This is a genomic window from Candidatus Hydrogenedentota bacterium, from assembly GCA_019637335.1.
Classification (GTDB): Bacteria; Hydrogenedentota; Hydrogenedentia; order Hydrogenedentales; family JAEUWI01; genus JAEUWI01.
Genome location: JAHBVV010000024.1, coordinates 57,672 through 115,342, shown reverse-complemented (window position 1 = coordinate 115,342; position 57,671 = coordinate 57,672). Strand labels below are relative to the sequence as shown.

At 64.5% G+C, this 57,671-nt stretch carries 44 protein-coding genes (2 of these 44 cut by a window edge); 20 read left to right on the top strand and 24 right to left on the bottom strand.

What is annotated here, in order from left to right; all coding sequences use genetic code 11:
- The 10 genes from KF886_20840 to KF886_20795 form a co-directional block, all read right to left on the bottom strand.
- Nucleotides 1-797 carry the beginning of a UvrD-helicase domain-containing protein gene (locus KF886_20840; protein ID MBX3179809.1) on the bottom strand. It extends 1,324 nt beyond the left edge of the window, so only the first 797 of its 2,121 coding nucleotides appear in the window; its start codon is at nt 795-797; its stop codon lies beyond the left edge, outside the window.
- Nucleotides 798-869: 72 nt separating this feature from the next.
- Nucleotides 870-1,250 (bottom strand): helix-turn-helix domain-containing protein, encoded by a 381-nt coding sequence (locus KF886_20835; GenBank protein ID MBX3179808.1) that lies wholly within the window; start codon nt 1,248-1,250, stop codon nt 870-872.
- Nucleotides 1,251-1,310: 60 nt separating this feature from the next.
- Nucleotides 1,311-3,395 carry a transglutaminase domain-containing protein gene (locus KF886_20830; protein MBX3179807.1) on the bottom strand — a complete coding sequence of 695 codons (2,085 nt, stop codon included), beginning with the start codon at nt 3,393-3,395 and terminating at the stop codon, nt 1,311-1,313.
- Nucleotides 3,392-4,669 (bottom strand): DUF58 domain-containing protein, encoded by a 1,278-nt coding sequence (locus KF886_20825; GenBank protein MBX3179806.1) that lies wholly within the window; start codon nt 4,667-4,669, stop codon nt 3,392-3,394. The genes KF886_20830 and KF886_20825 overlap by 4 nt, the downstream gene beginning before the upstream one ends.
- Before the next feature lie 18 nt (nt 4,670-4,687).
- Nucleotides 4,688-4,846, bottom strand: a complete 159-nt coding sequence (locus tag KF886_20820) for a hypothetical protein (GenBank protein MBX3179805.1) — start codon at nt 4,844-4,846, stop codon at nt 4,688-4,690.
- Nucleotides 4,847-4,986: 140 nt separating this feature from the next.
- Nucleotides 4,987-5,286, bottom strand: coding sequence for a hypothetical protein (locus KF886_20815; GenBank protein ID MBX3179804.1), 300 nt, complete (start codon nt 5,284-5,286; stop codon nt 4,987-4,989).
- A 555-nt stretch (nt 5,287-5,841) separates the two neighbouring features.
- Nucleotides 5,842-6,540, bottom strand: a complete 699-nt coding sequence (locus KF886_20810; protein ID MBX3179803.1) for an RHS repeat-associated core domain-containing protein — start codon at nt 6,538-6,540, stop codon at nt 5,842-5,844.
- A gap of 413 nt (nt 6,541-6,953) precedes the next feature.
- Complete coding sequence (locus tag KF886_20805) at nt 6,954-7,388, bottom strand: hypothetical protein (GenBank protein MBX3179802.1); 435 nt, start codon at nt 7,386-7,388, stop codon at nt 6,954-6,956.
- Between the two features lie 1,411 nt (nt 7,389-8,799).
- Nucleotides 8,800-9,234 carry a hypothetical protein gene (locus KF886_20800; GenBank protein ID MBX3179801.1) on the bottom strand — a complete coding sequence of 145 codons (435 nt, stop codon included), beginning with the start codon at nt 9,232-9,234 and terminating at the stop codon, nt 8,800-8,802.
- A 5-nt stretch (nt 9,235-9,239) separates the two neighbouring features.
- Nucleotides 9,240-11,057 carry a carbamoyltransferase gene (locus KF886_20795; GenBank protein MBX3179800.1) on the bottom strand — a complete coding sequence of 606 codons (1,818 nt, stop codon included), beginning with the start codon at nt 11,055-11,057 and terminating at the stop codon, nt 9,240-9,242.
- 226 nt (nt 11,058-11,283) lie between these two features.
- Between KF886_20795 and KF886_20790 the strand changes: the two genes are divergently transcribed.
- On the top strand, nt 11,284-11,994 hold the full coding sequence (locus KF886_20790) for an inorganic pyrophosphatase (protein ID MBX3179799.1): 711 nt from the start codon (nt 11,284-11,286) through the stop codon (nt 11,992-11,994).
- 16 nt (nt 11,995-12,010) lie between these two features.
- Here KF886_20790 and KF886_20785 read toward each other — a convergent pair whose 3' ends face one another.
- A complete protein-coding gene (locus KF886_20785) occupies nt 12,011-12,589 on the bottom strand; it encodes a response regulator (protein MBX3179798.1) in 579 nt (192 codons plus the stop codon).
- A 15-nt stretch (nt 12,590-12,604) separates the two neighbouring features.
- On the opposite strand from KF886_20785, the gene KF886_20780 reads away from it, so the two are divergent.
- Nucleotides 12,605-12,838: a hypothetical protein gene (locus KF886_20780; protein ID MBX3179797.1), complete on the top strand. Its 234-nt coding sequence runs from the start codon at nt 12,605-12,607 to the stop codon at nt 12,836-12,838.
- Between the two features lie 491 nt (nt 12,839-13,329).
- Nucleotides 13,330-14,322 carry a glycosyltransferase family 2 protein gene (locus tag KF886_20775; protein MBX3179796.1) on the top strand — a complete coding sequence of 331 codons (993 nt, stop codon included), beginning with the start codon at nt 13,330-13,332 and terminating at the stop codon, nt 14,320-14,322.
- Here the strand turns inward: KF886_20775 and pepE are convergent.
- Genes pepE through KF886_20760 form a run of 3 tightly spaced genes read right to left on the bottom strand, consistent with a single transcriptional unit; the run spans nt 14,298 to nt 16,390 of the window.
- A complete protein-coding gene (pepE, locus tag KF886_20770) occupies nt 14,298-14,984 on the bottom strand; it encodes a dipeptidase PepE (protein MBX3179795.1) in 687 nt (228 codons plus the stop codon). The genes KF886_20775 and pepE overlap by 25 nt on opposite strands.
- 7 nt (nt 14,985-14,991) lie before the next feature.
- Nucleotides 14,992-15,615, bottom strand: a complete 624-nt coding sequence (udk, locus tag KF886_20765; GenBank protein MBX3179794.1) for a uridine kinase — start codon at nt 15,613-15,615, stop codon at nt 14,992-14,994.
- Nucleotides 15,608-16,390, bottom strand: a complete 783-nt coding sequence (locus tag KF886_20760; GenBank protein MBX3179793.1) for a DUF4202 domain-containing protein — start codon at nt 16,388-16,390, stop codon at nt 15,608-15,610. Before KF886_20760 ends, udk begins: the two co-directional genes overlap by 8 nt.
- A gap of 113 nt (nt 16,391-16,503) precedes the next feature.
- Here KF886_20760 and KF886_20755 point away from each other — a divergent pair, with 113 nt between their 5' ends.
- From KF886_20755 to KF886_20710, 10 genes are all read left to right on the top strand, one after another.
- Nucleotides 16,504-17,208, top strand: a complete 705-nt coding sequence (locus KF886_20755) for a succinate dehydrogenase cytochrome b subunit (GenBank protein ID MBX3179792.1) — start codon at nt 16,504-16,506, stop codon at nt 17,206-17,208.
- 3 nt (nt 17,209-17,211) lie between these two features.
- Nucleotides 17,212-19,122 (top strand): fumarate reductase/succinate dehydrogenase flavoprotein subunit, encoded by a 1,911-nt coding sequence (locus KF886_20750; GenBank protein ID MBX3179791.1) that lies wholly within the window; start codon nt 17,212-17,214, stop codon nt 19,120-19,122.
- Nucleotides 19,122-19,883 carry a succinate dehydrogenase/fumarate reductase iron-sulfur subunit gene (locus KF886_20745; GenBank protein MBX3179790.1) on the top strand — a complete coding sequence of 254 codons (762 nt, stop codon included), beginning with the start codon at nt 19,122-19,124 and terminating at the stop codon, nt 19,881-19,883. Before KF886_20750 ends, KF886_20745 begins: the two co-directional genes overlap by 1 nt.
- Before the next feature lie 200 nt (nt 19,884-20,083).
- A complete protein-coding gene (locus tag KF886_20740; protein ID MBX3179789.1) occupies nt 20,084-22,177 on the top strand; it encodes a serine/threonine protein kinase in 2,094 nt (697 codons plus the stop codon).
- Nucleotides 22,174-24,381 (top strand): hypothetical protein, encoded by a 2,208-nt coding sequence (locus tag KF886_20735; protein MBX3179788.1) that lies wholly within the window; start codon nt 22,174-22,176, stop codon nt 24,379-24,381. The genes KF886_20740 and KF886_20735 overlap by 4 nt, the downstream gene beginning before the upstream one ends.
- Nucleotides 24,382-24,566: 185 nt before the next feature.
- Nucleotides 24,567-26,657: a serine/threonine protein kinase gene (locus KF886_20730; protein MBX3179787.1), complete on the top strand. Its 2,091-nt coding sequence runs from the start codon at nt 24,567-24,569 to the stop codon at nt 26,655-26,657.
- Entirely contained in the window at nt 26,654-28,801 is a 2,148-nt protein-coding gene (locus KF886_20725) for a hypothetical protein (GenBank protein MBX3179786.1), read from the top strand. The genes KF886_20730 and KF886_20725 overlap by 4 nt, the downstream gene beginning before the upstream one ends.
- Nucleotides 28,802-28,884: 83 nt before the next feature.
- Nucleotides 28,885-30,231 carry a right-handed parallel beta-helix repeat-containing protein gene (locus tag KF886_20720; GenBank protein MBX3179785.1) on the top strand — a complete coding sequence of 449 codons (1,347 nt, stop codon included), beginning with the start codon at nt 28,885-28,887 and terminating at the stop codon, nt 30,229-30,231.
- A gap of 44 nt (nt 30,232-30,275) precedes the next feature.
- Complete coding sequence (locus tag KF886_20715) at nt 30,276-31,304, top strand: DUF1080 domain-containing protein (protein ID MBX3179784.1); 1,029 nt, start codon at nt 30,276-30,278, stop codon at nt 31,302-31,304.
- Between the two features lie 33 nt (nt 31,305-31,337).
- Nucleotides 31,338-32,171, top strand: coding sequence for an SDR family oxidoreductase (locus tag KF886_20710; protein ID MBX3179783.1), 834 nt, complete (start codon nt 31,338-31,340; stop codon nt 32,169-32,171).
- A gap of 191 nt (nt 32,172-32,362) precedes the next feature.
- On the opposite strand, the gene KF886_20705 is transcribed toward KF886_20710, so the two are convergent.
- Both KF886_20705 and KF886_20700 read right to left on the bottom strand, forming a co-directional pair.
- Nucleotides 32,363-32,881: a peptidylprolyl isomerase gene (locus tag KF886_20705; protein MBX3179782.1), complete on the bottom strand. Its 519-nt coding sequence runs from the start codon at nt 32,879-32,881 to the stop codon at nt 32,363-32,365.
- Nucleotides 32,882-32,892: 11 nt separating this feature from the next.
- A complete protein-coding gene (locus KF886_20700; GenBank protein ID MBX3179781.1) occupies nt 32,893-33,735 on the bottom strand; it encodes a peptidylprolyl isomerase in 843 nt (280 codons plus the stop codon).
- A gap of 438 nt (nt 33,736-34,173) precedes the next feature.
- Here KF886_20700 and KF886_20695 point away from each other — a divergent pair, with 438 nt between their 5' ends.
- The 3 genes from KF886_20695 to KF886_20685 all read left to right on the top strand — a co-directional run bounded on the left by KF886_20695 (nt 34,174) and on the right by KF886_20685 (nt 38,880).
- Nucleotides 34,174-35,145, top strand: a complete 972-nt coding sequence (locus KF886_20695) for a 2-oxo acid dehydrogenase subunit E2 (protein ID MBX3179780.1) — start codon at nt 34,174-34,176, stop codon at nt 35,143-35,145.
- A 9-nt stretch (nt 35,146-35,154) separates the two neighbouring features.
- A complete protein-coding gene (gene mutS / locus KF886_20690; GenBank protein ID MBX3179779.1) occupies nt 35,155-37,809 on the top strand; it encodes a DNA mismatch repair protein MutS in 2,655 nt (884 codons plus the stop codon).
- Between the two features lie 132 nt (nt 37,810-37,941).
- On the top strand, nt 37,942-38,880 hold the full coding sequence (locus KF886_20685) for an Abi family protein (protein MBX3179778.1): 939 nt from the start codon (nt 37,942-37,944) through the stop codon (nt 38,878-38,880).
- A gap of 92 nt (nt 38,881-38,972) precedes the next feature.
- Here KF886_20685 and KF886_20680 read toward each other — a convergent pair whose 3' ends face one another.
- Entirely contained in the window at nt 38,973-40,403 is a 1,431-nt protein-coding gene (locus KF886_20680; protein ID MBX3179777.1) for an outer membrane protein transport protein, read from the bottom strand.
- A complete protein-coding gene (locus KF886_20675) occupies nt 40,372-42,474 on the bottom strand; it encodes a hypothetical protein (GenBank protein MBX3179776.1) in 2,103 nt (700 codons plus the stop codon). The genes KF886_20680 and KF886_20675 overlap by 32 nt, the downstream gene beginning before the upstream one ends.
- A 372-nt stretch (nt 42,475-42,846) precedes the next feature.
- On the opposite strand from KF886_20675, the gene KF886_20670 reads away from it, so the two are divergent.
- The 4 genes from KF886_20670 (at nt 42,847) to KF886_20655 (ending at nt 48,653) form a co-directional block, all read left to right on the top strand.
- Nucleotides 42,847-47,058 (top strand): protein kinase, encoded by a 4,212-nt coding sequence (locus KF886_20670; protein ID MBX3179775.1) that lies wholly within the window; start codon nt 42,847-42,849, stop codon nt 47,056-47,058.
- Nucleotides 47,059-47,130: 72 nt separating this feature from the next.
- Complete coding sequence (locus KF886_20665) at nt 47,131-47,463, top strand: hypothetical protein (GenBank protein ID MBX3179774.1); 333 nt, start codon at nt 47,131-47,133, stop codon at nt 47,461-47,463.
- Between the two features lie 114 nt (nt 47,464-47,577).
- Nucleotides 47,578-48,099 (top strand): hypothetical protein, encoded by a 522-nt coding sequence (locus KF886_20660; GenBank protein ID MBX3179773.1) that lies wholly within the window; start codon nt 47,578-47,580, stop codon nt 48,097-48,099.
- Between the two features lie 194 nt (nt 48,100-48,293).
- On the top strand, nt 48,294-48,653 hold the full coding sequence (locus KF886_20655; GenBank protein ID MBX3179772.1) for a PilZ domain-containing protein: 360 nt from the start codon (nt 48,294-48,296) through the stop codon (nt 48,651-48,653).
- 81 nt (nt 48,654-48,734) lie between these two features.
- Here KF886_20655 and KF886_20650 read toward each other — a convergent pair whose 3' ends face one another.
- The 6 genes from KF886_20650 to KF886_20625 form a co-directional block, all read right to left on the bottom strand.
- The gene (locus KF886_20650) at nt 48,735-49,712 is read right to left on the bottom strand and encodes a tetratricopeptide repeat protein (GenBank protein MBX3179771.1); all 978 of its coding nucleotides are present in this window, start codon (nt 49,710-49,712) and stop codon (nt 48,735-48,737) included.
- Between the two features lie 923 nt (nt 49,713-50,635).
- On the bottom strand, nt 50,636-51,637 hold the full coding sequence (locus KF886_20645; GenBank protein MBX3179770.1) for a DUF1573 domain-containing protein: 1,002 nt from the start codon (nt 51,635-51,637) through the stop codon (nt 50,636-50,638).
- Between the two features lie 393 nt (nt 51,638-52,030).
- On the bottom strand, nt 52,031-53,794 hold the full coding sequence (locus KF886_20640; protein MBX3179769.1) for a hypothetical protein: 1,764 nt from the start codon (nt 53,792-53,794) through the stop codon (nt 52,031-52,033).
- A gap of 59 nt (nt 53,795-53,853) precedes the next feature.
- Complete coding sequence (locus KF886_20635; GenBank protein ID MBX3179768.1) at nt 53,854-54,318, bottom strand: hypothetical protein; 465 nt, start codon at nt 54,316-54,318, stop codon at nt 53,854-53,856.
- An 87-nt stretch (nt 54,319-54,405) separates the two neighbouring features.
- Complete coding sequence (locus tag KF886_20630) at nt 54,406-56,829, bottom strand: DUF1553 domain-containing protein (GenBank protein ID MBX3179767.1); 2,424 nt, start codon at nt 56,827-56,829, stop codon at nt 54,406-54,408.
- Nucleotides 56,830-56,891: 62 nt separating this feature from the next.
- On the bottom strand, nt 56,892-57,671 hold the final stretch of the coding sequence (locus tag KF886_20625) for a pre-peptidase C-terminal domain-containing protein (protein MBX3179766.1). Its footprint extends 1,587 nt past the window's final position; the window shows 780 of its 2,367 coding nt (coding positions 1,588-2,367); the start codon falls outside the window, past its right edge — the gene reads right to left on this strand; the stop codon is at nt 56,892-56,894.

The window sequence follows — 57,671 nt, the reverse complement described above, 5'->3', positions numbered from 1 at the left end:
GCCCCGCGCCAGGCGTAGATGGACTGATCGTCGTCGCCCACGACGCAGAGGTTGCGGTGCTCCGACACGAGGCGGCGGATGAGTTCGTACTGGACCTTGTTGGTGTCCTGGTACTCGTCGACCATGACATATTTGAAGGCGCCGCGGCAGAGGGCGAGCAGGTCGGCGTGCTGATCCCAGAGCTGGAGCGTGAGCAGCATGAGGTCGTCGAAGTCGACGCTGTTCGCGGCGCGCAGGGCGGAGTGATAGCGCTCGTAGACTTCGGCGAAGTTCTCGGCGTATTTCTCCTGGTTCTCCTTTTCGACGGGCAGGGGCCGCGCGGGATCGGGACGCTCGTTGGCGTTTTTCATCAGGCTGATCCGGGATTGGAAGGTCCCCATGTCGAAGGTCTCGCTGCTGCCGAGGTCCTCCACCACGCGCCGCAGCAGGGTGCGGGAATCGCTCTCCCCGGCGATGCTGAAATTCTTGCGGTAGCCGATGCGATCGATGTGTTTTCGCAGCACCTGGAGGCAGTAGCTGTGGAAGGTGGAGATGACAATCTGGCCGGCGGCCTGCTTGCCCACGAGCTCGGCCACGCGCTCGCGCATCTCGGCGGCGGCCTTGTTGGTGAAGGTGACCGCGAGGATTTGCGCGGGTTCCGCCAGGCCGCAGGCGAGGATGTGGGCGATGCGGCGGGTAATCACGCGGGTCTTTCCGCTGCCGGCGCCCGCGAGCACAAGCACGGGGCCTTCGGTATGGCGGACGGCGTCGCGCTGGGCGGGGTTCAATCCCTGGAGGAATTTACGGGGGGCTGACACAATCTCGCTTTCCAAGGGGGTGCGCGGCGGCTGAAGGGAAGGCGGGATTGTAGCAGGATGTGGCGGGAGGTTCTAGTTGACTTTGCCGCCCGGGCCGATCGGGGCGGCCGCGGCGCCGCGTGGAAGGCGGTAGCCGATCAGGGGCGTGGCGCGCACTGTGCCGCAGGCGGCGCATTCGGCGATTTCCGGGCCGTACTGTTCGCCGCAGGCGCGGCAGCGCCAGCCGGGGGACAGGATGCGTTCGGGCAAGGCCGCCGCAGGCATGGGCTTGGGCGCGGGCGACGGATTCTCGTCGTTTTCGATGAATTGGAGGAGTCGCTGGCGGGAGAGAAACCAGTGGGGACCGATGCGCCTGCCGGGGAGCTCGCCGGCGAGCAGGAGGCGCTCGATTTCGGCCTCGGACAGCGACAGCAGCGCGCTGGCGTCCGCGATGGTAAGGATTTCTTTGCCCATAGTAGGGGATCTCGCCGGTTCTTCCGGGAATGTACCACAGAAACGGCGATTTGGAAAGCGTCAGCGGGGCTTTGGGCGGGTGGATTTCCGGCCCAGGGCGGCGAGGTCGGTTTCGAGGCGATCGACGGCGGCGGGATCGGGCGCGGGGCCGTACCGGGTTTCGGCCCACCGGCGATACCAGCCCGCGATGCGTCCGGCGGCGGAATCCGCATCGGGGCGCGACTCAATTTCGCGCGCGAAGGCGTGCGGCGTGCGGCTTTCCCGGCGAACCAACCCGTGGGCGCGGGCGACGCGCCGATCCATCGTGGCGATTTGCTTCGCGAGCCGCCGTTCGAGCAGGCCCGTGGCGACGGCTGGGCGCGCGCGGCGGAATCGGGGCCCGCGACGCCACCACCATAGCGCAACGCCCAACAGAAACGCAGCGGGGAGCACATGGAGGCCCCAGGCGCGAAATAGCGCCGCCAGGGCTGCCGCTATAGATCCGGTACCGCTGGCGATGACCCCCCAGGCGCCGGCGCGCACGGCGGCGACGATGCGGCGCAGGCTCAGCCTGAGGGAAGCGACGCTATCGCGCCAGGACGGGCCGCCGGCGCCGCGCGCGGCCTCGGGCACGCCATTGGCCGGGGTCGCCTCGACGATGAACCAGCCGAGTTCGGGATCCCAGGCCTCGCACCAGGCGTGGGCGTCCCGGTTTCGCGCGACCCAGTAGCCGCCGGCAGCGAGCTGCTCCCATGAGACCACGCCGGTGACATAGCGCGCTGGGATACCGGCGGCGCGGAGGAGCAGGGTGGCCCCGGTGGCGAAGTACTCGCAGTGGGCGGATGGTTTTGGATCGCTGAATAGAAACTTCTCCACGGGGTCTTCGCGTAGGGAAGCTTGAAAATCGAGGGCGTACTGGTAGTTGCCGTGGAAATACTGGGTGACGGCGAAGGCGCGGGCCCGCGGACCCTCGTGTTCCCCGCATACGGTCGCGGCGAGTTCGCGCAGACGTGGCGCGAGACGATCCGGGATCCGGGTGAACAGCTCCCTGTCGCTTTCGGAGAGCGGATCGGGGGGTGGCGGGTTGGAGAGGAGGGCGCGGAAGGGGCGACCGTTGAGGTTGTCCAGCACCTGGGCTATTCCGCTCTTGTCCACCACGATTTCGTCTGTCGCCATGCCGATCCAGCCGGTGTACAGGGGGATGAAGAGCGCGTTTTGAATGGCGCTGTCCGGGTAGATCTCCATGGAGCCGGCGAGCGTGTCCCCGGGCGCAACGGAGAAGAGGCGCTCTCCGGGCAACACGGGGCGGTATCCGGGGGGCGCGCCCGCGCTCAGGGGGCTGGCGGCGACGCCACGCCGCAGCGCGTTCCAGCGCGCTTCGCCGAAGTCGCCATAGATCTGCCCACGCAGGTACCCAGGCGCGGCATCCGACGCGATCTGGATGGCGATGCGGTCGGCCTCGTTGCGATCAAAAATGGCCATGCTGCCGAGGTGGGCGACGTTGCTGTTGCCGGGGGCGATATGCTGAATCTTGGACAGGGCGGATGCCATCCAGGGTTGGGCGAAGCGATCGGACCGGCGGAGGGTCCAGGCGGTTCCGGCGGCGAGCGCGAAGGAACAGAACAGGCAGGCGGCCAGCACGGCGTACCGGTAGGCGCGGTGGCGCAAGGGCTCGGCGGTTGCAGCGCGCGCCACGCCCGCCGCCGCGTAGTAGAGCGCGACGAGCAGGCCGTGCGCCATGGCGCCCCAGAAGTAAAGTTGCTCCTCGGCGCCGCCCAGGTAGCGATCGCCCGCGCACGCGAGCGACATGACGCCGAGGATCGGAAAGAGCGGGCCGGGCCCGGACGGACCGCGCCGGTAGAAGCGAACGGCCTGCAAAGCGATGCATCCGTGCCCGGCGGCCACAAGTACATTCGGCCCATACTGATTGGACCACTGCGGGGCGGATTGGAGCACGGCGACCCACCAGACCGCGAAGGCCGCCGCGAGGGCCACGTCGGTTCCGTGGCGCCAGCGCGGGGGCCAGTCCCGGTGGAGGCGGGGCCAGCACCCGGGCGCGGCCAGGAGGATAAACGCGATGGCGACGTAGGCGTAGCCCATGCTGCGCCAAAGGAGGAATGCCTGGATGACCATCATGGCGAGGCCGGTGAGGCGCGGGGCGATCACAGTTCCTCCACTCCCCCACGCCGCACGGCGTCCGGCGTGACCTGGCGCACGTGGCGGGTCCAGGCGTGGAGGGCGTCGAGCGGCCGGCTGGGCTCGCCCTCCCGCACGACGATAACCTTGAGGCTGCACCCGGCCTCGGCGGCGGCGCGCACGAGGTGCTCCCGGGTCTCGTCCCAATCCATGAAGACGCAGATTACCGTGGAAATATTGTTCAGCTCGTCCAGCAACGCGGGAGCGAGCCGCGCGAAGGGATTGTCGACCGTGTGGCCCACGGCGGCGAGGATTTCGAGGACGTTGTCAAAGTGCGCGGTGTGGCGGCCGGCGCGGAAGACGTAGAGCTCGGGGCCGGCGGCGAAAAGGTCGATCAGGTACTCGCCCCGGGAGAGCGCATCGGCGATGGCCGCAGTGAGGCTGACGGCGGCCTCGAACTCGGGAAAGCCCTCCGGGGTGGGCGGGTTCGCGCGCCCGGTGCAGGTGTCGAGGACGAGCGCGACGCGGCAGTAATATTCTTCCTGGTATTCGCGGACGGCGGGCTGGGCGAGGCGCGCCCAGGCGCGGAAGTCGATGTGGCGGATGGAGTCGCCGGGGACGTAGTGGCGGTTGCCGATGTACTCGGGCGATTCGCCGGTGTGCGACGTGAGCGCAATGCCGCCGGGCTGGTAGCGCGTGCCGACGGGCACGCCGATCTGGTGGAGCGGGTGAAAGGCGGGCAGCACGAGGAGCTGCCAGGGCGCGCCGTGGCCCGCGGGCGTGCGGTAGAGGTTGAGGGGGAAGGTCGTGAAGGCGCGGAGGGGCGGCATCGGGTAGAGGCCGCGGCGCCGGGGCGTAAGCTGGACGTGGCACGCGGCCGACTCGCCGGGGGGCAGCATCCCGGGAAGCAAAGCGGGCGGGGCGGCGTCGAACTCGACGGGCGGCAGAAAGATGCCCGCGCCGAGAGCGTAAAGCGGGGTTCGGCGCGTATTCTGTAGCGCGCACCGGATCTGGAGCGGCTGGCCCACGGAGGCGCGGTCGGGATAGGCCGCCGCGACGGCCACGCGCGGTCGGAGCAGCCAGCCCGCGGCGAAGGCGATGACGGCGGGCGCGGTCCACGCGCAAACGGCGATGTAGATCGGCTTGTCGATGCTGCTGACGCCGAGTGAGGTCGCGAGACCCCAGCCGAGCACGGCGAGCCAGCCCAGGGCGGTGACGCGGAAGGCGATGAGCCACATCGTCCAGCGGTGGAGGCTGGGAATCAGCACGAAATCCTTGCGCCGGATGAATTGCTCGAGGGTCACGCCCGGGCCTCCGCGGGGTTAGAAGAGCGTGTAGATGAACGGGGCCACCGCCGAACCCTTGGCGATGACAATCAGCGCGCCGAATAGAACGAGAAACAGCAGGATGGGGCCGAGCCACCATTTCTTGCGGACACGCGCGAACTCCCAGAGCTCGCGGAGAATAGACAACTTCGCCATAACTTCCTTTCCAGGCGGACTGCGGAACCGCCCGTGGAACGGCATTCTACCGCATGGCGCGCGGCAAACCAAGCGAAAACCGGGGTCTGGCGGCCTGATGCGCCGTTGGGCGGCTTGACGGCGCGGCGCACCGCGGGGGGTTATTCTTCCTGCTTCGCGGGCTCAGAATCGCCGCTTGAACCGATCGGGCGCCGGCTCCGGGCTGTCGCAAACTGGCGGCGGTACTGGAGGTAGTGGAGCGCGCCGCAGAAGGCCGCGAACCCCAGGGTGAAGAGGGCGAGATCCGGCCAGACCGGCGCATCCCGGAAGAAAAGCGCGGCGCAGGCGGCCTGGATGAGGAACGCGATCAGGCAAATGACGGCGCATTCGAGTATCAGAGCGGTCCTGAAGTGAAGCCTGGCGTATCGCCGTTCGAGGCCCGCCAGGGCCGTACGCATCATTCGCCTCCCCATCATGCTGTCCTTTCATGGGCGTCGGTGGCCCGTCCGCCACGACTCCTAGCGAAAGAGCCGGTTACCGGCGTCGTCCACACACCCCGGCGCATATGCGGCGAACTGGACAGTCCCCTTCGGGCGCCGAAGTCCGTCCGCGAGGCCAAGACCGGCGAGCTAAGCTGTTGTGCCATAAGCAGTTGGAAAGAATAGGTGGCTGTCCCTATTATTTCAATTTTCCTATTTTACGCCGCACTTCAATCCGCGCCATCATTATATGTCCGTTCGTGTATACAAAGAGGAGCCCGACGCTTGTCTCGGATACCAAGTCCTTTTGGCCAACTATAACTGCATAAACACACATACCCAACACGACTGTCAAAACGACTAAGTTCATTACGTCGAACACCGCAATACCCTTATCCTTCATTCCAAGAACCTCCTAGTCCAACGCGATCTTCTGAGCCAAACTCTAAAGCGGTTCGAGTTTTACAGTACGTCAGTTAGCCTGCGCAAAGCGAACCAGAATTGCTTGGCGGCAGTTAACGACACCTCATCCATTCCTCAAGGCCTTAGGAAGCTGGGAGGACAGGCCAATTGGATTTCACTTGCTCCACCGCCCGGCTCACCTTCTTCTTCTCCGTGCGTGTCAGCTGGCGGCACGGGTGCTCCCGGAATATACCTCTGCGGAGGAGGTGGTGGGGCAGGCGTACAATTCGTCCTACATCTGGCTTCCAAGGAGTCAAAAATATGTAGCGCGGCCGCAGCTCCAGTAATAAATAGCGCTACGCTTTCTCCCGTCACTTTGATCTTAATTCCAAAGATCGCGAGCACGAATCCCCATCGACCATCGGGATCGAATATACCAACTGGTTCCCCGGACACATACCCATACACATTCGGCCCATCGACCATCCCCAAGGGGTCCCGGCTCGTCCAGCGGGCCATGTTCGGGCTGTATTGGCGGTAGGGGAAGTGGAAGAGTTGCGCGGTTCCGTCCCAGGGCTTGCCGGTGTAGGCGCCGGCCAAGGTCGCCAGGGCCGCGCCGGTGTGGTTGTACTCGCCGCCGAAGGGGGTGAATTCGTAGGCGCCGACGGAGGACTTGGAGGCATCCCAGGCGCCGCGGGTGCTGCCGAGGTGGTCCGTGGCGTAGTAGCGGGCCGTGCCGCTGGAGGGCGTGGTTCCCGACAGATCGCCGAGGGTGGCGGAGGCTTGCGCGGTGGGCGCCAAGACGACATTGGTCATGGTGATACGTAGTCGCATTTCGGGGTCATTTGCCTCTTCCTCGGTAGAATTTCGGAACAAGTGTCACGGAGTCAAGTGACTTCTCTCCCAGGTAGCTACCGTCTTCTGCTCTCCACGCTATTTCCGTGAGAAGGGCTCCCCCAAACGTTAACTCGTAGTGGCTGGCGAGCCAAGTAGATTGAATGGAATACAGATATAGCTGCGGCGGTGGACTATAAGGCACAACCACTATCACTTTTCCCTCTCCGAGCCCATTCGGGACTACAGTGATTTCGTAAGGGATGCGATTCTTCGGTTCCTCGAATCGGAATATGACCTTGCCGAGGCTTTCGCCTACGCGCACCTCTGTGTATCGAGGTTTCAAGGCACTGTGAACGCACCCAGCGAATGCCACACACGAAAACGTTACGACAACCCATCGAATAGAAAGACTAGACATCTGGGTTTTCCGGAGCCGAGTGAATTGCAGTTATGTCGATGGAGGTGGTTCCGTCGTCCATGTTGGTTTGTTCGTTGGCGTCGTTGTAGGTGTAGGTCGTCGTGACTGTAGTCGGCCCGCTCGGGTCGTAGACCGCCTTGGTCAGCATGTTGTCGGCGTCGTCGTAGGTATAGGTGTAGCGGTGCAGCAGCGTGGGCGTATCGTCGTAGCGTTCCGCTTCGATTAACCGGTCCCGCCCGTCGTAATCGTAGGCCCAGTAACTGCCGTCCTCGTGATCGATGCGGGCAATATTCCCGCCGTCGTCAAACGTATAGTCAAAGCCCTGGACCACCGTGGTCCCGTCCTTGTGGTGGATGGCATCCTGCCGCCCGCTGGCGTCGTAGGTGTATTCCGTGTGCATCCCGTTGGGGATATCTACCCGCGTCAAACGGTTGCCCGTGTCGTAGGATCGTGGACATTCCTGTCCGCGGCAGCGCGCGCGTCGATTTCGTAGGTGGCTGGCTTTCAGGTCAGGCCCCCCTGGCGTGTCCACGTGGAAACGCTCGGTTATGCGACGAAATTGCAGGTACTACCGCATCGGGAGCGCATGTTGCGTCGGGCAGGGATGCCCAACCTCCTGGGGGCGCTTCCCGTGTGGCCAATCGCCCGGTGGCGTGCCGGATGCCCGCCGCTTGCGGAAGTGTCCCCGATCCGCTGCGCGTCCGGCGCCGGGACATCACAGACCGCGTTTGGGGCGAGAACAGGTCCATCGGAGTAGCCCCTTCAGGTGGGTTGCTGTTTCGGAGACGTTTCTTGACGCGCTGTACTGCCGCGTGGGTTTGACCGTACACCGGATGGGCCGGGGTGTCAAGAAAAAAATTCGTGCGGCGCATGCGAAAGGCTTCGGGGCGATTCCGAGCCGGTTTTTCTGGATTTTCCTCCGTGATATGGGTGGATTGCCCCATAATGGGAATGGGAAGCGACGGGACAGACCCGCCGGTTGGGCTTGGCGTGTTGCTCCCTGGGGGGAGTTGCACGGGCAAGCCCTTGCGGGCTTGTCCGTGGCACGCCTGGGGGTGGCTTGGAGCGTGGGGCGGTTTTGCCGCTCGTGCGGGGTGGTACTGGCGGTGGTGGGCTGGTGTTGCTCCGGGCACACGAACGCGCTGGGGCGCGATCGCGTGGCACGGGGTGGGGATTGGTGCGCCGGGTGGGTTGGCGTGGCGGTCCCTGGGGGGAGTTGCACGGGCAAGCCCTTGCGGGCTTGTCCGTGGCACGCCCGGGGGAAGCGATGGGGATGACGGGACAGACCCGCCGGTTGGGTTTGGCGTGACAGTCCCTGGGGAGACGTGCACGGGCAAGCCCTTGCGGGCTTGTCCGTGGCACCCCTGGGGAAGGGGATGGGGATGACGGGACAGACCCGCCGGTTGCGCGTTGTGCGCCGGATTGGGGGTTGTTGGTACGGGCTTCGAGGTTTGGTATGCCGGGTGGGGTGGTTTGGCGTGTCAGTCCCTGGGGGGGCGCGATCGCGTGGCACGGGGTGGGGTTTGGTGCGCCGGGTGGGAGTGGGTTGGCGTGTCGGTCCCTGGGGGGAATTGCACGGGCAAGCCCTTGGGGGCTTGTCCGTGGCACGCCTGGGGGAGGCGATGGGGATGGCGGGGCAGACCCGCCGGATTGGCGTGTCGGTCTCTGGGGGGCGGTTGTTGAATTGGGTGTATTCGCTGCCTCGGGCATGAATGTCCGACGGTCTTTGTCAATCGCTGTCTATAGGTGAAGCCACGTTAGACGGCGAAACGGTTGCCCATGCTTTGGGTGTCTTGAGGCCGTACCGGCGGGAAACGCCGTCGGCGAACAACGCGCGGTCAGTACTGGCGCTCGGCGCGCTCGGGCGGGTTGGGGGCGGCGTCCCGCTTTATCCAATAGGTTTCGCGGTCGCCTTTCCAGGCGGTGTCGAGGAGGGGCTTGCCGATGATTGTGTTGAGCGCGCGTATGGCGGTGAAGACGCCGAAGAAGAAGAGGCCGAGGATAATTCGGGAGATGACGTGGCCGAGGAGTATGGCGATGGCCATCCAGGTTTTCTGGAGCGGGATCAGGACGGCGGCGGTGTTGGTCTTGAAGAGGGCGTCGAAGAGGACGGGCGCGAGCAGGAGCGCGGCGGCAATGGGGAAGGCGGCGTAGAAATGGCCGCGCCAGGCGAGGTAGCCGCCGATGAGCATGAGGGCGACGGCGATTACGATTGCGAAATCGCGCAGTTCTTTTTTCGAGCTCTTGATTTCGCGGAGATCCTGGAGGAGCATGGGGGTTAATCCAGTTCGAATTGCGCGCGCCAGTCGACGTCGTCTTCGAGGGGCGGCTGGGCGGCTTTTTCAAGGATGCAGTCTTCGAGCACGAGGCAATCCATGTTCGTGCGCATGAAGCAGCGGTAGGCGTCCTGGGGGGTGCAGACGATGGGCTCGCCGCGCACGTTGAAGGAGGTGTTGATGAGCACGGCGCAGCCGGTGAGCGCCTTGAAGGCCGTGAGGAGGCGGTGGTAGCGCGGGTTGGTGTCTTCGTGCACGGTCTGGATGCGCGCGGAGTAGTCCACGTGGGTCACGGCGGGGATCGTGGAGCGGCAGACGTTGAGCTTGTCGATGCCGAAGAGCGCCTGCTCGGTTTCAGTCATGGGCTTGCGGAGTTCCTCGCGCACGCCGGCGACGAGCAGCATGTAGGGGCTTTCGCAGTCCTGCTCGAAGTATTCGGCGATGTCTTCGGCGAGCACGGAGGGCGCGAAGGGGCGAAAGCTTTCGCGGAATTTGATCTTGAGGTTCATGGTTTCCTGCATGCGCGGGGATCGCGGGTCGCCGAGGATGGAACGTCCGCCGAGCGCGCGGGGGCCGAACTCCATGGGCCCCTGGAACCAGCCGACGACCTTTTCGTCCGCGATGCGCTGCGCGACGGACTGGGAGAAGGCGTCCTCGTCCTCGATGCGCGTGTAGGGGTAGCCCTGCGCATCCAGCCAGGCCCGAATGTCCTCGCTCGAATAGTGCGGGCCCAGGTAGCTGCCGCGCTGGCTGTCCGTTGGGCCGGCGGTTCGCGGCTTGCCCTGGTGCTGGTGCCAGGCGTAGAGCGCGGCCCCGATGGCGCCGCCCGCGTCCCCGGCGGCGGGCTGTATCCAGAGGCGATCGAAGGGACCTTCGCGCAGCAGGCGCCCGTTGGCGACGCAGTTGAGCGCGACGCCGCCGGCGAGGCAGAGGTTCTCGCAGCCGGTCTCGCGGTGCACGTGGCGCCCCATGCGCAGCATGGCTTCCTCGGTGACTTCCTGGACGGAGCGGGCGAGGTCCATTTCGCGCTGGGTGAGGCGCGATTCCTGCTTGCGGGGCGGGCCGCCGAAGAGATCGTCGAAGCGGCGGTTGGTCATGGTGAGGCCGGCGCAGTAGTTGAAGTAGTTCATGTTCATCTGGAAGGAACCGTCTTCCCTGAGGTCGATCAGTTCGTCCAGGATGGTTTGGGCGTATTTCGGTTCGCCGTAGGGCGCGAGTCCCATGACCTTGTATTCGCCGGAGTTCACCTTGAAGCCGGTGTAGTAGGTGAAGGCGGAGTAAAGCAGCCCGAGCGAGTGCGGGAAGTGGATCTCGCCGTGCATCGCGATGTGGTTGCCCTCCCCCACGCCGTAGCTGGTGGTGGTCCACTCCCCCACGCCGTCTATGGTGAGGAAGGCGGCGCGATCGAAGGGCGACGGGTAGAACGCGGAGGCGGCGTGGGATTCGTGATGCTCCGGAAAGAGAATGGGACCACCGTAGCCGGTCGATTGGGCGATATGGTCCTTGATCCAGATTTTTTCGCGGATCCAGAGCGGGATGGCCATGAGGAAGGCGCGGAAGCCTTTCGGCGCGAAGGCGAGGTGGGTTTGCAGGATGCGCTCGAACTTGAGGAAAGGCTTGTCGTAGAAGGCGACGAAATCGATGTCGCCGGGCTGAAGTCCGGCCTCTTCGAGGCACCAGGCGACGGCGTTTTCCGGGAAGGAGGCGTCGTGCTTGATGCGGGTGAAGCGTTCTTCCTGGGCCGCCGAGCGAATTTGACCGTCCTGGACGAGGCAGGCGGCGCTATCGTGGTAATAGGCGGAGATTCCGAGTATATTCACCGCGCGCGCTCCCTCGGGGCTGGAGGGCGCTTCGCCCCATTCGCCGGTGTACTGCGCTTCATGGTGTCTCCCGCCTGTTGTGGCCCCGAATCCGTTTCGACTGATGCGCGGCCAGCATAGCACGGCGGCGCGGCGCGGGTCATCCGCCGGGATCTGGCCTGGCCGCGCCGCGAGATGTTAGACTTGCGGGAAGCAGCATGGCGCAACGCCGGGAGAACTATATCGTATGGGCGACTCGTCGGCGGATAACGGCGGCAGCAATCGTTTGACCAGGGAATCGACGGGGCTTTTCCGCGCCCACCCCTGGCACGGGATCCACATTGGCCCGGAATCGCCGGACCTGATCAACGCCTATATCGAGATCCTGCCGACGGATACGGTGAAGTACGAGCTGGACAAGGTTACCGGCCTGCTGCGCATCGATCGCCCGCAGCGCTTTTCCAACGTGTGCCCGGAATTGTACGGATTTATCCCGCAGACCTACTGCAGCGATCATGTGGCGGAATTCTGCCGGATGAAGACGGGGCGCGCGGATATCGTGGGCGACGGCGATCCGCTGGATGTGTGCGTGCTTACGGAGAAGCACATCGCGCATGTGAACATTTATATGCGCGTGCACCCGATCGGCGGCCTGCGCATGTTGGACGGGGACGAGGCGGACGACAAGATCATCGCGATCCTGCATGGGGACCCGAGCTACGGGTACTGGCAGGACATCTCACAGTGCCCCTCGATGCTGGTGGAGCGCCTGCGGCACTATTTCCTGACGTACAAACAGGCTCCGGACGCGATGCACAAGGCGTGCGAGATCACGCACGTCTACGGGGCGGAGGAGGCTAAGGAGGTGATCCGCCGGAGCCACGCGGACTACCTGGTCCGGTACCGCCACCTTGCGGAGGAACTGGAGGCCACGTTCTCGGCCAGCCTGGATACGTGAAGCCCGCGCGCGACCCTCAGACCACTTCCACCCCCACCTTGGCCAGCGCGCGGCGGAGATCGTCCGGCGTGAATGGCTTCTGCAGGAGCATGGCGGCCCCGATATCGACAATCCGCTGGGCGACATCGCCTTCGTAGTACCCGGTCATGGCGATAATGTGGCTTCCGGCGGTCTCGGGGTCCGCCTTGATCCGGCGGCAGACTTCGAAACCATCCATTCCGGGCAGGCGCAGGTCGAGGAAGATGACGTTGGGGCGGAAGGTGGCGACCTGGTGCCCCGCCTCGAATCCGTCGAGCGCCACCTCAATCTGGAACGGCGTCTGCGATCGCTCCAGAAAGCGGCGGATAACGGAGACGACGGCCTTTTCGTCATCGACCACCAGCACGCGGATGCCGGCGTTGTCCAGATCCTCGTGTATGGGGATCTTGTTTTCGCGCAGAAAGCGAACGAGGTCGTCGCGCCGGATGCGGCGGTGGCCGCCGGGGGTTTTGAAGACATGTATGCGCCCGGCTTCCGCCCATTTCCGGATGGTATCGGCGGTCACGTGGCAATACTTGGCCACTTCGGATGTACTGAAGGATTGTTTGGATTCCATTAGCGGTGTCCAGCTTTGCGTGGATTAATGGTTTTCTTCCCGCCTTATGATAGCCTCCGGTACGGATATTTGCAAGCTTTTTTCATTTGGAAGATCGAAAAATGGCAAATTCTCGCGCACCGTCCAGAATTGCTATCTCGAAAAGCAAGGATGGACACCCCGCAAACCGCGCAGAAATGGGGCGCGATTGAAGAAGGGATCACCACGACGGGCGCAGGGCAGCCGTTGGCCGAAACCAAACAAAGTTGAACCGCGAATGAACGCGAATGGACACGAATGAAGTAAAGGACCGTCTCACTGTGGGAATCCGAGGCTGTGCTCTCCGGTTCAATGGGCCGTTCGAACCCGGCGCTCACCTTGTCTCAGGCTGGAAGCCTGAGCCAGGTTGGCGGGCGTTGTACGTGTGAGTCGAGTATGGCTCTGCCGAGATTACTTCGGAAAGTCTTGTCGGGAAAACACGTTAGAGGCGGATAGCGGTACGAAGGCCACGACGGGAAGATGTTGGAGAGGGATTGATATTCAGACGGAGGCGCAAAGACGCAAAGGAGACACTCGATGGCGCGACGCGCGTTTACGGCGCGCGGCGGATTGGATTTGGAGCCACAAAGAGCGCAATGAAATCGAGTGATGACGATTGAGCGGGTATCCGGCCGGAGGTCGATTGGCGGCTCGTTTCTGATAGACTCATCGCCGGACAACTCGGGCGCCACCGGGCTCAAGGAATTTGCGAGCGGAACATCGTGCGAAAACTGATCATCCAGATACCGTGCTACAACGAGGAGGCGTCGCTGCCGGTGACGTTGCAGGCGCTGCCGCGGGTGGTCCCCGGTTTTGACACGGTGGAGTGGCTGGTCATCGACGATGGATCGACGGACGCGACGGCGTCGGTGGCCCGGGCGCACGGCGCGGATCACGTGTTGCGCCTGACGGTGCACCGTGGACTGGCGCGGGCGTTCACGGCGGGCCTGGATTTCTGCATCAAGGCGGGCGCGGACGTCATTGTAAACACCGACGCGGACAACCAGTACCATGCGGAGGATATCCCGGTGCTGCTGGCGCCGATCCTGTCGGGCGAGGCGGAATTTGTGGTGGGGGCGCGCCCGATTGCGGACATCCAGCACTTTTCCTTTTCAAAGAAGCTGCTGCAATGGCTGGGATCGTGGGTGGTGCGCATGGCGAGCAATACGGATGTGCCGGACGCGCCGAGCGGGTTCCGGGCGATGACGCGGGAGGCGGCGATGGGGCTGAATGTATTCGGGAGCTATACGTACACGCTGGAGACGGTGATCCAGGCCGGGCGGAAAAACATGGCGATTACGTCGGTTCCGATCCGGACGAACCGCGACATGCGCCCTTCGCGCCTGGTGAAGAGTCCCTGGCATTACGTGCAGATGTCCATGGTCACGACGGTGCGGATTTTCATGACGTACCGGCCGTTTCGATTCTTTGCGCTGCCGGGCGCAATGTGTTTTGCGCTGGCGATGATCCCGAGCGTCCGGTATGTCTACCTGCACGCCACGGGCGCGGGCGGGGGAAATCTTCCGTCGCTTATTGCGGCGGCGATCCTGTTTTCGGCGAGTTTCGTGCTGATCGTGTCGGGTTTCCTGGCGGAATTGAGCGGGGTGAACCGCCAGTTGCTGGAGGAGATTCGCTGGCGGCTTCGGGAGCGGGAGTATGAGGAACACCAGCGGCGGAAGCGCGAGCAGGATCAGCAGGGCAGCGGGCCGGGCTGAAGGGACCGGGGCGGCTCGTCCGAAGTGAACCAGAGCGCCTCGCCGGCGCCGCCCAGACGCCGCTGCTGGCCGTCCACTTCGACGAACATGCCCTCGGGCAGGGCCAGCACGGGGCAACCGGGATTCTGTTGCACGAACTCGCGGAGGCGCTGCGCGCGCGATTCGCCGCCGTGCCCCGGAATGGTGGCTTCGGTGAAGTGGGGATTGATCTGGAACGGTACGAGTCCCAGGGCGTCCAGCCCGGCCGTTTCCACGATGGGCATGTCGTTGGTGGTCTTGATGGTGGGGCAGGCGAGGTTCGCGCCGGCGCTCCAGCCCGCGAAGCGCGCGCCGGCTTCCACGGCGGCGCGCATAGGGCCGAGCAGGCCAAGATCCTGGCAGCGCCGGAGCAGGCAGAATGTGTTGCCGCCACCGGCGACCAGGGCGCGCGCGCGCGCGAGGCTGGCGGCCGGATCCGCCAGGGTGTGCGCTCCGACAACCCGGCGGTCGGGGAGGGCTCCGGCGAGGCGGGCGGTGTATTCGTCGTAGGAGAAATCCGCAGCGGCGAAGGGCAGAAAGAGGATTTCGCCCGCATCCGCGAGAAACCGATCGAGGTGGGGGCGCGCCCACCCGAGCCAGGGTTCTCCCGGCATCGTCGAATTGCTGAGGAGCAGGAGGCGCATGAGGGAATTACTCCGCGAGGCCGAGCGCGGCCAGGATGCGCCGGGCGGACGCGACTGGATCGGCTTCGCCGGACAGCACGAGGTCGGCGGTTTCCCGGCAGGGCTCCACGAAACGCTCGTGCATGGGGCGGACCTGCTCGAGATATTGCCTGACCACGCTTTCGACGGTTCGGCCGCGCTCGACGACATCGCGCTGGAGACGCCGGATAAAACGGATATCCGCGGGGGCATCGACAAAGACCGTGACGTCGAACATGGCGCGCAGGGCGGGCGCGGCAAGCGTGTTTATCCCCTCCACCACGACCAGAGGCCGCGGGGCTAACGCAAGCGATTCCGGCTTGCGGGTGTGGGTGGCGAAATCGTACTGGGGCGCGGCGATGGATTCGCCACGCCGGAGGGCCGCCAGGTGATCGGCGAGCAGATCGGTTTCCTGTGCGTCGGGATGGTCGTAATTGCGGGCGTCACGTTCCGCGGCCGGTACGCCGGCCTGATCTCGGTAATACCAGTCGTGTTGGAGGAGCACGGCCCGCCCCGGCAACGCGTTCAACAACGCCGCGGTGAGCGTGGTCTTCCCCGAGCCGGAACCACCCGCAATGCCGGCCACTTTCGGTCGCGGCGCGGGGTCAGCCATCGCCCAGCGCCTCCGCGACGAGTTCGCGCGCGGCTTCGGGCAAATCGAGCGCGAGCGCGTGCCGGCGTCCGGCCTCGGACATTTTGCGCCAGGTCTTGCGCAGAATGCCGATCATCTTCTCGCGATCCGTGCGGGCCGCGAATTCGTCCAGGTGATGCTCCAGAAAGACGAGGCAGGCCGCGTCCTCGAGCGCCTGGGTGTCGGGATCGTCGCTCAGTTGTTTCTTGTGGAGGAGGAAGGACACCCGGTCGATAAGCGTTTCGTCCGCGCCGCATTCCCGCATGATCGCGCCGGCCTGCTCGGCGTGGAAGGTGTAGAGGCCGCGGCGCCAGGCGAGATAGCCGCGCCGATCCGCCGGATATTCCGCGCGCGGATGCTCCCAGCGGCGGATATGCTGCGCGCGGGCGGCGATTTGGAGCGCGGGCGGCGCGCCAGGGCGCAGCCGATCGATCCAGGCGCTCATGCGGCGGCCATAGAGGAGCGCCGCGGGCTCGTCCACGCCGTCCGCCGATTCCCGGTTGGGGTCCACGGCGTTGGCCGCGTCGATGCGATTCAGGATTTCGTCTATCAAGATGGGTTCCCGGCGTGTGTTTTGGGTTGGGGCGCCACGTGGCGCCGCGGGTATGGTAGAGCAGCGCGGGGATTCGCGGCAAGCGGCCGCGGCCCGTATCCGGCTGGCCCGTGGCCGGGTCTGTCCGTATGGCGTTCGCGGCGCGGCGGTGGCGGCAAAAATTGGGCCGAGGTCTGGAACGGCGGCGCGGGCGTGTTGTACCATAGCCGGGATTCATCCACCCCCGCCTGTGGGCGGTCGCTTGCGGCGGTTCCTGATTGGTTAAGGCGCCACAGGGAACTCCCGGGCGGGGCGCACCAAGGAGACTTGCCAGGCTTATGAGTTCTACCCTTCTCGCCCGCCGATTCACAACGTCCGTCGCCAAGGAACTGGTAGTCGGGCTGACCGGTATCGCGCTGGTAACGTTTGTGCTCGGCCATCTGGTCGGGAATGTTCTTCTGCTTGTGGGCCCGGATGTGTTCAACGCCTATGCGGCGCGGCTTCACGCACTGGGCGAACTGCTTTGGGCGGCGCGGGTATTCCTCGTGGTGTGCTTCATCGCGCATATCGGCACGGCGATCTCACTTGCGCTGGAGAACACATCGGCGCGGGGCCCGGTGCGCTACGAGTACGAGCGCACGGCGAGCCGTAAGACTTTCGCGTCGCGTATGATGCGGATAAGCGGTGTGCTGATACTGCTGTTCGTGTTGCTGCATGTGTACGATTTCACGATCACGGGCGACCGTGAGGGGCCCCGATCGTTCGTGGACGGCATGGGCGAAGAGAGCATGGGGCTGTATGGCGTCGTGTTTAATTCGTTTGGCAATCCGGTCCGTTCGCTGCTGTACATTATCTGCTGCGTGTTCGTGGGCATTCACTTGACCCACGCGCTCGCGAGTATCGCGGTAACGCTGGGCTTTTTGACGGACCGGGACACGGGGAAGGCGGAACTGGTGGCGAAGGCCATCGGGATCGGCGTTGCGGCGGGTTTTTCGTTCATCCCGCTGTACGTTCTGGCCCGCACGTATATCATAGGAGTGTAGCGCATGCTGGACAGCAAGATCCCCGAGGGGCCGATTGCGGACAAGTGGACGCGCCACAAGTTCGAAATGAAGCTGGTGAACCCGGCGAACAAACGCAAGTTCAATGTGGTCGTGGTGGGCACGGGCCTGGCGGGCGCCTCGGCGGCGGCGTCGCTGGGCGAACTGGGCTACAATGTGAAGTCCTTCTGCTTTCAGGACACGCCCCGCCGCGCGCACAGCATCGCGGCGCAGGGCGGGATTAACGCGGCGAAGAACTACACGAACGACGGCGACAGCGTCCACCGGTTGTTTTACGACACGATCAAGGGGGGCGACTACCGATCGCGCGAGGCCAACGTGCACCGCCTGGCGGAGGTGAGCGTCAACATTATCGACCAGTGTGTGGCGCAGGGCGTTCCGTTTGCGCGGGAGTATGGCGGCTACCTGGACAACCGATCATTCGGCGGCGCGCAGGTGTCCCGCACGTTCTACGCGCGCGGGCAGACAGGTCAGCAGCTGCTGCTGGGGGCCTATGGCGCGCTGATGAAGGAAGTCGCGCGCGGGCACGTGCAGATGTTTCCGCGCCGGGAGATGCTTGACCTGGTGGTGATAGACGGGCGCGTGGCGGGCATCATCTGCCGGAATCTGATCAACGGCCAGATCGAGACGCACGCCGCGGACGCGGTGATTCTTGCGACGGGCGGCTACGGCAACGTTTTTTACCTTTCAACGAACGCGATGGGGAGTAACGTCACGGCGACGTGGCGCGCACACCGGCGGGGGGCATTTTTCGCGAACCCGTGCTTCACGCAGATTCACCCGACCTGCATCCCGGCGAGCGGGGACTACCAGTCGAAGCTGACGCTGATGAGCGAGAGCCTGCGGAATGACGGGCGGATCTGGGTGCCGAAGAAGGCGGGCGATATGCGGCCGCCGCGCCAGATCCCGGAGGAGCAGCGGAATTATTACCTCGAAGAGAAATACCCCAGCTTCGGTAATCTGGTGCCGCGCGATGTCGCTTCGCGCAATGCGAAGGAGTGGTGCGACAAGGGGTACGGCGTGGGCCCGACGGGGATGGCGGTGTATCTGGACTTCCGCGACGCGATCGAGCGCGACGGCGCGGAGGTGATCCGCTCGAAATATGGCAATCTGTTCGACATGTACGAGCGGATTGTGGACGAGAACCCGTACGAGACGGCGATGATGATCTACCCGGCGGTGCACTACACGATGGGTGGTCTCTGGGTGGATTACAACCTGATGAGCAACCTGCCGGGGCTGCACGTGATCGGGGAGGCGAACTTCTCGGATCACGGGGCGAACCGGCTGGGCGCGAGCGCGCTGATGCAGGGCCTGGCGGACGGTTATTTCGTGATCCCGTACACGCTGGGCGATTACCTGGCGAAGGCGGGCCCGGTCCGGGCGGCGGCGGATCATCCCGAGTTCAAGGCGGCGGAGGAAGCGGTGACGAGCCGGATCGACACCCTGGTGCATTCGAAGGGCCGCCGCACGGTGGACGAGTTCCACCGGGCGCTGGGCAAGATCATGTGGGACAAGTGCGGCATGGCGCGCAACGCAGCGGGCCTGAGCGAAGCGCTGCGGGAAATCCCGAAGCTGCGGGCGGAGTTCTGGGACGATGTAAACGTCACCGGATCGCCGGGGACCTTTAACCAGGTGTTGGAGCGCGCGGGGCGCGTGGCGGATTTCCTGGAGTTCGCGGAGTTGATGGTGCGCGATGCGCTGCACCGGACGGAATCCTGCGGCGGCCACTTCCGCGAGGAAAGCCAGACGGAGGACGGCGAGGCGAAGCGCAACGATGACGAGTTCTGTTACGCGGCGGCGTGGGAGTTCAATGGTGTGGGAACGGATCCGGTGCTGCACAAGGAACCGCTGGCGTTCGAGAATGTGGCGTTGACCCAGAGGAGCTACAAGTAATGGCGGAGAAGACGATCAATGTTACCTTGCGGATCTGGCGCCAGGCGGACCAGGACGCGCGCGGGTCTTTCGCGTCCTACACCGTGAAGAACATCTCCACGGACGCCTCGTTCCTCGAATTGCTTGACGTGGTCAACGAAGACCTGGAAAAGGAAGACAAGGATCCGATCGCGTTCGATCACGATTGCCGCGAGGGCATCTGCGGGAGCTGCGGCGCGGTGGTGAACGGCGTGGCGCACGGCCCGGAATCGGCGACGACGCTATGCCAGCTGCACATGCGCAAGTTCAAGGACGGGGACACCATCGTGGTGGAGCCTTGGCGTTCATCGGCTTTCCCGATCGTCAAGGATATTGCGGTGGACCGGAGCGCCTTCGACCGGATAATCCAGGCGGGGGGCTATGTCTCGGTGAAGACGGGGCAGGCTCCTGACGCGAACGCGAACCCGGTGCCGAAGCATCGCGCGGATGCGGCGATGGACGCGGCGGCGTGTATTGGGTGTGGCGCGTGCGTGGCGGCGTGCCCGAACGGTTCGGCGAGCCTTTTTACGGCCGCGAAGGTGGCGCAGTTGTCCATACTGCCGCAGGGCAATCCGGAGCGTTGCCGCCGCGTGCTTGCGATGGTGGAGCAGATGGATCGAGAAGGTTTTGGAAGTTGCTCGAAGCACTACGAGTGCGAGGGGGTTTGCCCGAAGGAGATCAAGGTGGAAAACATCACCATCATGAACCGGGAGTACATGCGCGCGCTGATCGTGCGCGACTAGGTCCGTGCGGCGCGGGGGCGCGGGGTTGTTCCGGACTGGCGCAGTCTCTATACTGAGGCGTGCGAAGTACGCGCAAGAGCAGTGGCGCGCGCGGATGAGTGGGTTGTATCCGGTGCGCTTTCGGGAGGATGCGCACGGTGGAACCGCCTTTACTGGCGTCGGAGAGATATGAAGTCCTTCGAGAGTTGGGCCGGGGGGGCATGGGTGTCGTCTATCTCGCGGAAGACCGCCAGCTGGGACGCCGCGTTGCGTTGAAGGTGTTGCACCGGCACTTAAACCGGGATGAGGCCTTTGTAAAGCGATTCCTGGAAGAGGCGCGGTCGGTTTCGCAGCTGCATCACCCGAATATCGTGTATGTCAACGGCATTGAGCAGACGGGGGATGCGGTCGCCATCGACATGGAATTCGTCGATGGCCTGTCGCTGGCCGAGTATCGCCAGGGCCCGGCCCCGACGCCTTTTGTCCTGGCAGCCATCGCGAACGATGCGCTGAACGGGCTTGCGGCGTGCCACCAGCTGGGCATCATGCACCGGGACATCAAGCCAAGCAACATCCTGTTGAACCAGCAGGGCCAGGCGAAGGTAACGGATTTTGGCCTGGCGACGGCCTACGCGGATCAATTGGAAGACAAGGTTCGGGGGAACACGTCGACCGGATTCTTCATGGGCACGCCGCGTTACATGCCGCTGTGCGCCTGGGAAGGCGGCGCGCCGGACCCGTCGTGGGATCTTTACGCGCTGGGCATCGTCCTGTTTGAACTGGTTTCGAGGCGAACCGCATTCGAGGGGGACAGTCCGGTGGCCATTATGCGGAGCCAGATCGCGGATCCGTTGCCGCCGCTGGAGACCGTGTCGGACAGTGTCTCGCCGTCGTTCGCGGCGTTTGTTGACACGCTGGTGGCGACGGGCAAGCCTGGCGCGCTCCCCCTGGACGCGGCGGCTGCCCTCGACCTGCTGCACGGCACACCCGAATACGACGAATTGAACGAAAGCAACACGTCGCGCACGCTTCCCGCCATTCCAAAGCGCGGCCTATACGCGGCGCGGCTTCGAAGCCTCGGGACCTACCGGATGCGGCGCCTGGCGCGGCGGGCCGCCGCGGTCTCGCTGGCGGCGGCGGCGGCTCTGCTCCTGTGGACTGTAACCCGGCCCGGGGCCACGCCGCCCGCACCGGCTCCCGAATCCAACCCGGCGGCGGCGCCGCGGGCGGCGCTCCCGGCGGACGCGCCCGTCTTTCTCGATGTGCGGGCCGTGGACAACCCGGCGTTTGGCGATGGCGTGTGGGGCGTGGAACGGGACGCCCGGGGCATCCCAACGGCAATCACCGGCTTCACGGAGCTGGGTCTGTGGTCGCTGGAGATCGGGCCGCCGGCGGGGCCCGGCGAGATGTATCGGGTTTCCGGCGCGTGGGCGAAGGTGCATTCGCTGGAGAACCGGCTGGTCCACTTCGGCAGCCTGGCGGGATCGCTGGCGTGGGACGCGGACGCGGGCAGCGCGGTGATCAGCCTGGAGCGCGTGCGCGAGCGGGACGGTTCCCGCACCAAGTTCACGGTGTCGGGACGCGCGCGCGCCAACGGGTACGACGCCACATCCTTCTGGCGCGATCTGGAGGCGAACCCGGCGCTCCAGCCGTTGCTGTACGCCGAATTGCTGGGGCGGCGGCTTCCCTGGGCTGCGGCGCTGGAAGCGCGCCTGCCGGCCCTGGCGGGCGGCCGGATCCGGGTTCCGCGGATTCAGGAAGCGGTTACCGCCGATGGCGTGCTTTCGGAGGCCACGTGGACGCGCGGCGAATTCGATTCGTACGGCCGCACCGGGGAGGCCGTCATCCCGCCCGACTCGGGCGCACCGCCGCTGCTCGTTCGCTGGACGGAGAGCTCGGTGGTTTTCGCGGCGCGGCTGCCGGAGGCCCCGCCGGAGACTCAGTTTGAAGTGGGCGTGCTTCCGGCCCTGGATACGTCGCTCGACCACGGCGGGCGCTTCTTCGTCACCGTGCGCGGCGACGGATCCATCCGGGGCCGCGCGGAGCTGGGGGGCGCGGAACAACCGTGGGAGTGCACGTGGGACGCGGGGGCCTCGGCGCCGGGCGATGGATCGGTGTCGTTCGAACTGGCGATTCCGATCGCCGACCTTCCCGAGACGGCGGTGCCCGCGCCCGCGCACCGGTGGCGCGTCAACGCGCGCGCCGCGGCGCCGTCCGCCGGTGGAGCATGGCAAACCCTGGCGACCTGGGGCGACGCCGACCTGGAGGCGCTGCGGCACGGGCTGTTGCTTGAATTTCAGGGAGGCGCTGGATGAGGAAGTCTTCGAAATGCCGGCAATTGCCCGGGGCCGTCGCCCTGGCGCTGGTGGTCGCCGCCCATGCGAGTTTATCCACCGCTTCGGCGTATGAGCCGCCGAGCTCGAATCCCCAGCATCTGTTCACGTTTCAGGAGCACCTCTATTTTGTGGCCACGGACGGCCGGGTGGGCCGAGAACTCTGGCGCGTCAAACTGCCGGATGGCGCGGCGGAGCTGGTCGCCGACGTCACCCCCGGCCCCGGCGAGCGTGCGATGGAGTCTTTCTACCCGCTCGGCGATACGATTTATTTTATTGTCCATGATCCCAGGGACGGCGGGCAGCTCTGGGCGTCGGACGGGCAGCCGGGCGGGACCACGCGGCTGGTCGATACGCACACGCCGAGCGATCCGGTGTCGGGCTTCAAGCGAATCGTGGGCGATGTCGAAGGATTGTTGCTGCTTCACGTCGGGCCACATCAGGACGGCGCCTCTTCCGAAATCTGGCTGTCCGACGGGACGCCCGGGAACGCCCGCAGGCTTTCCGCGCCTGGGTATGAGCCGCTGACCACCAGCGGATCTGGCCACGTAACGTACGAAGGCACGCATTATTTTGCGGGGACCGCACACGCTGGGCATTATCTCTGGCGCATGAGCGGAAGCGGGGCAGACACCACGCCGCTTATGGAGTTCGATCGGGAAATCTGGGGGTTCACGGCGGCGCCGGGAATCGGCGTGTTCTTCGGCGCGTTCAAGGAGGATACCGGCAACGAATTGTGGATTACGAAGGGGACGCCGGAGTCCACCCGCCTGGTAAAGGACATTTACCCCGGCGATGGCTCATCGGATCCCGCGCACGCGGTTCCCTACTACGTAGACGGCCACCCGCCGCTGCTTGTGTTCAGCGCGATGCATCCGGATACAGGCCGCGAACTCTGGCAGTCGGACGGCACGGAAGCGGGCACGGTCCTTATGCAGGATATTGCGCCCGGAGCGATTGGATCGGAACCGTATTCCCTTCGCTCATCCAACCTGGGGGTGTACCTGCTGGCCCGCACGCCGGAGACCGGCATCGAACTCTGGCTGGCGAATCCGTACGGGGCCGATCCGAAGGTCCAACTTCTCCGGGACATCTACCCCGGCATCGCGAGCGCCGAGCCGTACGAATTGACCCTGGACGCACGTGGTCGCCTGTGGTTCAGTGCGCGAGACGGGGTCACGGGCGAGGAACTCTGGTATGCGGACGGTGAAACGCGGGATGTTTTCCAAGTGGCCGACCTGTATGCCGGCCCGGCGTCTTCCGAGCCGTATGGAACGATTTTCACCGGCAACTCCATCGTATTTGCGGCGACGCACCCGGTCTACGGGCGGGAACTCTGGCGGGCATCGGCGCGGCCGTATCCGCCTGTTTTGCTGGCCGACCTGTTCACCGACAACAGCGTGAACCCGTCGTCCGCGCCCGATGAACTGACGCCGCTCGACGATGTATTTGTGTTTGTGGCGGATGACCTCGCGCACGGGCGGGAATTGTGGGTGTCCGATGGCACGGAAGGCGGCACGGAATTGCTGATGGACATCTATCCCGGGCGCGTAAGCAGCAATCCCGAGCACCTGACGCGGGTGGGCGATCACGTCTATTTTGCCGCGGAGTCCCCGGATTACGGGACGGAACTCTGGATTACGGACGGCACGAAATCGGGAACCGCGCAGCAACTGGACATCTACCCGGGCGCGGGGAACAGTTCCGGACCGCGACATCTCACCGCGTGGAAGGGCCGGGTGCTTTTCAGCGCACACCGGGCGTACGACGGGCGGGAATTGTGGTCAGCGACGCCAGGCGAGAAGCCATTCCAGGTGAAGGGCATCGCGGAGGGCCCCGAGTCGAGCAATCCGCGGGGTTTTGTGGCCTGGCGCGACCACGTGTATTTCATCGCGGATGACGGGATCCATGGCGAGGAGTTGTGGCGAACGGACGGCACGGCGGAGGGGACGGAGATGGTCCGGGACATCGTGAACAGTCCCGTGGTCCCGACGGGGATCACACGTATTACGCCGTGGGAAGACAGGCTCCTGCTTTCCGGCGCCACCCCGGAGAGCGGCCACGAGCTGTGGGTAATGGACGAGCCCGAACGGGCGCCGCGTCTGGTGCGGGACGTGGCCCCGCCATCGGCGCTTGCGGTGTTTCGGGGTGCGGTATCTGATCGTGCCGGGACCGATTCGCGGTAGGGCGATTTCGATTGGATGAAATGGTCGCAGAATATTGCACGCGCCATATATCTTTTTGTAGTTTCTTGACGAACTGCCTATACTTCGAGAGAAGCTTTGTGCGGTAGCGACACGCAGTCGTTTCGCGACCGAATGCGACAGGCCGCCCGAGCGCGGCGTGAGGGTATGTGGTGGATATTGCCTCGTTGAATCTGGAGAAGTACCGGATAATCCGAGAATTGGGCCGGGGCGCGATGGGGATTGTTTACCTGGCCGAGGATCGCCTCCTGCACCGTACGGTGGCGCTGAAGGTGCTCAATGAGCGGCTCATTCAGGATGTTACGTTTATCGAGCGGTTCAAGCGCGAGGCGCGATCCGTATCGTCGCTCCACCACCCCAACATCGTGACGGTGCACGGCCTGGAGAAGGCCGATTCGCATCTTGTCATCGATATGGAGTACGTGGACGGCCCGTCGCTCGATGTATTTGTCCGGCGCGGGAGGCCAGGCCCGCCGTCCGCCGTCCGCATCGCGGTGGACGTGCTTGAAGGCCTGAAGGCGTGCCACGCGGCGGGCGTCATCCACCGGGACCTGAAGCCCGCAAACGTGCTGCTCGCGCCCGATGGCAACGCGAAGATCGCCGACTTTGGGCTGGCGACCGCGGCGGCCGGCCAATTGCTGGATACCGGTCAAATCACCCAGAGTAATACCATCTTTCTCGGCACGCCCCGCTATATGCCACCGGACGCGTGGGAAGGCAAGAAACCCCGGCCCGGATGGGATCTTTTCGCGGTTGGCGTCATGCTGTACGAAATGCTGACCGGCAGCGTCGCCTTTCCCGGCGAGACGCCCCTGGCGATCATGAAGCAACACGTTTCGAACCCGCTTCCGCCGCTGGCCGGCGTGGCGGAGGACGTTTCTCCCGCGCTGGCTGAAATGGTTGACGCGCTGATACGGGCGGGTAGCGACGGCGCCGATCTGAGCGCGATGGAGGCGCTGCGGCAACTGCGCGGCACGCCCGAATACGCGGCGGTTCAATCGAGCGACGCGGACACCACGATACTCGGGCCATTGACCCGCGAGCATGCGAAACTTCGGAAACGCGCCGCGACCGGCAGGCGCACTGTTTTTCGGGCCGTTCTCGCGGTGGTGCTTGCCGCCGTGTTTGCGGGCGGGGGGGCTGTGTACCTGTACGCGCCGGTTTCTCCCGACCTGCCCGCCCCGGCGTCTGGCGAGAAGGCCGGCGCGGTCGCGAACGCGGGAGTAACGTTCTTTCGGACCTATCCCGTGGGTGATCCGGCGCACACGGAGGCGGTCTGGATGTGGCGGCGCGAGCCCGAAGGCGCGGCGGAATTGCTGTTGGGCCGGGATGCGTCGGGACTCTGGCATCTGTCGCTTGAGCCCGGGGATCGGGAAGGGGAGCGCCGCCTTCGCGGCCATTGGGGCGAGTACGTTTCTCCCGCCGCCGGCAGCGTGCGATACGGATCGGTGTCCGGCGCGGCGCGCCTCCATGAATCCGGCGGCATCGCCGCGCTTGCCCTGGAGCGGAGGAACGCTCGCGACAACGCGGGGGAAACCATCTTCCTCCACGCGGAGGAGATGTCGAATTCCCTGGACCTTGAGGGCTATGTCCGCCAGCTGGAAGCGAGCACGGCGCATCAAAGCCTGCTAATCAACGAATTGCTGCCGCGAGGATTGCCGTGGGCCTTCGAAGTGGATTCGATCATGCCCGCCATCCAGCCCGGACGGCTCCCCGCGCCATACCTGTCCAGCGCGGAAGCCCTGGAACAAGCCTGGAGCGATGCCCGGTGGCATGCCCCGCCCGAAGAGGGTGGCGGGTTGCCATCGGGCGGCGCGGACGGCGCGTGGTTGCGCGCGGTCTGGACCGACGATACCGTGGCCTTCGCGTTGCGGGCGGATGCCGCGCCGGATGACTGGCGTGTAACGCTGACGCTGATGCCGATAGTGGCCGTTCCCGAGGCCGGCCGGTGGAGCGCGACGTGCCAGCTCTCCAGCGGCGGAGAACTGGAGGCCTACGCGGCAGCCGGAACTACCAGGCTGACGCCGCTTGCAGGATGGAAATCAAATATGACGAACGCGGGTTCCCCGTTGCAGATTGTCATCGAGGCGCCGGCGTCCTCCCTGCCGGGCGGCGCGCTTCCCCAGCGCGGCCGCCGATGGCGTGTCAATGTCCACCTTCGGGACGGAGCCGGGACGCCCGTGGCCACCTGGGGCGCATCCGACGTGGATGCGGTCGCGCACGGGGTCATGCTCACCTTCGCGGGCGCCCGGCCATGAGCGCGGGGCGCGCGGTCTTGATCGTGGCGTTGGCCGTGTGCGCGGCGCGAGGCTCCGCGAACTCGGGCGGCTACTTGCCGCCTTCATCCGATCCCCAGCATCTGCAGGTGATCGGGGAGCACACCTACTTCACGGCGGATGACGGCATCCACGGACGCGAATTGTGGCGAATTGACGCGGCGGGCCGGGCGGAGCTCGTGCTGGATATCACGCCGGGAGCGGAGGGATCGGCAATCAGCAACCTGTCGCCGTATCTGGATGTGTTGTTGTTCCGGCTGGACCCGCCGGACGATCGCAGCGAACTCTGGCGCACCGACGGCACCCCCGCGGGAACGGAGCGGCTCATCCGGTTCGGCGCCGGCACGGGTGAGAAATTCGATACCGTCATGGCGATCACGCCCAGCGGGGCGGCGTATTTGCGCACGCTCAGGGAAGTTGCCTGTTTCTGGACGATGGATGAACCGAGGGGTAGCGCGCGAAGAGTGGAGTTGTCTGTGGATAACGCATATCTGATCATGAATCATGGCGGCACAGTTTTTCGAGACCACTTCTATTTCGAAGCGACGCACCCGGCGCTCGGGCCGGGGCTATTCCGGTACAAAAAGTCGACGGAAGCCGTCGAACCGATCGCCTATCGCCCCCACGTGCCACAGTTCCTGACCGCGCTCACACCCAAGCAGCTGATTTTCCGCAGTTCGGATGGGGAGCATGGCGTGGAGCTTCATGTCAGCGATGGCAGCATCCCGGGAACCCGCATGCTTGTTGATATCGCGCCGGGCGAGGCCTCCTCCAATCCCGACGAGTTCCGGGCAGCCGCCATGCCGGACGGCACGCCCGTCCTGTTCTTCACCGCCGACGACGGCGTTCACGGGCGGGAGCCCTGGGTGACGGATGGGACGCCGGAGGGGACGCGCATGATAGCCGACCTCTACCCGGGCCGGGTCGGGGGAAGCCCGTACAGTTTCACGGTCAGCGGCGATACCGTCAGCTTTGTGGGCACATCGCAGGGGGGCGGCAAGGAAATCTGGTGGAGCCGCTACCCCTTTGAATCCGCGGAATTGCTGGCGGACATTTACCCCGGCCCGCTGGGTTCGGACCCGTACGCGCTGTGCGCGTTCGGCGACGACCAACTGGCCTTCAGCGCGTTCAACCCGGACACGGGCGAGGAGCTGTACGTGGCGGCGCCCAGCCGCCGCGAAGTCAAACTCGTGCGCGACATCTATCCGGGCGCGGAAAGCTCGTATCCCTACTATACGATTGCCGCTGGCGATCGCGTCCAGTTCGTGGCGACGGATCCGGTCCGTGGCCGGGAGCTCTGGCAGCTGGACGAGACGGGAGAGGCGAAGCTACTGGCCGACCTCTATGCCGATGGCAGCGCCAACCCCTCCTCCTCGCCGCGCGAGCTGACACCCCTGGGCGCTTTGCTCTATTTCGTGGCGAACGATATTGCCCACGGATCGGAACTCTGGGTAACGGACGGGGAGCGGACCGGCACCCGCCTGATAAAGGACATCTTCCCGGGTCCGGCAAGCAGCGATCCGAGGGAATTGACGCCAGCCGGCGACTTCCTGTACTTCACGGCGGAAGACGGCCAGAACGGTTACCGGCTCTGGCGAAGCGACGGGACGGATGACGGGACTCTGCTTGCGAGTCTCGAAGCGGAATTCCCGCGCGATCTGACGGCCTCGGGCGCCGTGCTCTACTTCAGCGCGGAGCGCGCGGGCGAGGGCCGCGAACTCTGGCGCGCGGAACCGGACACCGATCCAGCGCTCGTTCGGGATATTGCCCCGGGGGCCGCATCCAGCAATCCGCGCAGCTTCACCGCGCATGGCGAGTACGTGTATTTCCTTGCGGATGACGGTATTCACGGCGAGGAACTCTGGCGCAGCAACGGCACGCCGGAAGGCACGATCCTGGTGCGCGATCTGGCGCCCGCGCCGTTCGAGCCGGTGCGGGTGGGTTCCCTGGTTTCCAGTGATTCCGGGCTTTATCTGGTGGCGCGGTCGGGGGCGCTTGGCGAAGAGCTCTGGCGCCTGAACGAGGACCCGGTATTCATCTCCCCAGTCCGGGACATTGCGCGCGGGGACTGGATCGGCACGCGTGGGCTCCAGTGGGTCCGGCCTCCGGTGGCGGCGAAGAACTGAATCCGGGCGCTTTCTCCTGGTGGACGGGGTGTGGCAGAATGCACGAAATACGCCGCGAACCTCCAACCCCCAAAGGTCACACCATGCGCAGCATACCCCCGCCCATGAGCCGCCGCGCGCTGTTGCGGTCGGCGGCCGCGATGTCCGCCGCCGCCTTTCTCCCCGCGGCGGCCCCGTCCACGCCGATGCCGGCGGTTCGCGCGCCGCGCGCGACCTCCGGGGATACCGCGCACGAGCCGGCGTGGGACGAGCGCATGACGGTGACGGTGGGCCCGGGAAGCGCGGACATTGCCGGAACGACGGACAAGGCAATCCAGGCGGCGGTGGACTACGTGGTCCGGCTGGGCGGGGGCACGGTGCATGTGCAGCCGGGGACGTACACGCTGCGAAACACCATCTACCTGCGGCGGGGCGTGCGCCTGCTGGGCAGCGGCCCGGAATCCGTGCTGGTGAAGTGCGCTTCACACGATACGACACTCGCGGACGACTCGGACTGGTATGACCAGGAGATCACGCTGGAGAACCCGGACGGGTTCGCGGTGGGCGATGGCGTGATTCTGGAGACGAAGAACCCGCACCATGGCGGCCTGGACGTGCTCCGGCGCACGCTGGTGGCGCGCAGCGGTAACCGCTTCAAGCTGGATCGGGCCCTGCGCAACAATTTCTGGACCGCGATGGCCCCGTCGGTATCGTCGCGCTTTCCGATGATCACGGCGGAGGAGACGACGGGGTTCGCGGTGGAAAACATCGCACTGGACGGCAACCGCGCGAACAACGCGAACATCAACGGCAATTACGCGGGCGCGCTTTGGTTTCAGGATTGCAGCGACATCCATCTGAGGGGCCTGCACGTGCGCGCTTACAACGGGGACGGGATCAGTTTTCAGATCTGCCACGATGTGCGCGTGGAAGACTGCGTAATCGAGGAGAACGCCGACCTGGGCATCCATCCGGGATCGGGTTCACAACGGCCGGCGATGCGGAACAACCAGGTTTCGGGATCGAATATCGGCATCTTCTTCTGCTGGGGCGTGAAATACGGTCTGGCGGAAGGTAACCACATCGAGGCGTGTAATTTCGGCGTCTCGATCGGCCACCACGACGACGAAAACCTCGTGATTGACAACGAAATCCGCGGGAGCCACATCCACGGCGTCGTGTTTCGCCCGGAGCGCGGCGAAGGCTTCACCGCGACGGGAAATCGCTTCGAGCGGAACCGCATCATCGACAGCGGCGGCGACGCCGGGGTCGCGGTGGACGTGCAGGGCGTGACGGCGAATAATACGCTGGCGCGCAATACCATCCGCGAGACGCGGGGGCCGGCGGAGCGCGTGGGGATCCAACTCGGCCCGGAAACCGGCTCCATGGCGCTGGTGGACAACATTATCGAAGGCTTTGCGACGCCCGTGCGCGACCTGCGCACGGCGTGATGGCAGCGCCCAGCCCGAAAACAACCTGACTGGAGAAAGCGACCATGCACCTGATTCGCGCTGTTGCCGCCGCGATGCTTCTTGTATCGCCCGCCGCGTTTGCGGAGGAGGCATTTGACCTGGAGGCCGCGATCGCGGCGCAGTTTCCGCCCGACACCGGCCCGTTCATGGGCGACTGGCGGGGCCGCTGGTCGCCCGAGGAGGAGAAGGACCCGGAGCTCGGTGCGCAGATCATCGGCCGGGGGAACGGGCTCTACGAAATCCATCTGCTGCCCGCGCTTTACGCGCGATGCGAGCCGTACGCGGTGGTGACGGTCCAGGAGAAGAACGGCGCACTGGAATTCGAGAGCGGGCGCTATTCGGGGCGGGTAACGGCGGACGGCTTTACCGGGCGGCGGACGGAGGACGGTAAGAGCAAGGCGGCGACCTTCCGCCTGGAGCGCAGCGTCCCCACCTCCCCCACGCTGGGCCTGGCCCCGCCGGCGGGCGCCGTGACGCTGTTTGACGGGACGGGCCTGGACGCGTGGGAGATCAACCCGGAAGGGCCCTGGGGGATCCGGGACGCGTCGCTGATGTCCATCCACCCGAAGGGCAAGCAGCTCGTGTCGAAACAGAGGTTCAAGGACGTATCGGTGCACGTGGAGTTCTGCCTGCCCTACCTGCCGGAGAAGACCGGCCAAAGCCGGGCGAATGGCGGCGTGTTCCTGCAGGGCGAGTACGAAATCCAGGTGCTCGATTCCTACGGGCTGCCGGGCTATTTCGTGGAATGCGGCGCGCTGTACAAGGTGTGCGCGCCGAAGGTGAACATGTGTTACGCGCCGAATGTCTGGCAGACCTACGATATCGATTTCACGGCGCCGAAGTTTGGTCCGGACGGCAAGCAGATCGCAAACGCGCGAATTACGGTGCGCCACAACGGTGTCCTGATTCACACGGACGAGGAAATCCCGATGTTGCCCACGAACTCGTACAAGGACCGTATCAAGCCGCACCCGCGGGAACCGGGCAGCTTCGAGCTCCAGGCGCATGGCAACCACGTGAAGTACCGGAATATCTGGGTGCTTGAGAAGTAGTCGCGGCGAGACATTACTCGAGAAAGGCGGACCATGCCACGATTTACCGATCAGGTGGTGTTTATCACCGGCGCCTCGTCCGGCATTGGCGCGGCGGTCGCGCTGGAGTTTGCGCGCGAAGGCGCGAAAGTGGCGCTTGCCGCGCGGCGGATCGATAGGCTGGAGGCGCTCCGCGCGGAAATCGAGGCCATCGGGAGCGTTGCCCTGGTGCTGGAGTGCGATGTCACGCGCCGCGAGAGCATCGATCGCGCCGTGGCCCAGACGGTGGCGGAATTGGGCGGGATCGATGTGGTGCTCGCGAACGCGGGCTTCGGCGTCAGCGGTTCGGCCACGCGCCTCGAAACGGAGGACTACCGGCGGCAGTTCGACACGAATGTGTTTGGCGTGATCGACACGGTCCACGCCACGCTGCCGCACCTGCTGGAACGCCGGGGGCGGCTGGTGATCGTGAGCTCGGTCATGGGGCGTGTGGGGTTGCCCGCGTCGGCGCCGTACTGCGCGAGCAAGTTCGCGGTGCTGGGATTCGCCGAGTCCCTGTACTACGATCTGGCGGATCGCGGGGTAAGCGTTACCTGCATCAACCCGGGGATCGTGGCCAGCGAAATCCGGAGCGTGAATAACCGGGGCGAGTTCACGGGCAAGCCCGATCCCGCGAGCAAGTGGCTGATCATGCCGGTGGAGACCGCGGCGCGGAAGATGGTTCGGGCGATTTACCGGAAGAAACCGGAGTACACCTTCACGGGCCACGGCGTGTTTGTGGTGTTCGTGAACCGGCACTTTCCGCGCACGGCCCGCGCGATCATCCGCTTTTTCACGAAGGGGCGGCTTGCGAAGGTCGAACGCCTCAAGCGCGGAGGGAGAGAGTAGGCTTTAGGCTTTAGGCTTTAGGCTTTAGGTAGTGGACGCAGTGGACAGGGTGGACAGGGTGGACGATTGATGTTCGCCTGAGCCTGGGAGCTGATTCCCTTTGAGGGAAAGGGAGCTGGTGTAAAGCGAAGGCCCGCGCGGGTGCGCGGGCCTGTGTCTTTTCTCAACTGTCAACTGTCAACTGTCAACTGTCAACTGACCACATAGGCTTTCTTGATGTAATCGAGGTTCGGGAAGCTTTTTTCGAGGTAGGCGTTGCCCTGGCTCTGGATGCGGCCCTGGTCGGGGGATTCGCCGTATTCGTCGCAGATGGCTTCGACGGTTTCCATGCCTTCGACGATTTCGCCGATGGGCGAGAATCCCTGGCCGTCGAGGAAGCTGTTGTCGCCGTAGTTGATGAAGAGCTGGGTCGTGCGGGTGTTGGGGCCGGCGGTGGCGAAGGTCAGCGTGCCCTTGCGGTTGCTTTCCTTGACCGGATCGTCGGGGAAGCGATCATCGCGCCACTTCTGGGCGACCGCGGGGTCTCCGTGAATTCCGAATTGGACGATGAAGGGGCGCGGTCGGGTGACGACGCGGAAGAAGCGGATATCGGTGAAGAACCCCTCTTCGACCAGGCCCAGAAAGCGGGCCGCGCCACGGGGGGCCCAGTCCTCGTTGATTTCGACGGTGAAATCGCCGCAGGTGCATTCCATCTTGACTTTGACAGGCATTCGATTCTCCGTTATTCGGTTGGGGCCGCGCCGCCGGCGGGCGTTTCGGATGCGGGCGCTTCGGCGGCCGGGGCGGGCGAGCCTTCCACGAGCACGGCCCGCTTAATGAAATCGAGGTTGGGGAACTCGTCGCGCAGGTAGCGGGTTCCCTGGCTGGTGATGCGATCCTGGCGCGGCTGTTCGCCGTACTCCGCATTGATTTTTTCGACGTTCTCCATCCCGGCGACCACCTCGCCGAAGGGGGAGAAGCCCATGCCGTCCAGGTTGGCGTTGTCGCCGTAGTTGATGAAGAGCTGGGTGGTGCGGCTGTTGGGCCCGGACGTGGCGAAGGTTATCTTGCCGCGCTGGTTGCTCTTGCGTACGGGATCATCGCGAAGGTTGGCGGAGCGGTATTGGGCGGTCAATTTCGGCTCGGACGCCAAGCCGAACTGCACGACGAAGCCGGGGACAACGCGGAAGAAGCCGGAGTCGTTGAAGAAATCATCCTGGCACAGTTCGAAGAAGCGCGCGTGGCCGAGCGGCGCCCAGCTCTGGTGGGACGCGACGACGAAGGGGCCGGCGGTGGTCTCAAACTTCACGTGAAAGACCTCGGGCGCCTCATCGGGCCAGGGGATTTCGGAGAATCCAGCCAGGTCCTGGGAGACCGGCGCGCGGTCGGCCTCGGGTTCAGGGGCATTGGCGGCCAGGGCGGCGTCCTCACTGATCTGCGCCGCTTCCTCGAGGTCCCGTTCGGCGGCTTCGGCGGCCCGCTGGCGTTCATCGGTAAGAAGGCTTTCGTCGAATTTCGCGCGAACCACGACAATGGCGGCAAGAATCGCGGCCACGCCCAACAGGGTGACGACTTTCTGCTTCACGGTTGCTCACTCCTTATTGCGCGGCACGCTGCGCGCCGCGCCCGTTCCAGGTGTTCCGCCCAAAACAGTCCTGTATGGCGGCGGCCCCGCCGGGGCCAGTGGCGTATGATACTCCGTGGCGGCGGGGAGGCGCAATTCGCCGCAGGGCAATCGCATTAGGACTTCCAGTACGGGCCGGGCGCGATACGCAGCACCTGAGGTGTTCTATGGGGCGCGTGTTGGGGCGCTGGCATTTCGCCTGCGGCGAATACCCGACCTTGCCGGCAGTGACGCCGGCGCTCCAACGCGCTCACTTCTATTGATTCAAGGATCCGAATCGACCCCAGTTTACGCCCATATGCCGCGATCGGGTTCAAACGCCGTACAATTCGCCGCTGTACTCTCCGGCGGGGCATTGGGTATACTCGCTGCCTGAAAAACGGTAGCGGGAGAGCAAACATGTTTCAGGATTTCCGGGTCGCCTATTTGCGCAAACACGTGAAGGTGCGAGATGCTCAGCGATTCTCGTTCCTGCGCCAGATGGTGGCCTACTTCCTGTCCGAATCCGCGCGGAAGACGCCGCACGCCGCGATGACGGTCACGTATGACGTCACGCCGGTGGTGGAATACGGCCAGGCGAAGGAGAGCGAGATCGCGGAGGCGTCGGCGAAGATGGACGAGAAAGCGCTGTTCCGGCGGGCGATCCACAAGAACTTTTCGGCGTTTTTTCTGAAGGCGGTTGCGCACGGGCTGCATCACACGCCGTGCATGAACGGGTTCATCGATTATGCGCCGTTCCTCAACGGCGGCACGTTTTACCGGGCCGAGGACATCAACCTCAGTTTTACGGCGCACACGAAGTATGGCGTGGTCCGCCCCGTGTTGCGGAACCCGCACCTCAAGCCGCTGGAACAGGTGGCCTCGGAGATGCGGGATCTCGTCCGCCGCGCGCGCCGGACGGATCCGGAGCAGCTTTACTTCGAGGCGGCGAGCATTTACGCCCTGGAGGGGATCAAACAGCTCGATCTGAAGGCGCTGGGCGCGCTCTGGATCACGCTGCGGGGCAAACTCTGGCAGCGGCCGGTTCCGGAGCCGGGCTACGAGAAGATTCCCGAGAAGGACAAGCTGAAGGTGGACGACATCCTGGGCGCGACGTGCACGGTGGCGAACATTGGCATGATGATCGCCGGCACGCAGACGGTGACGGTGATCGTGCCTCCGGAGGTGATGATGTTTGGCATCGGCGACCTGAAGCTCGCGCCCTGGGTGGTGGGCGGGCAGGTGGTCCCGCGATACACGATCACGGTCATGGGCGCGATGGACCACCGCGCCTTCGACGCGGGCGAGGCGTTTCCGTTTGGCAAGCACCTGAAGCGTTATTTCGACCATCCCGAGCTGATCTTCGAATGGAAAGAGGGCGACCCGTTATAATACGCGCCCATGGCCCATTCCTGGATTAAACTAAGCGACGTCTCGCCCAGGCAGGTGACCCCCATGGTGCGGCAGTTCATGGAGGCCAAGGCCCAGGCGCCGGATTCCCTGCTCTTTTTCCGCATGGGGGACTTCTACGAGCTCTTCTTTGAGGACGCCGTGGAAGCGGCGGAGTTGCTGGGGCTCTCCCTCACCTCGCGCGACGGCGCGGACAAGGACGCGCGCATCCCGATGTGCGGCGTGCCGGTCCGTGCGGTGGACAGCTACATCGCGAAGGTGATCAAGCTCGGGCGCACGGTGAGCATCTGCGATCAGATGGAGGATCCGAAGGCGGCGAAGGGTATCGTGAAGCGCGAGATCGTTCGGACCGTCACCCCCGGCACGGTGATGGAGCCGGAGCTCCTGGACGAATCGGCGAACAACTACCTGGGCGCGCTTTCGGCGCAGCAGCAGGCGGCGGGCCTGGCCTTCGTGGACGTGACCACGGGCGAGTTCCTGGTGGCGCAGGTGGCGGGCGAGAGCGGCGCGCTGGCGGTTAACCTGGAGCGGATCCTGGCCGACGAACTGGCCCGCCTGGCGCCCGCGGAGGTGCTGGTTCCCACGTCGCTGGACGGCGCCCTGCTCGATCGGCTGCGTTTCCAGTTTCCCCGGATCGCCTTCACCACGCGGAAGAACGACGATTTCGACACCGCCTGGGCGGGCGATCTGCTGGAGGAGTTGTTTGGCCTCAGCAGCCTCAAGGGCGTGGGCCTGCACGGCGCGCCGCTGGCGGCGGGCTGCGCGGGCGCGGCTTTGGCCTATGTGCGCGAAACCCAGCGGGAGCGCGTGCCGCATATCCAGCTGCCGCGGCGCTATAACCCGAGCGGTTTCGTGGTGCTGGACGGCAACACGCAGCGCAACCTGGAGCTCATCGAATCCATCGCGGAGAAGTCGCGGCGCGGGACGCTTATCGGCGTGCTCGACAAGACGCTGACGAGCATGGGCGGGCGGAAGCTGCGCCAGTGGATCCTGCACCCCCTGCTGGCGGTCGAGGCGATCCAGGAGCGGCTGAACGCGGTGGAGGAATGCTTCGAGGACACGCAATTGCGGCTGGAACTGCGCGAGGCCCTGAAGGGCGTGGCGGATCTGGAGCGGCTGCTCGGGCGCCTGACGGCGCAGTCGGGCAACGCGCGGGATCTCAAGGCGCTGGGGAACTCGCTGAACCGGTTGCCGCGCGTGCTGGAAGCGCTGGGGACCACGTCCAGCGCGCTGCTGGCCGACCTGCGCGATGGCCTCGATCCCCTGGCGGACGTGGCCGGCTGGATCGAGGCCGCGATCGTCGAGGAGCCGCCGCTATCGATCAGCGAGGGCAACCTGTTCAAGGACGGCTACCACACGGACCTGGATCGGCTGCACGGGCTCGTCCGCGGCGGCCGCGACTGGATCGCGACGTTGCAGTCGGAGGAGCGCGAGCGCACGGGCATCAGCAACCTGAAAGTGGGCTACAACAAGGTTTTCGGCTACTACCTCGAGGTGAGCAAGGCCAACACCCGGCTGGTCCCCGAAGATTTTGAGCGCAAGCAGACGCTGGTGAACGCCGAGCGCTACATCACCCAGCGCCTCAAGGAGCGGGAGGAGGAGATCCTCACGGCGCAGGAGCGCATGCAGACGCTGGAACACGACCTGTTCGTCGCGCTGCGCGCGCAGGTGGCCGCGGAATCGAAGCGGATCCAGCGGACGGCGGACGCGGTGGCCACGCTGGACGTGATCCTGGCGCTGGCGGAGGTGGCGGTGACCAAAAACTACACCAAGCCGCAAATCACGCGGGATGGCGACATCCAGATCGCGGACGGGCGGCATCCCGTGGTGGAGGATCTGATGCCCCGGGGCGACTTTGTCCCGAACGACACGGCGCTGGAAAGCTCGGGCGCGCAGCTGCAGATCGTGACCGGGCCCAACATGGCCGGCAAGTCGACGTATCTGCGGCAGGTGGCGCTGATCACGCTGATGGCGCAGATGGGCAGCTTCGTGCCGGCGTCGCGGGCGAGCATCGGCGTGGTGGACCGGATCTTCACGCGGGTGGGCGCTTCGGATAACCTCGTTCGCGGCGAGAGCACATTTATGGTGGAGATGATCGAGACCGCGAACATCCTGAATTCCGCGACGGCGAACAGCCTGCTGGTGCTTGACGAGATCGGGCGCGGCACGAGCACCTTCGACGGCATCAGCATCGCCTGGTCCGTGGCCGAGTTTATCCACGACCGGATCAAGTCGAAGGCGCTCTTCGCGACGCACTACCACGAGCTCACGGACCTGGGAAACAAGCTCGAACACGCCAAGAACGTGAATGTGGCCGTGCGCGAGCTGGGCGATCGGGTCATATTTCTGTACCGCATCGTGGAGGGGGGCGCGGACCACAGTTACGGCATTCAGGTGGCCCGGCTGGCCGGCCTCCCCCCCAGCCTGCTCGCGCGCGCGCGGGAGATCCTGGAGGGGCTGGAATCGGGCAACACGGCGGCGGTGGGCCTGCCGGAGCAGATGTACCTGTTCGGCCCCGCCGCGGCGGGCGAGCCGAGCAAGGTGGAGCAGGAACTGGAATCCATCGACCCCGACGCGCTGTCGCCCCGGGAGGCGCACGACATGCTCTACCGGCTCAAGCACCTGCTCAACAAGCCGCGGGGGTAGACGGGGCCGGAAATACGTGTTGCGAATCAAGCCTGCAAGCAGTATACTTAGATTAGCAAACCCGCCGGGCCTCTCTGCAGCGCGTAACGCGCGCAGGGCTCACTTCGGCGGGTCTTTTTTTGGATCGTCACCATGGATTACCGCAAACAAGCCCTCAGCCACGAACAGCAAGCCGATCAGTTACTTCAGCGCGGCCTGATTGCGGATCGCGAGGAGCTTATTGAGCGATTGCGGCGAGTCAGCTACTACAGATTAAGCGGTTATCTGTATCCGTTTCGAAACGCAGATGATTCCTACGCGGATGGAACTACGTTGGAAGATGTCTGGAATCGGTATACATTCGATCGCCACCTGCGATTCATTGTACTCGACGCAATCGAACGTACCGAGGTCTATGTGCGAACGGCGATGGTATATCGGCACGCACACGCATTTGGGCCTTTCGGATACACTGTTCCAGCAAATCTCCCGAATCTTAATCGAAATCAGTTTGGCCGATTGTTATCAGATATATTCAGAGAGACTGATCGCAGTAAGGAGGCATTCGTGGCACATTTCCGTGAAAAGTACGGTGATCAGCACGGATGGCCCCCAATCTGGATGGCAACAGAACTGATGAGTTTCGGGACCACGCTTACTTTTTTCCGCGGGGCCCCGATTGACATCAAGAAAAATATCGCTTCGGGCTTCAACCAACCCGATGAAGTCGTGGATTCCTGGTTACACTCCTTGCTCACCGTTCGCAACGCGTGCGCCCACCATGCACGGCTTTGGAACAGGGCGCTTGGTGTCAAGCCGAAGATTCCAAATGAGAAAAAGAATCCAGATTGGCACGTTCCGTCGACCATCCGAAATGATCGCATCTTCTCCGTAATAACCATCCTGAGATACCTGATGGGTATCATTGCGCCCCAAAGCCGTTGGCCCGACAGATTCCTGGACCTGATTGAACGGAATCCTAAAATCCCACTCTCTGAAATGGGATTTCCCGAAAACTGGATTGAGTGCCCGATTTGGAAAGGCGATTCGAGTCAGAGTAAGAGTTCACTCGCCCCAACACCCACCCCCTGATCGCATTCGCCTGATTGGGGAAAAACTACCCATATCCGCCCGAAAGCACAAACTCTACGCTTAAGTCTTGATGACTTAGCACGTCAGTAATTTTAGAAATACACCACCGTCGAGACGTACAGGCTGTGCTGCTCGACGTCGGCGTCGGTGCCGTTGAGGCCGAAGGTGTCTTTGCGGGCGCCATCGCCCCAGCGGTAGATGTAGGCGAGGTCCATGTTGACGCGGTTTTTGATGAGCACGCCGGCGCCGAGGGAGAAGCCGAAGAAATCGACGGGATCGCCGTCGCCGCGCTGGCTGAGGCCGTTGAGCCCGACCGCCCAGAACTGGTCCTTGCGCCCGCCGGAGGGCTCGGGATCGTAGAAGATGCCGCCGCGGAGGCTGGGCAGGTAGTCCTGTTTGGGTTTGGAGTCGTTCACAAATACATACTCGGCGCCGAACCGGACCGTGTAGGTGGGGTCTATCTCGCTGATTTGCTTGTTCAGCCCGGTGACGCCGGACTTCCGGCGGGCGGACCGGTTTGGATTCTCGGGGTCGAGGATCTCGAACTGATCCCACTCGCGCCGGGTGACGTCGAAGGAGAGCGTGAGCTTGTCGTTGGGGAAGCGGTAGGCGACGCCGAGGCCGATCGCGCTGGGAAAGGTGATCTCCTGTTTGCGCTTCGCCCGGGTAATGCCCACGTTGCCGTCGTTAAACAGCCGGACGCGCTGGGTGTACTCGACATCGGCGGACCACTTGGTGTGGTACACGGCGCCGAAGCTCCACCGGTCGTTGGGTTTGTAGAGCATGCCGAGCGTGAAATTGTGCCCGTCGATATCCTGATAGTTTTCCTCGATGCGCGTGGTGGTGTTGAGGAGGATGTCGGCGGAAAAGGGGCCCACGTTGTTCAGGAGCGTGCGCTGCCGGATGTTGTTGCGGGTCTTCCACTCGTTGTCGGGCAGGATACTCTGGTCGAAGATATTCATAACCAGGCCAACGGACAGCTTGTCGGTAATCTCGAAGCCGACCGCGGGCGAGAGGGAACTGAGCCCGCCGCGCTGGCTGTAGTCGTACCGCGCGCCAATGTTGACCACACCGCCGGCCGCGGCCCCGACATCATTGAAACGGAACCTGAGATCGCGGTCGAAGTCGTATTGCTTGAGGAGGTTCAGGCTGAGCACGATATTGCGGCCGTTAAAGGTGCGCGGGATCGGGTAGACGAAACTGGCGTAGTTGATCTCGTTGAAGTTGACGGTATTGTCGAAGTTCAGGCCGCGCCTTGACGACGAGCTGAAATCCTCCGAATTGTTCTTGAAGCTGTACACAAGCGAGAATTCGGGACGTTCGAGCTGCGTGAGCCCGCCCGGATTCCAGGAGGCCGCCGTGGCGTCGTCCGCAATGGCGATGAACGCGCTGCCCATGCCGAGGGCGCGCGCGCCGCTACCCACGACGTTGGGCGACGAGTTGATTTCGACCTGGGCCCAGGCGGCTCCCGGCGCAAGCGCCAGGGCAAGACTACATAGTGATCGCCGGCATGCCTTGTTCAAGCTGGGCACCCTCCTCTCCGCTGATAATCTGCTGGGCCTTGACGCCGCTCCCCAGGAAGCTCAGGATGCGGCCGCGGCCCACAGGCACGAACTCGCCCGGCTCCAGGATTTCGCCGGTGGTCTCGTCTACCCAGGGCTCGGATTCCTGCACGAACAGGAAGTATGCGCCTTCCTGGAGTTCATCTTCCTTGGTCCAATTGATGAGCACTTCCGCGCCGGAATCCTTCGGGCGCACGGAAAGCACTTCGCCGGACAGGCGGGGGTAGCGCTGGGCGAGCTGTACCGCCAGGCCGCGGCACGCGGCCGCCACCCTGGCGTTGTCGTCCTTGTTGTCGACAAAGGCGTCCAGCGTGGCCACCAGGTCGGAGGTCTCGGCGTTGATGACCCGGGCCTTGATTTCGAGGCCCGCCTGATCGTGGGAAAATACGTCGGCCACGAGAAACACATAGGCGTTTGTCAGTTTCCCGAGTTGCAGGGCCTGGTTGGGGTCGGCGAGCGCGGAGGCAAGCTGCTGCTCGGTGAGCACGTCCTGCAGGTTGGTGCGGTCCACGATCCGGAAACGGCCCTCTTCGAGCAGTTGCGATTCCGTGGTGAGCCGCAGGTAATCGGTGACGCCGGTGTCGACATTCGCTCCGGCAAAGGCGAGCACCGCGACGGGCATGCGGGATTCGTTCGAGTTCAGCTCGACGGGACGCACGTCCACATCGAAGGACTGGGCGTAGATTTTGCCGTTCTCGTCCGACGCCTCGATCTTCACCGCGACCTTCGACGTGCCGTCGTCCAGCGTATCGATGGGCAGCCGCTTGTTGAAGCTTTCCTTGGGCGCGCCGCTAAGTTCCTCGAAGGGCTGGCCGTTGATCGAAAGCGAGGTCACTTTCGTCTGTGTGACCACCTCGCCCGACACCCGCAGGGTGCGGTTGTGGCGGTAGGGCCGGTCGGGCTGGGGCGACTTGAGCCGGATCTCGCCATCGGCGGGCTCATCCACGGAAAGCGTCAGATCAAGCAGGGGCAGGCCGGCGGCGCTCGCATACTGGAGCAACTCCGGGTGCTTCTGCTTCATCAGCCACAGCTTCGCCTCGGCGGAATTCGGGTCGCCCTGGAATACCTTGACGGCGGAACGGGTCTCGTTGCCGGCCACGTCGCGCGCGGCCAGAATGAAGGTGTTCTCGCCCGCGGCGAGCGGCAACTCCCGGTTGAACGGCAGCCGGGGCACGCCGGGCGACTCGGCCAGGAGACTCTGGTCCACCGCCACGGAAACGACACCGTTCTTGTCCACGGACGTTCCCTCCAGGCTCACGGAGCCGCTCGGGGTTACCGTCGGCTCGATTGGCGAGAAGACGCCAATCGTCGGCCCGGTGAGGTCTACGGTAACCTCCACCTCCTTTTTCACTTCCTTGTCGGCCAGATCCTTCGCCGCCACCTCGATCTTGTGCGTGCCCTCGTCGAGCACGACCTCCTTCGCCGCGGCGAGCACCTCGCCGGCCTGCGAGGCGCCGCGCTGGTATACGGGCTGGTCGTTTACTTTCAGCTCCGCGACGCCGACATCGTCTTTCGTGTCGACCTCAAAGGTGAGTTCCCGCGATGCGAGAATGCGCCCGGGCTCCAGATTCGTGTTTACTTCGGGCTCGGCCATGTCCTGGACGGCGCCCCGGGCAATCTTCTCGCGCCGGACCAGGTCGAGGTAGTAATGCGCGCGTTCGGTGTCCACGGCGGCGAGGGAGGCCCTGAGCGCGGCCTCCGCGGCCTCCAGGTTGCCCAGGTGGAACTCGACGATACCCAACTCGCGGTTCGGGAAGTACTCCACGAAGTGCAGCCCGTAGGTGCGGGCGCGCCAGGTGTCGCTTGCCCGGCCCGAGAGGGCGCGCTCGAAGTCGGCCTTGGCTTCCTGGTAGAACTTCCCGGCGAGGTAGGAACTGCCGCGTTCGGCATAGCTCCACCAGCGCCCGCGGAAGACGCCTTCGGTTGTGCCATAGACTTCGCCGTCGTCGCCGCGGCGCGCGCCCTGCTCTCCGGCGCCACAACCGGCCAGAACCGCGAGGAGTATGCAAGTAGCCAGTGTCTTCTTAGCCATACCTCATCCCACCTTCCCGATTACGCTTGATCCTAGCATATGCCGGGATCCTTGTAAACTGTTTATCGCCATCCTGGCGCTGCCACCAACCACCCACAGTGTACCGCAAACTGGCCGGGACGCGCGCGATTGACAGGCGGCCGCGCGGGGATAACCGGCGCTTTTTCAAATAGATACGTATGCGCGGGGCACCTGCTCCGGGGCATGATAGCCCGTTGGACGGGTGGCATTGCAAGTTTAATTGTTGACATGCAGCGCTCGCCTCGCCCACAATCAAATGGGAAGCACGACCAGGGCGGCGCGTTGTATCCACCCTTGTACACGCCGGGCCCGCGCCGCCGCCAACAACTCGGATCGATCAGGAGACGCACGATGAACAAGGACCGAAGCCTCCTCTTCGGCATGCTGGCTGTTTCCATGAAGAAGGTTGCGCCGGACCGGCTCTCCGCCGTGGCGCGGCGGGCGGAGCAGGATCCCGGGTTTGACCTGGCGAAGAGCCTGGTGGACGAAGGCCTGATCACGGAGGGCGACAAGGCCCAGATCGACAGCCTGCTGGAGCTTTCCCTGGCGGAGCATGAGGGCGACGCGGCGCGGACGCTTCAGGCCTTCGGCAAGGATCCGAACAAGATCGAGACCCTGCTGGAATCCATGGACGGTTTCGAGGCCTTCGAGCGCTACAGCGATCGGCCCGCGCCGAGCGGCGACACCTCGGCGGGATTCGCCGATTCGATCCTCGGGGACGTCCAGGAGCCGGATTCCTTCGGCGACGGGGGCCCGCTGGAGTTGGATTCCCTGGTGGAGGACGGCGATCCCGCGAAAACCCGCGTGACCCAGAGCGGCAACACGGGAGACAAGGCGAGCATCGGCGATATTGCGCTGGGCGACGCGCCGGACTCCTTTTTTCAGTCGATTGCGAATACAGATACGCAGATCATGTCGCCGGTGCAGGCGGCCGCGGAAATCGATGAGTCCCAGATCGTGCCGGCCGTCGCGGAGCATCCGGGCCGCTACGAGATGATCCGCGACTTCGCCAAGGGCGGCATGGGCAAGATCACGCTGGTGCACGACACGCACCTGGGGCGCGATATCGCGCTGAAGCAGCTCTTGCAGCGCAATATCCTGCCCGAAACGCGCCCGGGCGCGCCGACGACGGCGATCCTGACCATCCCGATCATTGCGCGTTTCCTGCAGGAAGCGCGGATCACGGGACAGCTGGAGCACCCGTCGATCATTCCGGTGTACGAATTGGGCTACCGCGAGGACGGCAGCCTGTACTACACGATGAAGCTGATCCGCGGCCAGTCGATGCACGATGTGCTGAAGGACTGCAAGGACATCCGGGATCGCATGAAGATGCTCCCCCACTTCCTGGACCTGTGCCAGGCGATCAGCTACGCGCACAGCCGGGGCGTGATCCACCGCGACCTGAAGCCGATGAATATCATGATCGGCGAGTTCGGCGAAACCGTGGTGATCGACTGGGGCATCGCGAAGGTCAAGGGCCAGGACGATATCCACGCCAAGGGGCTCCAGGAGACCGTGCAGGCGATGCGCGTGAGCAGTGCGGAGGCCACGGCGAAGACCATGTACGGCCAGACTATCGGCTCGCCGTACTTCATGCCGGCGGAGCAGGCGATGGGCCGCACGGACCTGATCGACGAGCGTTCGGACATCTACTCGCTCGGGGCGGTGCTATACGTGATCCTCACCGGCCAGATGCCGTACCAGGGCAACAATGTGCGCGAGTTTATGGGCAAGGTGGGCCAGATCGAGCCGAAACCGGTGCTTGAGCTGGAGCCGTCGGCGCCCCGGGAGCTCGCGGCGGTGGTGAAGCGGGCGATGGCCCTTGTTCCCGAGAACCGATACCAGTCCGCCCGGGAGCTCACCACGGAGATCGAGGCCTTTATTTCCGGCGGCATGGTCAGCGCGTACGACTACAGCCTGACCGAGATGATCAAGCGTTTCTACAAGAAGAACAAGAAAGTAATCAATACAGCGGCGGCGGCGGCGTTGATCCTGCTGGGGAGCGGCGTCTTCTACAGCATCAGCCTCAAGATCGCGCGGGACCGGGCGGTTGTGGCGGAAGCAGAGGCCCGGGAAGCGCAGGGCGAGGCCGAAACCCAGCGCGACCGGGCCGTGGCGGCGGAGGCGGACGCGCTGGCGGCGGAGGCCGAGGCGCGTCGCGAGCTTTACCGCGCGAACATCGCCAACGCGAAATTCAACATCAACGAGCAGCAGATGGCCAAGGCGCGCGAGCTCCTGGCGAGCTGCGAGCCGGAGTCCCTGCGCGCGTGGGAGTGGGGCTTCCTGGCGGCGGAGACCCACGCGGACCTCTTGACGGTGGATCGGGGCGGTCGCTTTTCCGGCATTGCGCCCGATGGCGCGGGCCTCCTCACGGGCACGGTCCGCGGCACGCTGACCCTGCACGACATGAATACCGGCGAAATTCTCCACGAATTCATCCACCGCGCGGGCTACAACTACGCGGTGGCCGGTAGCGAAGACATGGCGCGGATCGCGGTGCTGGAAGACGCGGCGATCCACGTCTGGGACGTGTCGACCCGCGCGGAACTGCTGCGCGCCGAGATGCCGGAGCGAAAGCTCACCAAATACCTGATGGCGATCTCGGGCAACGGGAAGTATGTCGCGGGGCTCGGCGGCGACTATGTCCTCCGCGTGTGGGACGTGGACACGGGCGAGGTCGCGGTGGAGGTGGAAGACTGCCAGCCATCGGGCTTTAATGTATTCCTGAGCCCGGACGGAACCCGCATGATGGTCGCGCGGCGCTACCTCGGCGAGGAGGGCTTCGACCAGCGCTTCGAGGTCTTTTCCCTGCCGGCGGGCGAGGTGCTTGGAACGGAGATTTTCGCGGCGGACAGCGCGCTCTCGGCGCAGGCCGCGGCCTTCAGCCCGGATGGCGGCATGCTCGCGGTGGGGACGGACAACAACCTCCAGATCTGGGCGGTGGCCGGCTTCAAGAAACTGCACGAAATCGCCGGGCAGCGTTTCGGGCATCTCGACGAAATCGCCTTCAGCCCAGACGGAAACCACGTGGCGGCGGGCACGAAGGATGGCAATCTGCTGGTGTTTGACGTGAAGGCGGGCAAGACCGCCGCCGTGTTGCCGAAGGCCCACGAGGACTGGATCCGGAGCGTGCGCTTCAGCCGGGACGGATCGCGGGTGGCCTCCGTGGCCGATGATCGCACCCTGCGGCTGTGGACCGTGCCGGGACTTCGCCCGCTGCGCACGTACAAGGGCCACGACAGCTCCGTCTACACCCTGGGCTTCAGCCAGGATGGGACCCGCGTGGCCACGTCCACCCCGGCGGGCAAGTCCAAGGTGTGGGATATCAGCGCGGACCTGGAATTCGCGCCGGCGGAGCTGGACAAGTTCGCCCGCGTCACCTTTGATCGCGCGAGCGGTATCGTGGCGGGCGGCGCGCAGGACACGGTCATCCTCTGGGACGCCCGCAGCGGCCACCGGGTGCGCGAACTGGCGGCCCCGGGCGAACCGGCGAAGGCCATTGCCTTTAATCCGGCGGGAACGCTCTTGATCGCGGTGGTCTGGAACGGGAACGCCGAAATGCTGCACGCGTGGGATGTGGCGACGGGCGAGGAGCAGTTCTCCTTTGGCACGGGCCAGACCCGCACGCAGGCCGTCCATGCGATCCATGGGGACGCGGCTGTCCTCGTTTATACTGGAAGCGATTTGATCCGCTTCGAGACGGGCGGCGGCGATGGAGTCTCCGTGTTGGCGGGCCTGGCGGCCATGGACGGCAAGACGCTGGGCAGCTACACGATCAGCGAGGACGGATCCCGGCTCGCCGCCGGGCTGCGCGGCGAAGACAGCGCCGTAACCGCGCTGCACCTGTCGCTGGACGGATCGGGCGAACCCGCGAGCATCGACATCGCGCAGGTAAGCAGCGTTTCACCGCACTTCACGCCGGAAGCCGGCCGCATCCTGATCTGCCAGGCCGACCGCCCGGACAAGCTCGTCGAAGGGGGATCGGTTTCGTACTGGAACCTGGCGGACAACTCCCGCACCGAGCCGGTGCGGCGGCACGAGAACGAGATCGTCTCCGCGCGTTTCTCTCGCGACGGATCGCTACTGGCGACGGGCGACCGGAACGGCGTAACGGCCATCTGGGCCGCGGATTCGCTTAGACCGGCGGCGGTCATGCGCGGCCACGCGGGCGCCGTGTCGCACCTTGATTTCAGCCCGAACGGCGAGCGCCTGGTGACCGGGAGCGCCGATCGCTCCTTCAAGATTTGGGACACCGCCGCGGGCGTGCAGATACTCACGCTGAACGACGCGGCGGTGGGCGCGGACGTGCAGGTGGCGCTGCCGGAGCAGGTCGCCTTCAGCGAGGATGGCCTCCAACTCGCGACGATTACGAGCCCGCCGGTATCCCCGATGATCCTGCACGCGTTCTCCACGAGCACGGCGGACTACCCGGAAGCCGCGGACGAAGGTGGCGAGGCGGCGGACGAGGCCGCGGGGGATGTGGACGAGGAAACGGCCGCGTTCAAGCAGTTCGAGCGCCGCATGGAAGCGTACAAGCGCCTGTACTGGCGTCACGAATAGAACCGGCGCGGCGCGCGGCTTCGAAACCGTGCGCCCGCGCGGGGGCCTGTGCAACCGCCAAGGAGAAGCATCATGATTAAAGACAAGATCGTGCGGGTGAAGCTGAAGCGGAACTTTCACGAGCAGCGTCCGCTGTCGTATGTGGGCAAGGTGACGGCGTTCAGTGATTACTGGGTGGTCATGGAGGCCATCGGCGTCCTGATCGCCCGGAACCAGCCGAACAATGTGCAGATCGACAAGCACCGGAGCGCGGCGCTCGTCCCGCGGGACAACATCGAGTCGATCGTATTGCTGCCCGACAATTTCGACGTGAAAAGCATGAAGATCACGACCGAGGGCCAGCAGATCCAGATCGTGGTTACCGGCGGCGCGAACGTCTACATCGGCGAACTGGGCGACGGCTGACAAGGCCCCGTCCGCTTGCGATAGCATACCCGGCCCCGGCTCGGGCGTCCCCATGCGGCGGGCGCGGCCGATCGGGGCCTTTTGTCATCTACCCTGAGAAAAAGGAGTACCCCCATGAAACGTAACAGCATGCGCCTGAACGCGCTGGCCTGCCTGCTGGCCCTGTTCGCCGCCGGATGCGGTAAGGCCGCCGAGAAGGCGGGCGAGGCGATTATCGAGGCGAACATGCCCAACGGCGGCAACGTCGAAATCGACGCCGAAGGCGGCAGCATCCGCTTCCAGGGCGCCGATGGCAGCGGGGCCGAGGTCCAGTTCGAGGCGGGCGAATCCGTCGCGTTGCCGGCGAACTTCCCGGCGGACGTTCCCGTGCCCGAAGGGGTGACGTGGAGCGTCGTGCAAAGCTCCACCGCGGAAGGCGCGGGAGGCATCGTCGTCCAGGGCATGACCGCCACGCCCCTGGCGGAAGTCTCCGCGTTTGTGAAGTCCGGCGCAACCGGCCAGGGCTGGACGGAGACGCAGTCCATGTCGCAGGCGGGCGAACTGGAGATCGTGTCGTATTCCAAGGACGAGCGGCAGCTCAGCTATACCCTGGGGAAGGCGGACGGCGAAACGACCGTCATGATTGTCTCCCAATAGGCCTTCCCATTCGTTGATCCGATAGCGCCGGCGCCGCCACCCGTGCGCCGGCGACTTCTTTTATGACGGAAATCCGGCACGGACCCGCTGACACAGGAAGATTGGCGCTGCGGATATATTGAGTGTAACCGCTTGCGGAGCGCGCGGCACAGTATGCATGGGGGCGGTTACCGGTAGCAGTAAAGGACCCGATCATGAGCACCACCGTCGAACAGGACACCCGCAGATTCACGCGCATCGCCTTCAGCGCCCCCGCCAAGTTTCACAGCGGGGCCGGCGTGCTGGGCGAGGGCGTCGTCTCCGACGTGAGCTACGGGGGCCTGTGCCTGACGACCCGCCGCTACCTGAAGCCGCAGACGCTGGTGCGCATCCCCGTGCCCGCCGGGGACCGTCATCTGTCGTTTCCCGCGCATGTGGTCTGGTGCCAGCCGGATCACGCCAGCGAGACCTTCCGCGTGGGGCTCCAGGCCGACCACCGCGGCAAGCACACCATGGCGATCCTGTCGAGCTGGGTGCTGGACGCCTTCCGGCAGAACGCCGCCCAGGTGTGCTGAGCACGAACGACGCCCCGTATACCCCGCCGGCCGCTTTTTCCCCACGGAGAAGCGGCCGGTTTCGTTATGCGCAGGCGAGTGCTACCGCGCCAGCTTGAGGCCCAGGGCCGCGGCTACCATAACGAGCGCAAGCGCGCCGCCCCACCCGTACACCGCGCGGGACTTCGCTTCCACCGACGGGGATTCGGGCGTGGGCACCGGGCTGTCCACCGGGGCGGGCGCGACCTCGGGGGCGAGGGCCGGTGGCTCTTCGGCTGCATCGGCGCCTTCGCGCGTCTCCGCCGCTGCGGCCTCCCGGGCGGCCCGTTCCGCCGCCGCCAGCCGGTGTTGCTGGCCTTCGCGCCCCATCTCCGCCCATTCCATCCGAGCTTCCAGGCGGTTGGCCGTGTAAAACTCGCCGAGGTTCTGTATGGGGTGGTCCGGGTCTGTCGCGTCAATCTTCTTCCGAAAATTGTACAACTGGCGAAATAGCTTCGCCGCCTCGTCGAAGCGCTCGAGCTCAACATAGGCATTCGCGAGCGTCAGGGTAACGATGAAGTTTTTTTCGTTGTCCAGGGGGCCGAGGACTGCGGGAAGTATCTCCACGGCATTCTCCCAGTCCCCGTTCGTGGCGTATGCGGAGCCCAATTGCCTGCCGAACAGCGCGAACTCCTCCGCCGAATAACGCGCGGAAACTTCCCACACCTTTCGGTATCGAGCGATGGCCTCCTCCCGCTCTCCGCGCTGGAACATGGAGCGGGCGTGGTTGTAATAGGCCGAGCGACCGGCTGCCGTTTCCAGGGCGGGATCCCGGGCAACCAGTTCGCCGAATATACGGTCCACGTATTCGTGATCGTTCAGATACTCCGCAGCCCGCGCCATGCCCAGCCGGGCTTCCCAGTACTGCTCGTCCGCGGGCAACAGGTCGGAGATCCGTTCCATGCTCTCCAGGTAGGACCGCGCCGATTCCTCGTCCTGGTGCGACAGGGACAGCATGCGGCTCAGCGGCATTTTCGGATCCCGGCCCTCCTCCACCGCCGCCACAGCCGCCGCTTCCAACTCGCGTATGCTCATTTCCATGAAGCGACCGCCATATCCTCCACTGGTTGGTCTGGCAATGTCCGCGCCAAATGCTTTCGTGGAGAACGGGATGTGGCACAAGCAACAAATGAGAATCGCAATCCGGATGACAAAATAATCCGCTTCCCGTGGGGCCCGATGGCTTCTCATAATGGTTAACACTCCGTGAATTGACCGAATTAGTTCGGACATGTATTGTTCGCCGGATCCGCGCATGGGTTAGGGTTCTGCCCGCCGCAACCACCCGAGAACGGATGTCCGTTGTCCCCGAGCGACCCCGGAACGACCACCAAAGTTGTTACGCTCTCCCATCCGGTGAAATCGATCTCCTCGCATTCTTCACCATCCTCGGAACAAATAAGCCTTGCATCAAAAGACCTCATAGTATTTTGGTAGACCGCCCCAATCTCGAGTCCAATCTTTGAGCAATTCCCGATAGTATACGACACCATACTCGCTGGCACGGATACCGTCGGGTCGCCGTTGAGTGTCAAATTCGAAGAGCCGCTCACCGCAAAACCAATGGGCAGTGAAAGGGTGAGTGCTCCCACGTCACACGAATACATGCCAGCGTCAACCTCTCCCTCTGGCACTTGAACACTACACTGATAAGAATTACAGCAGGTATCCTCCGCGCATACTCCGTATAATTCTCTGATAGGAATATCATAGATGGGAGCAAAATCCTCAATGTTAGTCCCAAGTCGAACCACAGCAAAAGACTCATCGCAATACCGCGTTGGACAATCCGGAATTCCGGCAGGCACCGTTTCAACCGCGGTAACAATCGCCATCAACCCCATACCTAGAATAACCACTTTAAAAGTTTTCCGTAACATACCTCAGTACTCCTTTCTGGTCTATGGCCCCTCGAGTAAAATTACCTCGTTAAACATCAATTCTAACAATCAATCGAATTCCATTTACTGATCGCGTGAAGCGATTTCGAATGGGACCGAGATACGCGCCTCCCCATCAATATCAATTTCCAAGACTACGGCCTTGCCGGCCAACGCTTTCGCGGGAGGAAGCTTGTCAAGTTGCACGATGTAGCCTCCTGACCCATCGGGAAACACCTCCCAAGCCACATCGCAATCCGGGAGTGTTATCCCGACTATGGAAAAGCGGTCTATCGTTCCAGGTTCCACGCGGAGAAATACCGGCGGGCTCACGCCGCCAGCATTTCGTGTGGCACATAGGCGAATGGTGGACGGCCGGACTCGCACGGAATGTAAAACCTCGCCTGATACCGCCAAGGACACAAACTGCTCTCGCGGGCGATCTACATGAATTTCTATTTCTCCACCGAAATAACCGCACGTGCGGGTACTCTCCACCTCGACAACAATCTCCATCGCACCGGTTCTGAGCGTTGAAAACGTAACGCGACAGGGGACCGATGGGGGGACATGAATATCCTTAACACCAATCTCAATCTCGCTTCGGGCAGCACGCAGGATGACATTTTGTGCGCGATTCTCGCCGTGGCGTACAGTTCCAAAGTCCAACTCTGGAGCATCGAGGCTCAACAGCGGCGTCACGCGCCCGACCAGTGCCAGTTCCAAATGAGGCATTTTCGGGTCATTAGTCTGAACCGAATACTTGACGCGCTGATCGCCAGAACGCCCGTGAAGATCTAGCAGCGCAGTAAGCAGCGCACTTTCACCCGGCGCTATTAGGCGCGTACTTAGTTCTGCAGTAGCGCAACTGCAATGCTGGTTAATCTGAAGGATTTCAAGCACATCGTAACCGCTGTTTTGAAGCACGAACTGATGAGATACAAGCTCATCGCTGTACAACTCACCAAAATCATATGTAGACTGAAAACAATGAATGGCAGGCTGAGCGGCTACGTCTATACTGCCCACGACACCCCAAACGGACATTGAGATAACTAGAACCCAAGCATTGACTGTGCGCGCCATTGGAGACCTCCCGTCGTACCTTATTCCAACCTCAATAAGCGCCGCTGTATCCGCAGCTCTATTCTGCCGTAGTTTTTTCTTTTTGTCAATGGTTCGATTCAGGAATCCATTTCCACCCAATACACGACGAGAGGCAAGAGCCCCGCGTTTCGGAATAACTTACCTTCAATTCTGACGCCGCCCAGGTGTGCTGAGCACGAACGACGCCCCGTATACCCCGCCGGCCGCTTTTCCCCAGGGAGAAGCGGCCGGTTTCGTTATGCGCAGGCGAGTGCTACCGCGCCGGTTTGAGGCTGTAGTCCTGAAGCAGGCCCTTCTTACCAAGCCACAAGAAAACGGCCGCCCCTTCGCGCGGGAAGGGGCGGCCGTGTGTGCATGGCTTGTGGGGTCGGATCAGTTGCCGGCTTCGTTTTTGGCGACCTTCTCTGCGGCGGCCTGGTTGGCCGCGACCTGCTCGGGGCTGGGGTTGGTGCTGACTTTGGCGATCTCTTCGCCCGAGGCGGAATCCCAGAGGATGACGTTGCCGGCCCAGGTGCCGCCGACGGCGCGGTTGTTTACGGCGAAGCAGGCCGCGTAGACCCAGTCGCCGCTGCCCTCAAAGGACTTCTGCTCCTTGCCGTCCTGGCCCCAGATCTTGATCTGGCGATCGGCGCCGGCAGTGATGATCTGGCCGTCGGGGTTGATGTCGACATAGAGCGCGGGCTGGTTGTGCGCCTTGAAGCTGCGAATGCGGCTGAATTTCCAGGTGTCCCAGAGCTGGACGGTGCCGTCGTCGCCAACGGAGGCCATGACGGTGGAGTCTGCGGTGTAGGCCAGGGCGTTGATGCCGCCGTCGTGCCCGCGCAATTGTTCGACCTCGCGCCCGTTCGCGGCCTGCCAGAAGTACATGCCGCCGCCGCGGTCCGCCGAGGCGAGGACTTCGCCGTCGGGCGTGAACTTCACGGCCTGGATCCAGTCGTTGTGCTTGTCGAGGCTGTAGATCTCTTCACCGGTCTCCGCCGAATAGACCCGGACCTTGCGGTTCGGGCCGCCCAGGGCGATCATGCGGTGGTCGGGGCTGATATCGGCGGCGAGCACGGTATCGTAGTATTGGCCGTAGGTTCCCTTGCGCTCGCCCGTGCGGATGTCCCACAGGACGCTGATGCCCATGTCGCCTTCCTGGCCGCCGGCTGCGAGGAGGAGTTCGCCGTTGACGCTGAAGGTGAGGGTGTAGATGTCCCCCTCGGGAAAGGGCAGCGCGCCGAAAAGATCGTTGGTGTCTGAGTTGTATACGAGGACCTGCCGATCGGCGCCCACGGCCATAAGGGGCGCGCGCGGGCTGGTGTCGACGGCGCGCGCGACGACGCCACGTCCGGGCAGGGTGTGGGGCGCGGGATAGGCGGCTTCGGGCATGGGCGGCGGGCCGTCAAACGAGGCGGCCACGAAAACCGGGCCATCCTCCGCCGTGTCCGTCTTCTTTTTCGCCATGCGCTTGGATTTGCTGTCGGCGGGGGCGCCATCGGCGATCCAGCGGCGGATCGTGTCGATCTCTTCCGGCTTGAGCGGATCGCCGGAGGGCGGCATGACGGGTTCCTCGGTCTGCATGACGAGGGCGAGAATGCGGCTGCCGTCCGGGTCGCCGGGGACGATGACCTTGCCCGAGCTGCCGCCTTCGAGAGCGGTGGCGTGGAGCGCAAGATTGAGGCCGCCCTTGGCGCTGTCGGCGTTGTGGCAGCGGAAGCAGCGCGCCTCGAAGATAGGCTTGACGTGCTCGGCGAAATTCGTCATGGGCGTTTCGTCCGCGGGCGCGGCGGCGGTCTTCATTTCGCCAGACTCCGCCATGGCGGCCGGGGGCGCGGGTGGCGCCATGTTGAACTTCTCGGCGAGCGCCTTGACGTGGCCGAGGAGCTTGTCCACGCGGGCTTCCAGGTCGGTGGCCTGGTTCGTCAGGGATTCGGCCTTTTTGCGCAGCTCGGCGGCCTCGGCGTCCTGCTGGGCGGTGGCGGCCTTCATTTCCTTGACTTTGGCCACGATGGCGGCGGGGTCCTGCTTGAGCAGGTTGGAAATGGCCGCGTCCGGGGCGGGCGCGTCCTGCGCGTGCGCCGCCGGGAACGTGCCCGCCGCCAGGGCAAAGCAAACAAGGAGCCGCAGCCCGGTATATCGTTTCTGGTTGATCATCGCTTCATCCTGTTCTCAAGTCGTACGGCTGGAATCGAGCCTGAATGCAGTGCGCTTCATCAACCCGCCGCCGCCTCGGGCGCGGGTTCGGACGCGGCCTCCGCCTTGGCTTCCGGCGCAGGTTCTGGCTTGGCTTCCTCCGGCGCCGCCTCGGCCTTGGCCTCGGGCGCGGGGGCTTCCTCGGGCTTCGCCTCGGGGGCGGGCGCCATGGATGCAGTCACGGCGGCCATGAACTTCTCGATGGTCTCCACGCGCTGCTTCACGGCGGCGGACTGCGCCTCGAGCTCGGCGGCGCGCTTGGTGGCGGCTTCGGCCTCGGCCTTGAGATCGCCCACCTGCTTGCGCAGGGCCTCGACGTGCGCCACCAGCTGGTCCGGGCCGATCTTGGCCAGGTCCGTCAGCACGGCGTCGAGGTTGGGCTCGGCGGGCGCGTCCTCGGCAATGGCGCGGGGCGCGGCCAGGCCCGCCGCCAGGATCAGGGCCGGGGCGATCAGCCGGGTGAGGTGATAGAGGCTTCGTTTCATGGTATTGGCTCCTTCGCGAACGCCGGCGGGATCGGGCCGGCGCTTTTGTTTCGTGCGCTGTACAGCCCGGGCGAACCCGGACCGGAATCAGTGATTGAAGATGAACTCCTTGGCGTTCAGCATCGTCCAGAAAACGTCTTCGAGGGCTTCGCGCTTGTTTTCCGCGGCGTCCACGTAGGCGTTGAGTTGGTTCTTTTCCTCTTCGCTGGGCTTCCGGGAGACGGCGGCCAGGTAGAGCCGGTCGATGATCTCCGCCGGGGGCGTTTCCGCCGCCAGCAGGGAATCGAGGAGGCCGCCCTTGCCCTTGATCGCGCTGTCGATGGTGTCGCCGTTGATCAGGTGCAGCGACTGCGCCAGGTTCGGCTCGTTGCGGCGCTCACAGGTGCAGACCGTCTCGCGGGAGGGGCGCCCGAAGACTTCGAGGAAGTAGACGCCGCTGTTGCCGCCCGCGACCTGCACCGCGCGCGATCCCTTCGGGAGGTTCCGGAACTTCACGTCGTTCCCCGTGACCTTGACGATCGCGTCGAGCATCTGCTCGGAGGTCAGCCGACGCACTTGCGCGTGCGAGAAATTGCGCGCGTCGTGGTTGTCCGGATCCCGCGGGCGCGTGGACATCTGGTACGTATAAGAGTTGCAGATATCGCGCACGAGCTTGCGCAGGTCATAGTCGTATTCGACCAGCTTGGCGCCGAGTTCGTCGTGCAGCTGCGGGTTGGTGGGCGGATTCGTCACACGGACATCATCCGGTGGATCCACGATTCCGGCGCCGAAGTAGTGCGCCCAGACGCGGTTGGCGATGTTCCTGGAGAACCACGGGTTCTCCGGCGACGTCATCCAGTCCGCGAGCACGGCGCGACGGTCCTTGCCCTTGACATCGGGGGTGTCTCCGCCGAGGAACTTCGGCGCCATATTCTGGTTGGTGTTGAGGTGCTTCACCTCGCCGCCGCCGCTGTTGAAAATGATAGTCTCGCGCGGATCGCTGGAGGTTTTTCGGCCGACCTGGGCGAAGAACGCGGCGAAGGAGTAGTAGTCGTCCATGGTCCAGCGCTCGAAGGGGTGGTTGTGGCACTGGGCGCAGGAAATCTGGATCCCCATGAAGACCTGGGCGACGTTTTCCGCCATGATGGCCGGGTCGCGCTCGATAAGGTAGAAATTGGAAGCGGGATTGGTGAAGTTGCCGCCCTCCGCACTCAGGAGTTCGCGCACGACCTGATCGAGCGGCTCGTTCGCGCTGATGACGGCTCGAAGCCAGTCGTTGTAGCGGTGCATGCCCTTGCGATCGAGCACATTGGGGATTTCGGCGACGCGGAGCACTTCCGCCCACTTCATGGCCCACAGATCGGAAAACTCGGGGCGTTCCAGGAGCGTGTCCACGAGTTTCGCGCGCTTTTCCGGATCGGCATCGTTCAGAAAGGCCTCGGTCTCTTCGGAGGTGGGAATCGTGCCGAGGATGTCGACATAGGCGCGGCGCACGAAGACCTGATCGCTGCACAGCTCCGCCGGGGGCACGCGGAGTTTCTTGAGCTTGTCGAAGACGTGACCGTCGATGTAGTTGCGCGCGACGGCGTCCTCCGGCCAGGCGACATTCGCGCCCTGGTCGATCACGATGGCCTTGGAGACCACCGCGAAGGTGCCGAAGCGGGCCATCACGTAGACTTCGCCCTTGTTGCCGGCGGTGGAGAGGCCGGCGCCGTCGATATTCAGGGTGAGCTCGTCGCTGGAACTGAGCACGGCGACATCGGTGACGTCGCGGGTGGTTCCGTTGTCGTAGTTCGCCATGACGACGAAGCGCTGGTTGGCGCCCTGGCCTTCGAGCACGGCTTCGCGCGGATAGATCTGGATGCCCGACAATCCCGGCAGATCTTCCGGGTCGGGCTGCGTCCCTTCCTTGATCCACTGGAGCAGGGTCTCGTGTACGCCGCCGCCCTCTTCGAGCGCCGTGCCGCCTTCGTGGTCCACCTTGCCGAGCGGCTTGAGGAGCATGAGGCTCTCTTCGGGCAGCGCGGCGTTGATCCGGCGGCTCCGCTGGTCGCGGGTCAGACTGATGTAGTCGAACTGCGGGTCGAACCCGAAGAGGCTCAGGCGGAAGCCGTTTTTCCCCTGCGCGCTGCCGTGGCAGCCGCCGGTGTTGCAGCCGGCGCGCATGAGGGCGGGCAGCACGTCGTTGGAAAAGGTCTTGGGGGGCGTGAGGCCGGAATTCTCGACCTTCACGGGCAGCTGGACGGAGAGATCGCCGTGGGTCACGGTCAGGGAGGCCTCGCCGTCGCCCGCCGCATAGAGCTTCAGGTCCTCGCCCCACGCCGCCACGTTTTCGGCGCTGAACTGCACCGCGACTTCGGGCGTGACGTCCACGGTGACGCCGTCGGGGCGCGTGAGAACGGCCACGAGGCGCTCGACGTCGTGCGCGTTGTTCAGCGTCACTTCGCTCGGATATACGGCCAGCTGCTGGGCGCCCGCCGAAGCGCCGAAGGCGGCGCAAAGGGCCAGCAGACATTTCCAGGTTGTTTTCATACTGCTCATCCTGTCTCGTCTCGTTTTCGCGCGCGGGATTGCCGCGATCCGCGATGGTCTGATCAGGTTGCGGGGAACCGGGTCTTGCGCTCGGGCTCGTCGGGCCTGGGCTCCGCCGGGGGCGGCGTGGCGGCCTGCAGCGCCGGGGGCAGCGGTTCGTACACCTTCAGCGCGCCCGTGCCGCTGCGGTGGATAATCTCGCCCTGGTCATTGGAAATCACGGTGTCCACCATCAGCGATTCGAACTTGCCGTGGGGCGCGTCCTCCGCCACGTTCAGCGTGAACTTGAGCTCCGCCGTGTCCTTGGTGAAATCGAGCGGCTCGGCGGTAATGCCGTTGGGCATGCCGACGAGGTTGGCCTTGAAGGTCCCCTCGAAGGGGGTGCGTTGCTCCAGGCCCACGACAAACTCCACCGGCTTGCCCTTTTCCGTTTCCACGGACGCAAGCGTGAAGTTCACCCAGGGCTCCTGCACTTCCACGGGGGCCGGAGGCGAGCAGAGCTGGTAGCCGCCGCCGGTCGCCGCGACGAAGAGATCGTGGGTCTCGATGGCCGTGCCGTTGCGCACTTCCAGGCGGATCTGGGTTTCGGTCTGGTCGCCGGGGATTTTGGCGGTGCCGCCGCCCATGCCCGCGGGCAGCCAGGGGAACATGAGCTCGATATCGCCGGTGAAGCCCTCGGCGCGGGTGGCCCGAACGGTCAGCATGCGGTGCGTGTTGGTCACGGTGGGTACCGGGGGCGGCACGATCTCGACGCTGAAGGGCGCGGGCTCGCTGACGGCGAGCGCCAGGCGATCCACCATGCGCCCGAAGAAGGTGGTGTCGTTGTTGCCTTGAACGAGCCG

Excerpts from the sequence above, each read along its gene's own strand:
- KF886_20835 (MBX3179808.1), bottom strand. The coding sequence starts at position 1,250 with ATGGGCAAAGAAATCCTTACCATCGCGGACGCCAGCGCGCTGCTGTCG.
- KF886_20820 (MBX3179805.1), bottom strand. The coding sequence starts at position 4,846 with ATGGCGAAGTTGTCTATTCTCCGCGAGCTCTGGGAGTTCGCGCGTGTC.
- KF886_20815 (MBX3179804.1), bottom strand. The coding sequence starts at position 5,286 with ATGATGCGTACGGCCCTGGCGGGCCTCGAACGGCGATACGCCAGGCTT.
- KF886_20810 (MBX3179803.1), bottom strand. The coding sequence starts at position 6,540 with ATGCGACTACGTATCACCATGACCAATGTCGTCTTGGCGCCCACCGCG.
- KF886_20800 (MBX3179801.1), bottom strand. The coding sequence starts at position 9,234 with ATGCTCCTCCAGGATCTCCGCGAAATCAAGAGCTCGAAAAAAGAACTG.
- KF886_20790 (MBX3179799.1), top strand. The coding sequence starts at position 11,284 with ATGGGCGACTCGTCGGCGGATAACGGCGGCAGCAATCGTTTGACCAGG.
- KF886_20785 (MBX3179798.1), bottom strand. The coding sequence starts at position 12,589 with ATGGAATCCAAACAATCCTTCAGTACATCCGAAGTGGCCAAGTATTGC.
- pepE (MBX3179795.1), bottom strand. The coding sequence starts at position 14,984 with ATGCGCCTCCTGCTCCTCAGCAATTCGACGATGCCGGGAGAACCCTGG.
- udk (MBX3179794.1), bottom strand. The coding sequence starts at position 15,615 with ATGGCTGACCCCGCGCCGCGACCGAAAGTGGCCGGCATTGCGGGTGGT.
- KF886_20760 (MBX3179793.1), bottom strand. The coding sequence starts at position 16,390 with ATGGTACAACACGCCCGCGCCGCCGTTCCAGACCTCGGCCCAATTTTT.
- KF886_20755 (MBX3179792.1), top strand. The coding sequence starts at position 16,504 with ATGAGTTCTACCCTTCTCGCCCGCCGATTCACAACGTCCGTCGCCAAG.
- KF886_20750 (MBX3179791.1), top strand. The coding sequence starts at position 17,212 with ATGCTGGACAGCAAGATCCCCGAGGGGCCGATTGCGGACAAGTGGACG.
- KF886_20745 (MBX3179790.1), top strand. The coding sequence starts at position 19,122 with ATGGCGGAGAAGACGATCAATGTTACCTTGCGGATCTGGCGCCAGGCG.
- KF886_20740 (MBX3179789.1), top strand. The coding sequence starts at position 20,084 with ATGGGTGTCGTCTATCTCGCGGAAGACCGCCAGCTGGGACGCCGCGTT.
- KF886_20735 (MBX3179788.1), top strand. The coding sequence starts at position 22,174 with ATGAGGAAGTCTTCGAAATGCCGGCAATTGCCCGGGGCCGTCGCCCTG.
- KF886_20725 (MBX3179786.1), top strand. The coding sequence starts at position 26,654 with ATGAGCGCGGGGCGCGCGGTCTTGATCGTGGCGTTGGCCGTGTGCGCG.
- KF886_20720 (MBX3179785.1), top strand. The coding sequence starts at position 28,885 with ATGCGCAGCATACCCCCGCCCATGAGCCGCCGCGCGCTGTTGCGGTCG.
- KF886_20715 (MBX3179784.1), top strand. The coding sequence starts at position 30,276 with ATGCACCTGATTCGCGCTGTTGCCGCCGCGATGCTTCTTGTATCGCCC.
- KF886_20710 (MBX3179783.1), top strand. The coding sequence starts at position 31,338 with ATGCCACGATTTACCGATCAGGTGGTGTTTATCACCGGCGCCTCGTCC.
- KF886_20705 (MBX3179782.1), bottom strand. The coding sequence starts at position 32,881 with ATGCCTGTCAAAGTCAAGATGGAATGCACCTGCGGCGATTTCACCGTC.
- KF886_20695 (MBX3179780.1), top strand. The coding sequence starts at position 34,174 with ATGTTTCAGGATTTCCGGGTCGCCTATTTGCGCAAACACGTGAAGGTG.
- mutS (MBX3179779.1), top strand. The coding sequence starts at position 35,155 with ATGGCCCATTCCTGGATTAAACTAAGCGACGTCTCGCCCAGGCAGGTG.
- KF886_20685 (MBX3179778.1), top strand. The coding sequence starts at position 37,942 with ATGGATTACCGCAAACAAGCCCTCAGCCACGAACAGCAAGCCGATCAG.
- KF886_20675 (MBX3179776.1), bottom strand. The coding sequence starts at position 42,474 with ATGGCTAAGAAGACACTGGCTACTTGCATACTCCTCGCGGTTCTGGCC.
- KF886_20670 (MBX3179775.1), top strand. The coding sequence starts at position 42,847 with ATGAACAAGGACCGAAGCCTCCTCTTCGGCATGCTGGCTGTTTCCATG.
- KF886_20665 (MBX3179774.1), top strand. The coding sequence starts at position 47,131 with ATGATTAAAGACAAGATCGTGCGGGTGAAGCTGAAGCGGAACTTTCAC.
- KF886_20660 (MBX3179773.1), top strand. The coding sequence starts at position 47,578 with ATGAAACGTAACAGCATGCGCCTGAACGCGCTGGCCTGCCTGCTGGCC.
- KF886_20655 (MBX3179772.1), top strand. The coding sequence starts at position 48,294 with ATGAGCACCACCGTCGAACAGGACACCCGCAGATTCACGCGCATCGCC.
- KF886_20650 (MBX3179771.1), bottom strand. The coding sequence starts at position 49,712 with ATGGAAATGAGCATACGCGAGTTGGAAGCGGCGGCTGTGGCGGCGGTG.
- KF886_20645 (MBX3179770.1), bottom strand. The coding sequence starts at position 51,637 with ATGGCGCGCACAGTCAATGCTTGGGTTCTAGTTATCTCAATGTCCGTT.
- KF886_20640 (MBX3179769.1), bottom strand. The coding sequence starts at position 53,794 with ATGATCAACCAGAAACGATATACCGGGCTGCGGCTCCTTGTTTGCTTT.
- KF886_20635 (MBX3179768.1), bottom strand. The coding sequence starts at position 54,318 with ATGAAACGAAGCCTCTATCACCTCACCCGGCTGATCGCCCCGGCCCTG.
- KF886_20630 (MBX3179767.1), bottom strand. The coding sequence starts at position 56,829 with ATGAAAACAACCTGGAAATGTCTGCTGGCCCTTTGCGCCGCCTTCGGC.